Source organism: Archangium sp. (assembly GCF_057119385.1).
The window spans coordinates 1-51,675 of record NZ_DBNGVP010000143.1; the positions used below are offsets into that span (position 1 = coordinate 1).

The following is a 51,675-nucleotide window of genomic DNA, read 5'->3' on the forward strand; positions in this document are numbered from 1 at the left end:
CCCCGCGCCTGCTCCGGCGACATGTAGAGGGGCTTGCCCTTCACGATGCCCGGCAGCGTCACGGTGCGCTGGGCGCGCGCCTTGGCCACGCCGAAGTCCAGCACCTTCACCCGCCCGTCGAAGCCCACCATCAGGTTGTGCGGCGACAGGTCGCGGTGCACCAGCCGCAACGGCACGCCGTCCTCGCCCCGGGCCTGGTGCGCCGCGTGCAGCCCGTGCAGCGCCTGCAGCACGATGGCCACCGTCACGTCCGGCGCGGGCCGCGTCGTCTTCAGCAGCCGGTCGAAGTCCACCCCGCGCACCAGCTCCATCACCAGGTAGTAGGCGCCCTGCGACTCGCCGAAGTCGTGGAAGGTGACGAGGTTGGGGTGGCTCAGCCGCAGGCCGATGCGGGCCTCGTCCAGGAACTGCTTCACGATGTCCGGGTCCGAGGCCAGGTGCGGCAGAATCCGCTTGAGCGCCACCAGCCGGCCGAGCCCCTCGGGGCCCCGCGTGCGCGCCACCAGCACCTGCGCCATGCCTCCGGTGCCCAGCGGCGTCACCAGCTCGTAGCGGCCGATGCGCCCGCGCGGCCCCGTCAGCGGATCCTCCTCGGGGGCCAGCTCGTCCAGCCGCTCCAACACGCCGCGGCCATCGGTGAGCGACAGGAAGGCCAGCACCGCGTTGTCCAGCTGGTCGCCAATGGCCTCCACCAGCTTCATCACCAGCCAGCCCCCGTCGTCGAAGCGCCCCTCCACCACCAGCCCCAGGGTGCCCAGCTCCAACCGCCCGAGCGCCAGCGGCGCGCAGAACAACATCCGCTTGCCGGACAGGGGGTGGGCGCCCTTCCAGGTGGCGGCCTCGAAGACGTCCACGCCGGGCTGGCCGAGCACCCGGGTGAGCACGGGGCCCGCCGTGCCCCGCAGGCTGACGAAGCCCGCCGAGGCATGCACCAGCCGCGCGCACTGGGTGAGGAACACATCCACCGCCGCGTCGAGGCTCAGGCCCCGCTCCAGGCAGTCCTCGAGGATGTCGTCCGCCATCCGCACCACGGCGTTGAGGCCGCGCAGGAAGGCGACCTCGGCTTCGAGCGAAGGGAATTCCACGAGGCTCAGGAGCCGGACTTCGACTGGTCCGCGTAGAGCGCGTCCGCGATGCGGTAGGCGCTGGTCTCCAGGCGCTGGTAGGCCTCCTTGATGGCGGCCGCGTCCGTGCCCTTGAACAGCTCCTTGAGGTGCTCCACGTCCGCCTTGATCTCCTCGCGGTCCTTCTCCTGGAGGACGTTGCCGTACTCCTCCAGGCTCTTCTCCGTGGTGTAGATGAGCGAGTCGGCGTTGTTGCGCAGCTCGGCCAGCTCCTTCTTGAGCTTGTCCGTGGACTGGTTGGCCTGGGCGTCGGAGATCATCGCTTGAATCTCCGCCTCGGACAGGCCCGAGTTGCCCACCACGCGCACCTGCTGCACCTTGCCGGTGCCCAGGTCCTTGGCGCTCACGTGCACGATGCCGTTGGCGTCGATGTCGAAGGAGACTTCGATCTGCGGCACGCCACGGGGCGCCGGGGGAATGCCCACCAGCTCGAAGCGCGCCAGCGTCTTGTTGTCCACCGCCATCTCGCGCTCGCCCTGGAGCACGTGCACGGACACCAGCGGCTGGTTGTCCACCGCGGTGGAGAACACCTGGCCCTTCTTGCAGGGGATGGTGGTGTTCTTGTCGATGATCTTGGTGAAGACCCCGCCGGCCGTCTCCACGCCGAGCGACAGCGGCGTCACGTCCAGCAGGAGGACGTCCTTCACCTCGCCCTTGAGCACGCCACCCTGGATGGCCGCGCCCACGGCGACGACCTCGTCCGGGTTGATGCCCTTGTGCGGCTCCTTGCCGAAGAACTCCTTCACCTTCTGCTGCACCGCGGGCATGCGCGTCATGCCGCCCACCAGCAGCACCTGGTGCACCTGCGGCGCGGTGATGCCCGCGTCCTTGAGCGCGATGCGGCACGGCTCGATGGAGCGCTCGACCAGGTCCGCCACCAGCGCCTCGAAGGTGCTGCGCTCCACCGTCTCGGTGAGGTGCTTGGGGCCCGTGGCGTCCGCGGTGATGAAGGGCAGGTTCACCTCCGTCTCCGTCGCGCTGGACAGCTCGTGCTTGGCGCGCTCGGCCGCCTCCTTCAGGCGCTGCAGCGCCATGCGGTCCTTGCGCAGATCCAGGCCGTTGTTCTGCTCGGCGAAGCGCTTGGCGAGGAAGTCGATGAGGCGCTGATCGAAGTCCTCACCGCCGAGGAAGGTGTCGCCGTTGGTGCTCTTGACCTCGAAGACGCCCGAGCTGAGCTCCAGGATGGAGATATCGAACGTGCCACCGCCCAGGTCGTAGACGGCGATGCGCTCGGAGCCCATGTCGCGCACCTTGTCCAGGCCGTAGGCGAGCGCGGCGGCGGTGGGCTCGTTGATGATGCGCAGCACGTTGAGGCCGGCGATGCGGCCCGCGTCCTTGGTGGCCTGGCGCTGGCTGTCGTTGAAGTAGGCCGGGACGGTGATGACGGCCTCGGTGACGGGCTCGCCCAGGTAGTCCTCGGCCGTCTGCTTCATCTTCATCAGCACGATGGCGCTGATTTCCGGCGGGCTGTAGCCCTTGCCGCGGATCTCCACCCAGGCGTCCCCGTTGGGGCTGGGCGCCACGCGGAAGGGACTCACGCTGATGGCCTTCTTGGCCTCGGGCGAGTCGAACTTGCGGCCGATGAGCCGCTTGACGGCGAACACCGTGTTCTCCGGGTTGGTGATGCCCTGCCGCTTGGCAATCTGGCCCACCAGACGCTCACCGGACTCGGTGAAGCCCACCATGGACGGCGTGGTGCGGCTGCCCTCGCTGTTGGGGATGACCACCGGCTCGCCGCCCTCCATGACGGCGACGCACGAGTTGGTCGTCCCCAGATCGATTCCAATCACCTTGCCCATGGCGTCCTACTGGCTCCCCGAGGGAGTGGTTCCGGTCTGCTCGGTGGTGTTCCCCCCCGTGGGTCCACCCTCCGGCGTCGTGTCTGAAGAAGAGGTCGGCTCGGCCGCGGGCGGCGGAGCGGCGGGCGCACGCGCCACCACGACCAGCGCGGGCCGCATGAGCCGCTCGTTGAGCATGTAGCCGCGCACGGCCTCGTACAGCACGTGGCCCGCGGGCACCGCGGCGCTCTCCACCTGCTGCATGGCCTCGTGCAGGCGCGGATCAAAGGGCTGGCCGGCGGCGGAGAAGACCTTCACCCCGTGCTTGCCGAAGGCGCTGTCGAACAGCTTGCGCGTCATCTCCACGCCGGTGCGCAGGCTCTCGAAGTCCGCGGACTTCTGGGCCGCCTCCAGCGCGCGATCCAGGTTGTCCACCACCGGGAGGAAGTCCTTGAGCAGACGCTCGGAGCCGAACTTCTGGATCTCCTCCTTCTCCTTCTGGGCGCGCTTGCGGTAGTTCTCCAGGTCCGCCGTGGCACGCAGGGCGCGCTCGTGGGTGTCCTTGAGACGGTCCATCGTCTCGCGGCTGCGGGACTGGCTGAACTCGAGCTGCTGGCGGGCCTCCTCCAGCTCGCGGCGGGCCTGCGCCAGCAGCTCACGCGCCTCGTCGCGCGCGCGGCGCATCTCCTTCAACTCGCGATGGGCATCGTGCAGCGCGGCCCTAAGCCCGCCCTCGCCGCCACTGGCGGGAGCCTCGGGCTCGGTGACGCAGCCCTCGGGGATGGCCACCTCCATGGTGACCCCCTCGGGGATGTCCATCTCCATGGGGACCCCACCCTCGGGGATCTCCATTTCCATGGTGGTGACATTCTCGGGGTACTCGTCCTCCTGCGCCTGGGCGGGAGGCTGGACGTGACGCTCGACGCTCTCGAGCGCCGCGTCGATGACGTCCTGCGAGATGTCTGTCTGGAAGCTGCCCTTCTCGTCTCGGTTGGAGCCGGCCACGAGCGCACTATGTCACGGGGCGCAGGTTGATCCAACGCCCGGAGCGGTCAGACGCAGGCCGCCCATGTGGCCCCTCTAGAGGATTCCAGAGCGGATGGATGCCTCTCAGGAGGCCGGACGGGCGGGCTTCTTGCGGCCGATGGACTTCTTGGTGCCCGTCTTGGCGGCGGCCTTCTTGGCGGCGGCCTTCTTGGCGGGAGCCTTGGTGGCCGTCTTCTTGCGGCCGATGGACTTGGTGCCCGTCTTGGCCGCGGCCTTCTTCCCGGCGGGGGGCGCGGCGGCCGGGGGCTCGGCCTTGGGCTGGGGGGCCGGGGTGGAGGCGCCCTTGTGGCCCTCGATGGCGCCCTCGAGGGTCTCCTCCACCTGACGCACGGCGGACTCGATGCGCTCGGCGACCTGCTTGCCCGCGGAGACCGCGAAGGTGCGCAGGTTCTCGATGCCCTCCTTCACCTTGGCCTGCTTGGCGGGGTCCTTCACCTCCACCATCAGCCGCTGCGCCTCGGTCTTGAGCTCCTCGCTGGAGCGCTTGAGCTCCTCACCGGTGCGCTTGAGGAAGCCCATCAGCTGCTTGTCCCATTTCTCGGCCATCGGTCTCTTCTCCCTCACGGACAGTGCGAGCCGCCCGGCATCCGGCCGGGCAGGCTATAGTGCGCGCCCATCCGGCGAGCGCAGGTCGGCGCATCAGACTGCACCCCCGCCCGGAGCGCAAAGCAATCTTCACCCCTGGAGAGACGGATGAGAGCAGTCCTGATTGCCGCGGCCCTGCTGGCGGCCCCGGCCCTGGCGCAGAACAACAAGATCAAGCCCGAGCCCCAGCCCGCCGCCCAGGCCGAGTCCCTGCGGCCGCCCCCCGGCACCCCGGCCCCGGCCCCCAACCCGAGCGGCCCGTTCATCCCGGGCCCCATGGTGGCCACCCCGGTGGTGGTGGACCGCGACTCGCTGATGCAGCAGCTGGCCCGCATCAACGAGAAGCTCGCCCAGGCCACCGGCCAGGCCAGGCGGGACAAGCAGCTGCAGAAGCTGCTCGAGGACGCGCGCGCGAGCCTCAAGGACGTGGGCCGGCACGTGGCGAACGCGCCCCCCGCGCGCACGGAGCCGCCGCGCCCCGCTCCTCCGCCCCCGCAGCCCTCGGTGCAGCCCATCTCCGAGTCCATGCTGCAGTCGCTGCTGAGCGCCATCCGCCACGAGCCCTTCTCGGATGATCAGCTGAACGTGCTGGAGCAGGCCGCGTCCACCCAGTACTTCCTGGTGGCCCAGGCGCAGCAGCTCCTGCGCTCCTTCGCCTTCTCCAACGACCGCATCAAGGCCATGCGCCTGCTGCGCCCGCGCCTGCTGGACCTGGAGAACGGCTTCAAGCTGTACGAGTCCTTCGAGCACTCCAGCGACAAGGACGAGCTCAAGCGCATCCTGGCCACGTCCACCCCGTAAAGCCCCGAGTCTGGAGCCCGATCCACCATGCCGCTCGCCCGCCTGCTGGGGACGCTCGCCGTCCTCACCCTCCTCGGTGCCTGCCAGAAGCCCGCGCCCACCGAGCCCGAGCCCCTCCAGCTGCCCGAATTGGCGCAGTTGGAGACCACCGCGGGCGCGTCCTTCCAGGTGAGCCTCGGCGCCACCGGAGGCACCCCGCCGCTGCGGTACACGCTGGAGAAGCTGCCGCCCGGCCTCTTCTTCTCCACGGGCGATGGCCTGCTGAGGGGCGCCACCACGGTGCCGGGCCCGTACACCTTCACGGTGCAGGTGAAGGACGCGGCGGGCGCCACGCAGACGGGCACCTACCAGCTGCTCGTCTACCCCACCCCGTCCGTCACCACCGTCTCGCTGCCCGCCGCCACCACCGGGGCGACGTACGCCGTGCGGCTCGCCGCCACCGGAGGCAAGGGGCCCTTCCGTTGGACGTTGATGGGCGGAGCGCTGCCCTCGGGCCTGTCGCTGGGCGAGGACGGCCTGCTCACGGGCGTGCCGCTGGAGACGGGCTCCTTCTTCCCCACCGTGCGCGCGCAGGACGTCCACGGCGCCCAGGGCTCGAAGGTGTTCAACCTGGTGGTCATCGCGGGCACGACCGGAGGCGGTGACGGCGGCACGGGTGGGACGGACGGCGGTGGCGGCGGCACGGATGGCGGCGGCACCGACGGCGGTGGCGGCACGGATGGCGGTGGTGGAGGAACGGACGCGGGCCTCCCGCCGCTGGCCTTCAACGTGGCCAACTGGAACGTCGAGTGGTTCGGCGAGCCGACCCAGGGCCCCGTGGACGACGCCTTGCAGGTCCAGAACGTGAAGACGGTCATCACCCGGACGGGCGCGGACTTCTGGGGCCTGCAGGAGCTGGTGGACGCCACGGAGTTCAACGAGCTGAAACAACTGACGGGCTACGAAGGCTTCATGGCCAACGACCCGCTCGTCCTGTCCGGCGCGACCTACTACTCCACCAGCGAGCAGAAGGTCGGCATCCTCTACGACCCGGGCGTGGTCAGCGTGCTGGACGCGCGCATCATCCTCACCGCCTACGACTACGAATTCGGCACGCGGCCCCCCTTGCAGGTGAAGCTGCGCATCACGCGCGACGGGACGAGCGTGGACGTGGTGGCCATCGTGCTGCACATGAAGGCGTTCAACGACACGGACTCCTACAACCGCCGCAAGAACGCGGGGGGGGCGCTCAAGAGCTACCTGGATGCCCTCCCGGCGGACACGAACTTCATCGTGCTCGGCGACTGGAACGACGACGTGGACGTCTCCATCACCCGGGCCTACTCGGGCGGCCCGTACCTGGCCACGCCGTACCAGAACTTCCTGGATGACCCGGACCACTACACCTTCCTCACCCTGAACCTGTCCCTCACCAACGTGCGCAGCACGGTGAGCAACTCCGAGTTCATCGACCACCAGCTCGTCAGCAACGAGCTGCGGGCCGGCTACGTCAGCAACTCCGCCCAGGCCCTGCGGCCGGACACCTATATCTCCCAGTACAAGGACACCACCTCGGACCACTACCCGGTGTTCAGCCGCTTCGCGTTCAACGTGACGCCCCCGCCGCCCCCGCCCGTGCGCATCACCTCGCCCAACGGCGGCGAGCAGCTCGCGTCGGGGAGCGTGCAGACCCTCGCGTGGACCTCGGACGGCGTCAGCTCGGTGAAGCTCGAGTTCTCGCCGGACAACGGCGCGTCGTGGCAGGTGCTGGCCCCGAGTGTCCCGGCGGCGAGCGGGCAGTACACGTGGACGGTGCCCCCCGTTGCCGCGACGACGGCCCAGGCCCGCGTGCGGGTGAGCGATGCCTCGGCCCCGGCGGCGTCCGACCAGAGCGACACGGCGTTCACCGTGACCTGGCCTCCGCCGGTGTTCATCAACGAGTACCTGCCCCACGAGCCGCCCATGTCCGATGGCACCACCCGCGACTACGCGCAACAGTTCGTGGAGGTGGTGAATGGCTCCACGACGAGCACGGTGGACCTCGGCGGCTGGCTGGTGAACGACGCCAGTGCCTACAGCGGCACGGCGCCCCGGCACACCTTCGCCACGGGCACGCTGCTCGCTCCGGGCAGGTCCTTCGTCGTCTACTCGGGTGCCACCGCCATCCCCTCGGGAACGACGAACGCGGTGGCGGCCTCGAGCGGCGGGCTCTTCTTCAACAAGGGCACCAACAACGGCGGCAGTGGCGACGGCGTCTACCTGCAGAACGGCGTGAAGCAGATCGTGGACAGCCACACCTATACCTCCTCCACCGAGGCCATCTCGTACAACCGCAGCCCGGATGCGACCCGCACCGGGAGCTTCGTGTTGCACACCGGGGTGAACCCGGGGCTCGGCTCCTCGCCCGGCAAGCGGGCCGATGGGAGCAACTTCTAGCCCCTGGTCCGAGGAGCGGGCGGGCGGCCAGGCGCTCCCCGAGATGCGCCGCCTCGTGTGCCTACCTTCCGAAGGGATGCACCGCACCGCCGGACAGTGGCTCCGGCGCTCTGGTGAGGGAGGGAGGAACGATGGTGAACGGACTCGGCCGGAAGGCCTCGGAGCTGAAGCACCAGGGAGATCGTCTCGGGGCGAAGGCCCTGCACCACCCGTGGATGGTGCCGCTGGCCCGCCTGGGCTACCTGGCCAAGGGCGTGGTGTACGCGGTGATTGGCGTGCTCGCGCTGCAGGTGGCTTTCGGCTCGGGCGGGAAGACGACGGATACGAAGGGCGCGCTGGCCACGCTGGCCCAGGGCGGCTGGAGCAAGGCGCTGCTCGCGGTGGTGGCGGTGGGCCTGGTGGGCTACGTCCTCTGGCGAGTGGTGCAGGCCTGGATGGATCCGGACGGCAAGGGCACCGGCGCGAAGGGGCTCCTCCTCCGGGGCTTCTACCTGGTGAGCGCCGCCCTCCACACGTTCCTCGCCCTGGCCGCCTTCCGCCTCGTGCTGGGCGAGGGCGGCGCCGGTACCAGTGGGGACCAGAGCGCCCAGTCCTGGACGGCCCGGTTGATGTCGCAACCCTTCGGCCAGGCGCTGGTCGCCGTCGTGGGACTCGTCATCGCCGGCATGGGCGTGTGGCAGGCGTACAAGGCCTGGAAGGAGAAGTTCCGCAAGAAGCTCCGGCTGGACACGCTGCGTCCCCAGCAGGCCAAGTGGGCCGTGCGCATCTCCAAGCTGGGCATCCTCGCGCGCGGGCTCGTCTTCGTGATGATCGGCGGGTTCCTCGTCCAGGCGGCGCTCACCGCCAATCCCCGGCGCGCCCGGGGGCTGGATGGGGCGCTGGAGACGCTCGCGGCCCAGCCGCATGGAGCGGTGCTGCTCGCGGTGGCCGCCGCGGGGCTCGTGGCCTACGCCGTCTACATGGCCGTCGAGGCCCGGTACCGGCGCTTCCTCGGTGCCTAGGCGCCCCGTCCGCGGGCGTCCGCGCGGGTGGCTTTCCCCAGGTGACCGGCATATGAGTCACCCGCGCGTCCCATGCTCCGCTCCCGCCTCTACCTGCTCGCCGCCGCCGTGCTCTGGTCCACCGCCGGCGCGGCCGTGAAGCTGTGCTCCCTGTCGGCCTGGCAGATCGCCTCCGGCCGCTCGCTCATCGCGGCCCTGGTGCTCGCGCTCGCCTTCCCCGCCGGCCGCAAGCTTCCCTCCCGGCGAGGGCTCGTGGCGGCCCTGGCCTACGCGGCCACGGTGGTGTCGTTCATCATCGCCAACAAGCTCACCACCGCCGCCAACGCCATCTTCCTGCAGGACACCGCGCCGCTCTACGTGCTGCTCCTGTCCCCGCTCGTGCTGCGCGAGCGCCCCTCGCGCGGGGAGCTCGCCGCCGTGCCCGTGTTCCTGCTCGGCCTGAGCCTCTTCTTCCTGGATCAGCTCGCGCCCGGGCAGTTCTGGGGCAATGTGATTGCCCTGGGCTCGGGGGTCGCGTTCGCGATGTGCATTCTGGGGCTGCGCGCGGTGGGCGAGGAGGGCTCGTCCGTGCTCGTGTGGGGCAACCTCATGGCGGGCTTCAGCGTCCTGGTGCCCTCGCTCGGGGGCCCCTCGCCCACGGCCCTGGATGTCGGACTGCTCGTGTTCCTCGGTGTGTTCCAGCTCGGCCTCGCGTACACGCTGTTTCATCGCGGCCTGCGCGAGATACCCGCGGTCGAGGCCTCGCTGCTCATCCTGCTCGAGCCGGTGCTCAACCCCGTGTGGACCTTCCTCTTCGCCGGGGAGCGGCCCGGACCGTGGGCCATGGTGGGCGGCGCCATCATCCTCCTGGCCACCGGGTGGCGCACCCTGCTGGGCTCGGGGGGCTCGGCGCGGAGTCCGGCTCGCGAGGCCCAGGGCTGAGCAGGCGCAGGGCCGGGTCCATTCCACTCGTCACCGGTGACCAGTGAAATGCACCGGGTCCATTTCACTCGTCACCGGTGACCAGTGAAACCCGTTGCCCTCATCCCACTCGTCACCGGTGACCAGTGAAACGCGCCGCCCTCATTCCACTCGTCACCGGTGACCAGTGAAACCCGCTCATCCCTTTCAGGAATGTGACCGATATCCCCTCTCCCGGAGGGCGAGGGTCAGGGTGAGGGTATCTGTCCCCGTTCTTCAACCCGTGGCCCACCTTGTGGACAGAGGGTTCAACCCGGGACCCGTGGCACCCTCACCCCGTCCCTCTCCCGGAGGGCGAGGGGAAATGGCCGCGGTGTCAGCGCCAAGGGGCGCAGGTCCATTCCGCTTGTCACCGGTGACAAGTGAAACCCGTTGCCCTCATTCCACTCGTCACCGGTGACCAGTGAAACGCGCCGGGTCCATTCCACTTGTCACCGGTGACAAGTGAAACGCACTGAATCAGCAGCGACACCGGAGTTTTGCGCTGCTGACGTCAAGAGGACCCTCACCCCGACCCTCTCCCAGAGGGAGAGGGAGTGCAGGCTCAACTCGCGACGCGCTTCTCACTGCCCGCTCCGGGCGCTCCCATTCGCCGGGCGAGCTCCGCTTCCAACCGCTTCGGCTCGATGGGCCGCTCGCGATGCCCCACGTACCCGTCCGGCCGCACCAGGTAGAAGCACTCCGCCCCCGCCCCGAAGCGGCGATGCAGCGCGCCCTCCCCATCGGCCAACACGAACGGCCCCGGCGTGCCCTCCCCCGCCACCACCACGCGCGCCTTCAACAGCGGCCCGTACGCCTCCTCCAGCCGCCTCGCGAGCGCCACCCACTCCCCCCGCGCCTTCGCCTCGGGCCTCAGTCCCGTGAACAGCAGCAGCGTGTGCTGGGGTCCACGCAGCACCTCGTGCAGGCGCTCCACGCCCTCCCCCTTCACCGGCAGTTCCGGCACGCGCTCCCCGGGCGCGGGGCCCTCCTCCAGCCGCACGCCGCCCACTTCCTCGCCCCAGATGCGCTCGGTGGACAGCGGGCTGCGCCGATAATGGATGGCGAGCTGCGTGACGAACCGCGCCATGCGCCGCTGTGTGAAATTGCCCCCGAGCAGCCCCTTCGCCACCCGAGGCGCCACGTACGTCCGCAGCATCCGGGAGAAGGTCCCTCCCTGGGTCATCAGACCGAAGAGCCGATCCGTCCCCTCCAGCAGCATCTGCCCCACCGGGTGCCGCTCCACATCGTAGGTGTCGAGCAGCGACTCCGGCGCGCGGCCCCGGGTCACGAGCGCCAGCTTCCAGGCGAGGTTGTACGCATCCTGGATGCCCGTGTTCATCCCCTGCCCGCCCGCCGGACTGTGGATGTGCGCCGCATCCCCCGCGAGGAACACGCGGCCCTGGCGGTAGCGCGGCACGCCCCGGCGGTGCAGCCGGTAGCGCGTCAGCCAACGCGGCTCGCTCACGCGCACCGGCACGTTCGACATGCGCTCCAGGATGCCCTGCATCTCCTCCAGCGTGAGGGGCGTCGTCTCGTCCCCCTCCGGGAGCATGTCCCTCGGCATGATGCAGAACAGCCGGTAGCGCTTCTCCCCTGGCATGGGGAAGGCCCCCACCACGCCGTGCATGGACGGCATGATGACCAGCTCCCCCTGCCCCAGCGGCCACTCCACGCGCACGTCCGCCAGCACGCACGCGTCGTCATACGTCTCGCCCTCGAAGGGGATGCCCGCTCCCTTGCGCACCCGGCTGCGCGCGCCGTCACACCCCAGCAGCCACCGCGCCTTCACCCGCTCCACCCCGCCCTCCGCCCGCTTCAGCGTGACCTCCACCCCGTCCGCGTCCTGCCGGAAGTCCTCCAGCGCCAGTCCCCGCTCCACCTTCACCCCGAACGTGCCCAGGTGCTCGGTGAGCAGCGCCTCGGTGGCGTCCTGCGGCAGCATGAAGATGAAGGGGAAGCGCGTCTCCAACCAGGAGAACGCCTGCATGGGCACCCGCGTGTGCACGCCTCCCGCGCCCACCACGTTGAAGGCCTCGGCCTTGCGCCCCCGCTCGAGCGCCTTCTCGGCGATGCCGAAGTCGTCGAAAACTTCGAGCGTGCGCGCCTGCACCGCCAACGCGCGCGACAGCACCGAGGGCGCCTCGAGCTGCTCCACCAGCCGGCACCGCAGGCCATGCCGCGCCAGCTCCGAGGCCATCGTCAGGCCCGTGGGCCCGGCTCCCACCACGAGTGCGTCCAACATGCCGTCTCCCCCTGCCCGGCTCCCACCGCCGGTGCGAGCCACCATGGCACACGAGGGCGGACGGCGCCCAGCGCGCTCAGCCCAGGTCCACGCCGTGGCCCGCCTGCACGTGGCCGATGTCCACCCGCCCGTCCCGCATGCGCAGGCCGCCGCGGAAGGAGTGCTCGCGGATGAACAGGTGCGTGTCCAGGTCCGCGTAGTCGAAGCCGCCCAACCCGGCGGCGAAGTGCGCCGCGCTGCTCATGGCCAGGGTGCTCTCCACCATGCCCCCCATCATCAGCTCCATGCCGGAAGCACGCGCCAGGTTCCACATGGCCAGCGACTCCACCACGCCGCTCTTCATCAGCTTGAGGTTGACGCCGTGCGCCCCGCCCTCGCGCGCCAGGCGCAGCACGTCCTTCGCCGTGCGCGCCGACTCGTCCGCGCAGATGGGCACCCGCGACGAGCGCGTCAGCTCCGCCATGCCCTCCCAGTCCTCGCGCGGCACCGGCTGCTCGAAGAGCGCCAGCGGCACGCCCTCGGCCTCCAGCCCCGCGAGGAAGGCCCTCGACTGCGCCACCGTGTAGCCCCCGTTGGCGTCCGCGAACAGCCGCGCGCCGGGCGCCTCGCGGCGGATGATGACCATGCGCCGCACGTCCTCCTCCGCCGACAGCGCCCCCACCTTCACCTTGATGGTGCGGATGCCCCTCGCGATGATCGCCCGGGCCGAGGACGCCGCGTGCGCCTCGTCACCGGCCGTCACCGTCATGTCGATGTCCAGCCCCGTGCCCGCCCCGCCGAAGAAGGCGAACAGCGGCATCCGGTAGTGCCGGCCCAGCGCGTCCAGCAGCGCCAGCTCCAGGCCACAGCGCGCCGAGGGAGCCCCCGGCAGGGCCTCGCCCAGCCGCGCCGCGAGGGGACGCCAACCCCGCGCGTCCTTGCCGAGCACCGCCTGGCGCACCGAGTGGAGCGCCTCGAGCGTGCTCGCCTGCGTCTCACCCGACACCGCCGTGAGGGGCGCGGACTCGCCCAGGCCCACCGTCCCGTCCGCCAGCGTCAGCCGGATGAGCACGTTGTTCGCCATGGTGGGCGCCCCCGTGGCGATGGCGAAGGGCTCGGTGAGGGCGAGATCCAACGGCTCGAAGTTCAGATCGGTGATGAGGGTCGGGAGCATGGGCTTCCAGCAGGGGGGATTCAGCGCAGCAGACGCTCGAAGGTGACCACCTTCATGGCCACGAAGGTGGCGGCCCCGGACCCTACCGCGAACAACGCAGCGAGCAGTAGCGAGGACAGGAAGGGGCCCGGCACCGCCAGCGTGACGAAGAAGCAGACGAGGATGGTGGGGCCGATCAGCAACCCGTTGATGTTGTTGGCGGTGCGGAAGTCGCGCGCCAGCAGGCTGACGAGCAACGCACTGGTGGTGGAGAAGGTGAGCGACGTGAGCAGCACCGCCAGCAGGGCCAGCACGAAGCCGGGCGAGCCGATGCCCAACCCGAGGATGAGCACCGCGTCCACGGAGAAGAGCACCAGCGTGACGAGCGAGGCCAGCGCGAGCAGGGCCAGCAGCTTGGCGAGCAATATCTGCCCCACGCGCACGGGCAGGGCCACCAGCAGCTCGAGCGTGCGGGACTCGCGCTCGGTGATGAGGATGTAGCTGGCCGTCACCGAGGGCACGATGAGCCCGCCGAGCGCGATGAAGGGCACCATCATGGCCCGCATCATCGCCAAAGGGTCGCCCACGAGCTCCCGCAGCCCCCGGGGCAGCACCACGCCGGGCGGGAGGTTCACCGGATTAGCGGCCCCCGTCTTCATCCCGAGCATCTGCAGCCCCGGGATGACGACCAGCAGGAGGATGGGCAGCAGCAGCGCCGTCAGCATCGCGCCGCGGCTGCGCACCAACTGGCGCCACTCCTTGCGGAAGAGGATGCGCACCTCACGCGCGAGCATCGTTCGCCCCCACGACATCCAGGAACAGGTCCTCGAGGCTCGGCGTCATGACGCGGCACTCGTAGACGTCCAGCCCCGCGCCCAGCAGGTGGCGCAACAGTCCGGGCGCCTGCGCCACCGCGTCCGCCACGTGCACGTGTACCGCGTCCGCCTCGCGCGTGGGCGTGAGGCCTTGTCCCGCGAGCGCATTGGCCAACCGCTCGGGGCCCTGGGTGGCGCGCAGCACGAGCACGGGCTGGATGCGCTGGCGCAGCGTGGCGATTCGCTCGTGCAGCAGCACCTTGCCCTGCCGGAGGATGACGGCGCTCTCGCAGAGCGCCTCGGCCTCGGCCAGGTTGTGCGTGCACAGCAGCACCGTGCGGCCCGGCATCACCTTGCGCAGGAAGGTGTGTACCTCGCGCGTGGCCACCGGATCCAACCCCACCGTGGGCTCGTCGAGCAGCAGCACCTCCGGCGAGGAGACGAGCGCGGCGGCCATGGACAGCCGGCGCTGCATGCCGCCGGACAGCTCGGCCATCCGCCGCGAGCGGAAGGGCGCCAGGCCGAAGGCCTCCACCACCTCGGGGATGTTCCCGCGGCCGTACAGGTCGCGCACCAGCAGGAGGAAGTCATCCACCGTGAAGTCCCGGTACATGCCCGGGGACTGGGGGACGATGCCCACGCGCCGCTTGGCCAGGAGGAAGCCCGGGTCCTCGACGCCGAGCCCGAAGAGGCTCACCCGCCCCGACGAGGGCCGCAGCGCGCCGGTGAGCAGGCGGATGAGGGTCGTCTTCCCCGCGCCATTGGGGCCGAGCAGGCAGGCCCGCTCCCCCGGCGAAATGCGGAAGCTCACCTGGTCGAGCGCCTGGACGCCGCCGGGGTACACCTTGGTGACGCTGGAGACCTCCAGCGGTACGTGCTCGTTGGGCGCCAGGCGGCCGTCCTCCCCGTCGCGGCGGACATACCACGCGAGCCCGGCCTTGCATCCCTCCGCGAGCATGGGCAAGAGCAGTCGAGGAGACTCGCCGCGTCATGAATCCGTCCCCCCGGTGGCTCAAGGACAGCCCCGCCGCTCCCGCCAGGGCCACGCCCGCCCGCCAGGCCGAGGACGCGACGGAGTCCCGAGACCCGGAGAAGCCGCTGTGCTGCGCGCGCTGCGGTCACTTCATCACCCGCGAGCGGGACCGCACCACCGTCAACGGCCGCGCCACGCACACCCGCGTCAATCCGTCCGGGTTCGTCTTCCACTTCGGCTGCTTCGCCCGGGCCGAGGGCGCTCTCATCGTCGGCCCGCCCACCGCCGAGGCGAGCTGGTTCCCCGGCTTCGTCTGGCGGTACGCCATGTGCGCCGAATGCAAGACGCACCTGGGCTGGTCCTTCCACGGTGAGAGCGACTTCCTCGGCCTGGTGCTGGACCGGCTCACCACGCCGAGTTGAGCGCCGCCCCATGGATGGCTTCGAATACCCCTCGCCAGACGAGGGAGAGGAGAGGGAAGCCGCAGGAGGGGACTCTTCAGATTCGCGAGTCAGACCTGCCCTGCGAGCAACTCCTTGAGCTCCCGGTTGACGAAGCACCCTTTGAGCTTCTGCGTCTCGAGTGCCGAACGGATCCCCTCCATCGTGGAGAGGGACTCCAGGAACGGAATGGCTGATTCCCGCATGAACTCGCCGATGCAGGCCTCGCGCTCCTGCAGACCCATCGACCCATCTTCGAGATCCAGTGCTCGCTCCAGATTTTCAGCTCTCTTGTCTGGCAAGCTCGTGGCGCGCTGGCGGATGTGGCATTGATACTCTTTGGGTGCCGAGGCATCCCCCAGTTGCCTCACCCAGACCGCGAGGTTGATATAGAATTGAGGACCCCACTGGGACTTCTGAAGATTGACGACCAGGAGGGTGTCTTCACACTGCTTGTGCCAGGTGTTGCTTCGAACCTTGAAGCCCGCTTCTCGAAGTGCGGGGACCATGGCCGCCCTGATGAGGTTGGATGAAGAATTCAATTCTTCTCTCCAGCATCCGGCTTATAGGTCTCAACCTTGCCCGTCCATGAGCCGCCCTCGGTCTCTTCCAATTCGCGACGATACTCCTCGACTTGCCGCTCACCTCGTTTGATGGCACGCGGGGTATCGGGCTTGAGTTCCTTGACCTCTTGTTTGTCGGGGTTGACCGCGTCGGCTCGCTTGCCGCTCGGCAATTTCACTTCCTTCCGGAAGCCTTCTCCTGGCTCCCAATCCTTGTGCGCTTGCCGGCCACGCTTCGTTGCCTCCGTCTCTCCGCTCGACTGGGAGCGTGGGAGCGAAGCAGAACTCGTCTTGCCAGCCTTTTTATTGGCGGCATGGAGCGGCTCGGCCCCCAGGGTAGCATCGGGAGGCGCCGCCAAGAGGGGCAGCGATTCCTCCACCCCTGCTCCAAGCCCAACCGCGGCCGTCGCGAACGCGGTGAGAAACGCCACGAGCAGCACGCCAAGCCCGGCCCGCACGTGTCTCCTGTACTCCTCATTTTTTGGATTCATGAAGTCGCTCTCTGGATATCGCGACGCTCGCACCCCGAGAGTTCCTCACCGCCCCGAGCTGAGCGCCACCAGCGCCGCCGCCATCACCTGCTTGAGCGGCACGTTGGCGGCCTCGGCCACCTTGCGGCAGTCCTCGAACTCGGGGTGGGCGTTGAGCACCACGCCGTTGCGCAGGCCGCGCTTCACCCGCACCCTGCCCCACGGCGTCTCCACCTCCACCCAGTCGCGCTCCAGCGCCGTGCGCTCCACCGCATAGGAGCGCACCCCGAGCGTCGTGGACTCGCGCATCAGCGTGTCCACCACCGTCTCCTTCCCGCCCCCTTCCACCAGCACGCTCAGCACGTGCCCCGGCCGCGCCTTCTTCATCGTCGCCGGCACCACCCAGGCGTCCAGCGCGCCCTTGCCGAGCACGTGCTCCAGCAGGTACCCGAGCAGTTGCGGCGTGCTGTCGTCCAGGTTGGCCTCCACCACCCAGAGGCCCTCGGCCCGCGCCTCGGCCCGGCCCATGGCCGCGCGCAGCACGTTGGGCCTGTCCCGGAAGTCCTTCGTCCCCACCCCGTAGCCAATCCGCTCCACGATGAAGTCCGGCGGCGGCTGGCCGATGCGCGCCAGCACCTTCAGCAGCGCCGCGCCCGTCGGCGTCGTCAGCTCGCCCACGCCCTCGAAGCGCACCGGCACGTCCCTCAGCAACTCCAGCGTCGCCGGCACCGGAATGGGCATGTTCCCGTGCGCCACGCGGATGGTGCCGCTGCCCAGCGGTGGCGGCGCCGAGTACACCTCCGGGTCTCCGAGCAGGTCCAACACCACCGCCGCCCCGCAGATGTCCACGATGGAGTCCACCGCCCCCACCTCGTGGAAGTGGATGGCGTCGATGGACACCCCGTGCACCTTCGCCTCGGCCTCGCCGATGGCCCGGAACACCGCCAGCGCCCGCTCCTTCGCCCGCGGAGACAGTGTGTCCGCCGCCTCGATGAGCTGGCGGATGTCCGCGTACGCCCGGTGCGGATGCGCCTCGCGCTCGTCCAGCACCACGTCCAGGTGCGTGCCGCTGATGGCATGCCGCACCGCCCGGCTCACCGCCAGCTTCCAGCCCGGCACCTTCAGCCCGCTCAACGCCTGGGCAATGGCCTCCGGCGTCACGCCGAGGTCCACGCCCGCCGCCAGGAACATGTCCCCGGCGATGCCGCCCACCGGCTCCAGGTAGAGAATCCTACGCACGGTTGTTCTCCCACGGGGCCGGATACCCTCACCCCGTCCCTCTCCCGGGGGGAGAGGGGATATTCGCTCAGGGTTGTTGATTCAGCGCTGGCCCTTGGTGCGAGAGATCAGCGCCGCGTAGAAGCCGCCCCCGAAGCCGTTGTCGATGTTCATCGTCGCCACGTTGGAGGCGCACGAGTTCACCATCGTCAGCAGCGCGGATATGCCCCCGAAGTTGGCCCCGTAGCCCACCGACGTGGGCACCGCCACCACCGGAATGCCCACCAGCCCGCCCACCACGCTCGCCAGCGCCCCCTCCATGCCCGCCACCACCACCACCGCGTGCGCGTCTTGAATCTCCTCGCGCCGCTTCAGCAGCCGGTGGAGGCCCGCCACGCCCACGTCGTACACGCGCTTCACCGTGGCCCCCATGGCCTCCGCGGTGATGGCCGCCTCCTCCGCCACGGGCAGGTCGCCCGTCCCCGCCGTCATCACCGCCACCCTCCCCGCCTTCTGCTTGCCCTGCTTCAGGTGGAAGATGCGCGCCAACGGGTGGTACTCGCCCTTGGGGAAGGCGGCCACGAGCGCCTCGGCCTTGTCCGGCTGCAGCCGCGTCACCAGCACCGGCTGCTTGCGCTCCACCAGCTTGCCGACAATCCCCAGCACCTGCTCGGCCGTCTTCGGCTCGCCGAGCACCACCTCGGGAAAGCCGAAGCGCAGGCTGCGGTGGGTGTCCACGGTGGCATAACCGAGCTCGGCGAACGGCAAGTCCTTGAGCTGGCCCACGGCGTCATCCACCGAGACCTTGCCGCCCTTCACCTGCTCGAGCAATCGGGTAAGCGTCTTCTCGTCCATGCCCGCCCCTCTACCGCACTGTGCGGGGCGGTGGAATCACGAGCGTACGCCACCCGGGCACGAGGGCCCGGCTCGAGCGAGCCAGGCCCCCGTATCCGACAACTCCCCCGCGTTACGCCCGGGTCCGGCGGCGCCGGGACATCAGCACCCCGCCGAGCAGCATCGCCAGGGCGGCGAAGGCCCCCCCGCTGGAGCCCGAGCAGCCGCAGCCCGTGTCCCCCTTGCTCGGGGCGTTCACGAACACCGCCGTGGTCCGGGCCGGCACGGTGAACACGCCCTGGGCGGACTCGAAGCGGGCCTCCTGGAGGCGCGCGTCACGCGAGCCCTGCTGCACCGGGTGCAGCTGCATCGCCTTGTCCTTGGACGAGGCCAGGGTGAACGTCTGCTTCTCGTCGCTGGCGTTGAAGAGCACCACCACGTGGGTGCGGCCCTCCTCGCCCTCCTCGTCGTTGAGCTCCATCACGATGAGGCCGGGAATCTGGCCCGGGCCCTCGTTGTGGAAGCGCAGCTTGGACTGGATGTCCGCGGCGGTGCGCTGGCGGAAGGCCGTGGTGCTCTTGCGGATGCGCAGCATCTCGTTGAAGTGGTCCACCGCCGAGACGATGTGCTCCTTGGACGGCTTGAGCGCCGGGTTGGCGAGCAGCGGGCCCATGATGGACCAGTTGCCCGAGTTGTCACCGGCCGGCGGCAGGCCCACGCCCCAGTTGTTGGAGGCGTAGGTGAAGTCGAGCTTGTTGAACCAGTCGCCCGAGTTGTAGCTGTTGCGGTCCAGCGACTTGGAGCGGAGCATCTCGTCACCGGCGTGGATGAAGGGGATGCCCTGGGCCAGCAGCACCAGGTCCAGCGCGAGGTTGTGCATGCGCACGCGCTCCTCGATGCTCGCCGTGGGGGCCGCCTTCAGCTGGATGGCGTCGAACAGCGTCTCGTTGTCGTGCGCCGAGACGTAGGTGATGACCTCCTGCGGATCCACCGTATAGCCGGCGGGCTGCCCGTTGTAGTCCACCTGCGAGCCCTTCACCGTCGTGCCCGCCTTGTTGACGAGCGGGTAGTCGCGCAGGTTGCCGGCCAGGCCCACGCGAATCTGGTCCGCGTAGTGCAGCAGCTTCTGGCGCTGGTCATCCGTGGAGCCCTGGTCCGTGGTGTTGGGGTCGTGGAGGAGGCCGCTGGCGAAGCCCTGCTCGCGCAGGCCGCTGAAGGGGCCACCGCCGCGCACGGCGTCACGCAGCCGGTCGCTGAACGTGCCGATGCCCGTGCCCGCCATGTTCAGCTGCGTCGCGTTCACGCCGCGCTGGCCGTCCGCCACCTCGCCGAAGTTCCACCCCTCGCCGTACAGGTAGATCTTCGAGCCATCCACCCCGTCCTTCTCCAGGGTGAGCGCGTCGAGCGCCTCGCGGACCTTCACCATGTTGGCCTTCATGTGGTGGCCCATCAGGTCGAAGCGGAAGCCATCCACCTTGTAGTACTTCGCCCAGGTGACGAGCGAGTCCACCATGAGCTTCTCGAACATGGCGTGCTCGGAGGCCGTGTTCTGGCAGCAGGTGCTCGTCTCGACGTTGCCGGAGTCCCGGCCGAGGCGGTGGTAGTAGCCGGGGACGATGCGGTCGAGCACCGAGCGGGAGTCCTGGCCCGAGGAGTTGGTGTGGTTGTAGACCACGTCCATCACCACGCGCAGGCCCGTCTCGGACAGGCCCTTCACCATCTGGCGGAACTCGAGGATGCGGGCGCTGCCGTCGGGGTTCACCGCGTAGCTGCCCTCGGGCACCGTGTAGTGGTACGGGTCATAGCCCCAGTTGAAGCCATCCTGGTCGCGCACCGCGTTCACCGCGGCCTGCTGATCCTGGGAGTCGGCCGGCAGGGAGACCAGGTCCCCGGCGGGCACGAGCTGATCGGCGCGGTTCTCGTTGATGGTGGCGATGTCGAACACGGGCAGCAGGTGCACGTGCGTCATGCCGGAGCCGGCCAGCCGCGCCAGGTGCTTCATGCCGTTGGAGGCCTTCTCGGCGAAGGCGGCGAAGGTGCCGCGCTTCTCGGCGGGCACGGTGGTGTCGTTGATGCTGAAGTCGCGCACGTGCAGCTCGTAGAGGACGATGTCCTCGGGAGCGTCCAGGCGGGGCTTCTTCAGCGCGTTCCACCCCGCGGGCGCGAGCGCCGGGTCATCCAGGTCCACCAGCTGGCTGCGCGTGCTGTTGATCGCCAGGCTCAGCGAGTACGGGTCCGTCACGAGGTTCTTCACCACCTTCTTCTCGGAGCGGACGTAGACCTCGACCTCGTAGAGGTAGAACTTGTTCTTCCAGTCCGCCTCGCCGGTGATGCTCCAGACGCCGGTGGTGGCGTCATGGGACAGGTCCGCCACGTGGCTGGCGGTGGCCGCGTCCGAGGAGTCGAACACGTGCAGCCGCACCGAGCGCGCGGTGGGGGCCCACAGGCGCAGGGTGGGCACGCCGTTGCTCCACGAGCCGCCCAGCGGCCCGTCGTAGGTGTACAGCGCGTCCAGCACGCCCGGCATCTGCACCGAGGTGGCGTCCACCAGCTTGCCGTCCTTGTTCTTCAGCGAGAGGGCCAGCTGGCCCTGGAGCAGCTCGGGCACCCGGGCCAGCTCGGCCGCGGGAATCTTCAGCGCCTTGAACGTGGCGAGGTGCGGGAACTTCGCCTTGAGCTCGGCGCTCGGGCCGGTGGGGTCCACCTCGAGGGGGATGGACTCCCCGCCCTCGATGCCCGTGGAGCCCAGCACCATGGTGCCCGCGGCGTCGTAGTGCAGCTTGAGCTGCGGGGCCTCGGGGAGCTCCAACGGCGACCACAGCAGCGTGTCCCTGGACACCCAGTGCGCGCGGGCCAGGTTGATGTCACCGGCCGGGGCGCTGAGCACCTTGAAGGTCGGGACGCGGGTGTCCGCGTTGAACTGGAAGGTCACCTCGGAGCCGCCCGCCGGCACGCTGAAGGCGACGTCGCTGCCAGGGTAGGCGGTGGCCCACCCCTCATCCATGGCCACCTTGAAGGCGTACGCGCCCTCGGGAATCGTGGCGGTGTAGACGTAGACGCCATCCCCATCCGGGTCCTGCATCATCGAGCGCAGGCACGACGGCGACCAGTCACCGGGGCACCCCACCTCGCTCTGGAAGCTGCCCGCCACGGTGGCGATGACGGCCTTGGGCGTGCTGGACGGACGGCTCGTCGCCCAGCGGCTCTTCGCGTCGAAGTAGAACTTCACGCTGCCCGGCTCGGCGAGCGTCAGGGAGATCTCCGGCCCGTCGAGCGCGGCGCCCGCGCCGTAGGTGCCGCCCGCGCCGCCGTCGATGGCCACCCGGTAGGTGTGGGTGCCCGCGGGCAGGCTGAAGGACTTCTGGAACACGTCGTCCTCGGACTCGTACGTCAGGTCCGTGGCGGTGCACGCCGCATCACCATCGGTGGTGCAGCCGAGCTCGGATTGGAAGCTGCCCACGAGCGTGACGCGCGGGGGCTCGGCGGCCGAGGCCACCGTGCTCGACGACAGCAGGCCGAGCAGGCCGAGGGACAGGGTCCGGCTCCATGCCGGGAGCCGGGAAATGACAGCGAATCGCATCGACACACCTTCCTGGAAGCACGGACCGGCCCCTTCCGGGGGCGAGCCAGTCCGAACCATCGGGTCTTGAGGAAGCGCCACACGCTCGTGACGAAGTCACCGCTCGTGGGAGCGGGGAGAGACTACCAGAGCCCCGGCCCCTTCACCTCCGGCGGCTGGCCGGGATCTCCGGGGCGCTGCTAAACCAGGAAGCCATGCCGCCCCCGCGCTCCCTCCGCTTCCTCCCCGCCTTGACACTGCTGGCCTGTGCCCCGCAGGCGCCCTCCACCGTCACCCCGGCGGAGCGGCCTCCCGTGGAGCTCGCCGCGCCCGCCGGTGACGAGTGGTACCGGCACGCCGTCTTCTACGAAGTCTTCGTGCGCAGCTTCCAGGACTCCAACGGGGACGGGAAAGGCGATCTGCCCGGCCTCATCGCGCGCCTGGACTACCTCAACGACGGGGACCCGAGCACCCCCACGGACCTGGGCGTGGACGCGCTGTGGTTGATGCCGGTGTTCGACTCGCCCAGCTACCACGGCTACGACGTGGTGGACTACGAGCGCATCCACCCGGACTACGGCACCGTGGAGGACTTCGAGCGGCTGTGCGCCGAGGCCCACCGCCGCGGCATGCGCGTCATCCTGGACCTGGTGCTCAACCACAGCAGCTCGCAGCACCCGTGGTTCGTGGAGTCCGCGTCCTCGCGCACCTCGGCGAAGCGGGACTGGTACCTGTGGAGCGACACGGACCCGGGTTGGCGGCCGCCCTGGGACATCTTCTCCAAGGGCTCCACCTGGTACGAGCGCAACGGCGCGTACTACTACGGCGTCTTCTGGAGCGGCATGCCGGACCTCAACCTGAAGACGCCCGCGGTGCGCGAGGAGGTCAAGCGCATCGCCACCTTCTGGCTGGGCAAGGGCGCGGATGGCTTCCGGCTGGACGCGGCGCGCTACCTCATCGAGACGGGAGGAGGGCTGCCGGGGCAGGCCGACACCCCGGAGACGCATGCCTTCTGGAAGGAGCTGGCCGCGCACGTGCGGAGCGTGAAGCCGGACGCGGTGCTGGTGGGGGAGAACTGGACCACCACGCCCGTCATCGCCACCTACTACGGCTCCACGGCCCGGGTGCCCGGCGGGGACGAGCTGCCGCTCAACTTCAACTTCCCCCTGGCCGAGGAGCTGCTCAAGGCCGCCCGGACGGGGGATGCGGCGGACGTCACCGTGAAGCTGGCGGAGATGCGCAGCCACTACCCCGCGGGCGTGGCGGACGCGCCCTTCCTCACCAACCATGACCAGGTGCGCGTGGCCACGCAGCTGGGCGGCAAGGCCGGGGACCTGGCCACCGCCGCCTCGCTGCTGCTCACCCTGCCCGGCTCGCCCTTCCTCTACTACGGCGAGGAGCTGGGCATGGCCAACGGCACCACCCTCAACGACGAGGCCAAGCGCACGCCCATGGCCTGGGACGCGAGCGCGGGCGCCGGCTTCACCCGCGGCACGCCGTGGTTCCCCCTGTCCCCGGGCACCGAGCGCACCCACGTGGCCGCGCAGGTGAATACCCCGGGCTCGCTCCTCTCGCGCTACCGCGAGCTCATCCGCGTCCGTCACGCGTCGCGGGCCCTGGAGCGCGGCGGCCTCAAGCTGCTCACGCCCACCCAGGGCCGCGCCCCCACGCTCGCCTTCCTGCGCACGGTGGGAGACGAGCGGGTGCTCGTGGTGCACAACCTCACGGATGCCGCGCTGACGGCGGGCCCCTTCGCGCTGGAGGGCGACACCTCCGAGGTGCTCTTCGCGGACCCGTCCGTGAGCTCACTGCTGCGGGACGGGGGCGGCTGGAGCGTCACCCTGCCCGGCCACGCCACCGGCATCTGGCGCCTGCGGTAGGACGGGCCCGGCCGGCACCACCGCCGGCCAGGGGCGCGCCTGGAGCCCGAGCACCTCCTGCTGGCTCACGCCCTCGGGCACCAGCAGGTCCACCACCGGCGACTGGTTCGTGCCACCCAGGCGCCCACCGCCAAAGCGCTCGTGCGAGGTCCCCGGCCCGATGCCCAGCACCATCAGCCCCTGCTGCGGCGGAGCCGTCACCCCTCCCAGGAAGGTGGGCAGCTCCACCCGGCGATCCAACGTGGCGCCGGTGACCGCCACCGCGTACCCCCACGTGGGCCGCGCCTGGCCCCCGAGGAAGGACTCCGGGACGAAGAAGGACACCGTGGGCCCCGACACGTGCACCCGGGTGGGGAAGAAGACGCTCCGCGCGATGCGCTGCTCCAGCCGCGCGTCCAGCGCCCTCGCGGTGGACTCGCTCACCGCGCCCTGCTGCCGCTGCAGCTCCGCCAGGGCCTCCTGCCGCCACAGCGTGCGCAGCATGTCACGCGCCTCGTAGGGGCGGGGGGTGAGGAGGATGACCTTCTCCCAGGCGCTGCCCGGAGCGAGCGTGAGGTAGCGGCCGGGGAGCGTGTCCACCCGGCCCGAGCCCTCCTTCCCATCCTCGTCCACGTACACGTCCAGGTTGAAGGTGTAGAAGCCGAAGCGCGCCATGTCCGCCAGCGTGGTCCCCGCCGCGTCCATCGTCCGCCGCATGGGCACGGGAATGGGCCGGGCGAAGGTCGCCTCGAAACGGGTGCCTCCGCTCTCCGCGTACGCGCGGAAGGACAGCAGATCCAGGGAGCCCGGCCCCATGTCCTGACGCAACGGGTAGCGCAGCTCGCCATCCCCATGGTCATCCCCCCGCGGGTCCTCCAGCGAGAAGAGCCGCGTGTCGCCACGCGTGCCACGGCAGGCGCTGGCACACGTGGCCAGCAACAGGAGCAGGGAGAGACGGCGGAGCAGCACCATGCGCGGAGTCCTCGGAGCGGGAAAAAGCGAGGGGCCCGGCGGGCGTCACCGCGCGCCGGGCCCCCCTCAGACTGCCTTGAAAACGGTTAGAACTGCGCCTTCATGAACGCCTTGAGACGCATGTGCTCGAAGGAGCGCGTCCCCAGCGGGTTCCAGCCGCCGTAGCGGTTGGTGAAGCCCAGGGAGCCCACCTCCACGCCATGGTCCTTGGAGATCTTCTCGTCGGCCGCCTGGGCCACGAAGCCCGTGCCGTAGTCCGGCGTGAAGGTACCGAAGAGGTACTGGCCCTCGAGACCGAACTCCACACCGGCCAGGATGTACTTGGCCTTCAGGGACACCAGGTTCTTGTCGTGCTGGCCCGACACCATCTGGTGCAGGTTGTAGGACTGGAAGGCCGTGTTGCCGTCCTGCAGGTCCGCCATGAACCGGGTGTAGCTCAGCGAGGCGTACAGGTCGTCCGTCAGCTGGTAGCCGGCGCCGAGGTTGAAGCTGGTGTAGTTCAGCACGCGGTCGTCGTCGGAGATGTCATCGAACGGCTTGAACTGGTAGCCGGAGCCGTCGGCCACGAGGCTCGGGTTGCCGTAGAGGTCCGCGGTGGACAGCTGCTTGCCGCTGGCGTCCGTGCCGTAGTAGCGCTTGTTGCCGGCGCAGGCCACGCCGCCGCCCGGGCAGTCCCCGTCCTGGTAGGGCAGGTACTTCTTGTCGTTCAGGCGCTTGTCGGTGTCGTGGATGTACTTGACCTTGCCGAACACGTCCACGCCGCGGCCCAGGTCGAGCACGTAGCGGGCCTTGGCCACCAGGATGTGCGTCTGCTTCTCCTGGAAGGGCTGGTAGGCGCTGCGGAAGTTGTGCAGCACGCCCGAGTCCAGCTCGGTGCCCGGGTAGCGGGTGTTGTCCAGGGCGCGGGTGTCATCACCCCAGGCCTGCCAGTTCTGGTTGTAGGTGATGAAGGAGTACTCACCGGCGATGTCCAGCGCGCCGTTGCTGTACACCGGGTTGAACGTCAGGCCCTTCCAGCCGATGGCCGTCTCGGCCATGGGCTCGTCGAAGTCCGTGAACTCGTTGTCCACGTTGATGGTGGCCAGCTGCTGCGTCTCGTTCGTCCAGCCGCCGTAGCCGATGACGGAGGGGTTGCCCGCGAAGACGCCGTACTTGGCGTTGTTGGGGCCGGGGAAGGCGAAGGTGGCGTCGTGACCCTCGGTGAGCAGCACGTCCGACTCACGGCGGGCGGCCATGATGGACATGTAGTCCGCGCCGATGCTGAACGCCTGCGCGTTGAGCGACAGGCCGATCTCCAGCGGATCATTCAGCGTGACGTCCACCTTCCAGGTGTTGTCCTCGTGCTTGCCCGCCATCGTCGGCGAGTAGCCGTTGAGGCCGAAGCTCTTGTGCACGAAGGCGGGGTTGTTGTCCGGCTTGTCCCCGAAGCGGTTCGTCTCCTCCGCGTGCATGTACGAGCGGTAGAAGGAGCCGCGCACGTCCAGCACGGAGCCCATGTGGAAGCCGGCCTTCAGGCCGCCCACGCCGTTGCGGAAGCGCGGGTAGAGGTCCCGGCCGTTGTCCAGGTTGTTGTCCCCGGCGTTCAGCTCGTTGTCGATGGCGTACTGGAAGATGCCACCCACGTCGAACATGTCGTTGAAGGTGTACTTGCCCTGGAAGACGTAGGAGGCGTCCGTGGTGTGGAAGGCGCCCGTGCTGTAGTTGGGGCCGGCCCAGAGGCGGGGCAGCGAGATGCCGGCCACGTCGTACGTCAGCTTGCGCTCGAGCGCCGAGCCCTGCACGAGCACGCCGTAGGCGTTGTCGCGGTCGATGTAGCGGATGCGGCCCACGACGAAGGGATCGAACTGGCCGAAGTCGTTGGCGCCGATGGTGGCAGAGTCGACGAGGTAGCCCGGCGTCAGGGTGACGGCGAGGCCGCGCAGCTTGATGTACTGGTTGGAGCGCACGTCGAACTCACCGCAGTCGCCGTTGACGCAGGGGCCTTTGGGGTTGCCGCCAAAGCCACCGAAGTTCGACCAGAAGTTCTGGCTGAAGCGGCTGTGGATGCGGCCCCGCACCTCGACGGCGCTGGAGAGGCGCGCGTTGAGCAGCAGCTCGAGCTCGGTGCCGATACCGTTCTCGCCCGAGCCCTCACCCGGGATGGTGGTGAAGTTGAACATCGCGCCCTGCTGGCGCGAGTTGCCGTACAGCCACTTGGTGTAGGTGGTACCGCCAATCTGGAGCTTGGGGGCCTCCTGGGCGAGCGAGGCGGAAGCGGGCAGCAGGGTGGCAGCGGCGGTGAGGGCGACTGCGCCCTTCCGCAGGGACTTCATCTTCATGGGTGATACCCCTCTCTTTTGCAGCCGAACCGGGACGCGGGGGCATCCCGGCTGCCGGCGCGGACGGCTCTTCACCGTCCGCGCGACCCTCCGGCAGGAATGCGTGAATCTGGGAAGGACTACTTCTGCTCCTGGGCCGCCGCCTCCGGCTTCGCCGCGCCGCCCACCATCGTCAGCGTGGCCGGCTTCTTCGAGCTGCCATCCTCGGCGCACTCGTAGCTGAGCATGTCGTGCTGGGCCTTCACCTCGGACGCATCGCCCTTGCCCTGACCGGCGAGCACGTCGATGGCGTGCGGATCACAATCGTTGTCGTTGCCGCCGCCGAAGCGGTGCTGGCCCTCGAACTCGTTCACCTTGCGGGTGAGCAGATCATTGCCCGCGGGGAAGCCCTCGTTGGACTGCACCACCACCTGGAAGCCCCACTGCGAGGGGTCTCCCTCGAGGCCCGCCAGGTCCACGGTGGCGTTGATCTTCCGGCCCGAGCCCTTGGTGCGGGTGGGGACGATGATGTTGTCCTTGAGGGCGCCGGCCTTGTTGCCCGCCTCGGCCTTCACGCGGGCGGAGTTCTGCGGGGAGATGATGATGACCTTCTCCCAGCCGTTGTTGGGGGCGAACTTCACGTTGAGGCCGGGAGGAGACTCGGTGGAGCCGCTGCCCTCCTTGCCGTCCGTGTCGATGAAGATGAAGGCCATCTGCACGGAGAAGCCCGAGCCCATCTTCCAGGGGTCCTCGAGCGTGGTGTTGAAGCCCAGGGTGACGTCGGCCTTGGAGCCCTTCTTCTCGAAGGTGAAGTCCGTCAGGTCGAACGAGCCGCGCTTGTACACGGTGTCGGTGGGGTACTTGTAGGTGCCCGGACCGTTGTCGTCGCCGGTCGGATCCTTGAAGGACACCTTGTCCGCGGCGAGCGCGGGGGCGCCCAGGAGCGCGGCGGCCAGGGAGAGAACAGCGAAACGCGAGGTCTTCATTGCGACTTCTCCTTGAGAAAGGGACTGCGGACTAACCCTTGACGCTGCCGGCGGTGAGGCCGGAGACGAGGTACTTCTGGAGGAAGAGGAAGAGGACGACCACCGGGATGGACACGATGATGGAGCCGGCGGCGAAGTAGCCCCACTGCTGGGAGAAGCCGCCCACGAAGAAGCGCAGGCCCACGGGCGCCGTGTACATGGTCTCCTGGTCCATGAAGGTGGCGGCGAGGATGAACTCGTTCCACGCCGTCATGAAGGAGAAGAGCGCCGTGACGGCCACCGCGGGCTTGGCCAGCGGCAGCACGATGGTCCAGAAGATCTTCCCCGCCGAGGCGCCCTCCATGACGGCGGCCTCCTCGAGCTCCTTGGGAATGGTGTCGAAGTAGCCCTTGAGCATCCACACGCTGAAGGGGATGGAGGTGGTGGCGTAGACGACGATGAGGCCGATGCGCGAGCTGCCCAGGCCCAGCCACTGCACGAGGATGATGTAGAGGGGGATGAGCATCAGCGTGCCCGGGAACATCTGGGACACGAGGAAGGCCATCATGCCGGCGCGCTGGCCGGTGAACTTGAAGCGGCTGAAGGCGTAGGCGGCGGTGCACGCCAGGAAGACGCCCACCACGGTGGTGCCCAGCGCGATGATGGCGCTGTTGAGCATCCACTGGGCGAAGGGCTGATCCGTCATCACCGAGGTGAAGTTGGAGAAGGACAGCGTCTCCGGCCACGGCGTGACGGCGCGGACGCGGTCCATCATCGACGGCGCCTCGGGGAGCGTGGTGATGGCCAGGCTCTGCTTGCCCGAGAGGGCAATCGTGATGACCCAGAGGATGGGGTAGAGGGTGAAGAGGGTGAAGAGCACCAGCAGCACATGCAGCGGCCAGTGGGGAACCCCTTCGCGGCGCGAGAACATCAGGCGGCCTCCGTGGCGCGGGACATGCGGTTCTGCACCACGCTGTAGAGCAGCAGGATGCCGAAGATGACGGTGGAGTACGCCGCCGCGTAGCCGTAGCGGTAGCGCTGGAAGGCGTACTTGTACGCCTGGGTGACGAGGATTTCGGTCGAGTTGCTCGGCTCGCCCTCGGTCACCAGGAAGATGACGTTGAACTGGTTGAAGGTCCACACCACCGACAGGATGATGGCCGGGACGAGCGCGGGCTTGAGCGCGGGCAGGGTGATGGCGGTGAACTGCTGCCAGCGCGAGGCGCCGTCCACGCGAGCGGCCTCATAGAGCTCGGCGGGGATGGAGGTGAGCGCGCCGAGCGACACCACCATCATGAAGGGGAAGCTCAACCAGCCGTTGGTGGCGAGCACGGTGAGGAAGGAGCTGACGGGGGTGTCGTACCAGGCGAGCCCCTGGCCGCCGAACATGCGGATGACATGGTTCACCACGCCGAACTGCTGGTGGAACATGCCCTTCCAGATGAGGGCGGTGATGTAGTTGGGCATGGCCCACGGCAGGATGAGGAGCACGCGGTACACCGGGCGCAGCGCCAGCCCCTGCACGTTGAGGATGAGGGCGAGCACCAGGCCCACCGTTACGCCGATGGTGACGTTGGTGACCGTCCACACCACGGTGAAGAAGAGCGTGTAGTAGAAGTTGAGGTAGTTGAAGACGATGGAGCCGTCCTGCGCCCTCTTGGCGATGCTGAAGTCGCCCAGAATCTCCGCGTAGTTGCGCAGGCCCACCCAGATGTCCGTGAGCGACTGCCCCGTGTTGTAGAGGTTGGAGTCGGTGAAGGACAGGGTGATGCCGTAGAAGAACGGGAAGAAGACGAGCACCACCATGCCCACCATCGCCGGGGCGATGTAGGCGTACGCGGTGCGGTTCTCCACCACCGTCTCCACCGTGCGGGCCAGGCCGCCCATGCCGATGAAGAGCAGCACGGCGAGCGCCAGCGTGCCCAGGCCCCCCAGGGCCCGGCCCGCGCCGGAGCGCAGCTCGGCCACGCGTGCCGCCACCGCCGCCTCGTTCACCGCGCCCGCGGGCGTCACGAGCCCGAGCGGACGGCGGTACGGGTCGGCGTCCCAGTTGCCGGGCTGCAGCGCCAGCTCGGTGGCGAGCTGACGCTCGGCCATCACCGCCTGGGCGCGCTCGGACATGGCGCGCAGCTGACCGGCCACGAGCGTCTGCGTCTCGCGCACCTGGGCGTCCAGCATGCCCAGCGAGTACGAGGCGTAACCGCCCACGCCCACCGCGAGCGCCACCACCGAGGCGATGACGAGCAGGCCCTGCTTGCGTACGGCGAAGGAAGCACCCGCGCACAGCGCCAGCGGCAGCAGCAGCCACAGCGCCAGCGCGCCCTTGCTGGGGTAGAGCGGCTCCTTCAGCGGGGGCGTGGCCAGCTCCACCAGGCCCACCACCGCGCCGTCCACCTCCACCGGAGCGCTCAGCTGACGGCCGCCGTTGGGCAGCGCCTCGGCTTCCACCTCCAGCTTGCGCGCGGAGCCCTCCTCGCGGTTGGTCTCCACCGCGGCGCGCAGCCGCTGGCCGCGGTCATAGAGGGGCTTCTCCTCGCGCGACAGCCGGCGCGGCGCCGCGCGATCGTCCTTGTCCTCGGAGAAGGTGGAGGCCTCGAGCTGGATGCCCGAGAAGGCGATGACCCGCACCGCGCTGCCCGCCGGGAGCTGCTGCTGCCAGGCGGACACCACGGCGCGAACGGAATCACCCTTCCCTCCCGCGCGCTGGACCAGGTCCTCCAGCGCACGGAGGGAGATGAAGGCCTGGCGGTCCGCGCGCTCGGTGGCAACGGTCTCCAGGGCCTTGGCCAACAGGCCCTGGGCGAGCACGAGCGACAGGCCGAGGGCGAGGGACAGCCCCACGAGCACCCGCACGCGGCGCGGTGCATTTCCCCGGGCATCTCCGGGGGGAGTGCCCGCGCTGTGAAGGGGTTCGGTGGCACCGCGCTCGGAGGGCGCGGAGGCGGCGGATTCACCGCCGGAACGCTGTGGGGCCGTCGTGGTCACTCAGTGCCTCACTTCTTGCGCAGGCCGGCCACGTCCTTGGCCACGGCCTTCTGGGCCACGTCGAGGGCGGCCTTGGGGGTGGAAGCCTTCTTGAGGATGCCGTTCATCGCCGAGGTGGCCGGCGACCAGACCATCGTCATCTCCGGCACGTTGGGCATCGGCACCGCCACCTCGACCTGGTCGCGGAACGCCTTGAGCTGCGCGTCGCCAGCGACCTTGGGGTCCGAGTACACGGTCTGATTGGCGGGGCTCTGGCGGCCCTCCAGCGCGAGCACCTTGGCGGCGGCGGCGTCGGTGAGGAACTTCGCCACCTCGAAGGCGGCGTCCTTGTTCTGCGACGGAGCGGAGACGTACACGCCCTCCACCGTCATCCACGGACGCATGGGCTTGCCACCGGCCTCGTCGAGCGTGGGCAGCGGGGCCAGGCCGTAGTCCACGCCCTTGGCGATCTCCCCGAGGAACCAGGGGCCGGAGAACACCATGGCCGCCTTGCCATCGTTGAAGAGCGAGGTGATGAGGGCGCTGGAGGGCTCGGCGGGAAGGATGCCGTCCTTCTCCGCCCACTTCATCATCAGCTCCACGGACTTCACGTTGGCGGGCGAGTTGAGCGTGGGCGTGGTGCCCGGGCCGAACACACCACCGCCGAAGCCGTTCATCAGCGCCGAGTGGTAGTAGAAGTCGCCGTACGAGTAGGCCAGACCGAAGCGGCCCGCCTTCTTGTCGGTGAGCTTCTTGGCCGTGGCCACCAGCTCGCCGCTCGTCTTGGGCGGGGTGGGCACCAGCTTCTTGTTGTAGATGAGCGTGACGACCTTGTAGTTGAGCGGCAGGCCGTAGACGGTGCCGCGGTAGGTCATCGCCTCCAGGGTGGTGGGGATGAAGCGCTTGCGGACGGCGTCATCCAGGTAGAAGTCGATGGGCTCCACCGTGTTGCCGGCCTCGATCCACCCGCCCAGACGGTCCTGGGCGAAGATGAAGAGGTCGGGGCCCTTGCCGCGCGGCACCGTGGCGGAGATCTTGTCCGCGTAGGCGTCATACGGGACGGCCAGGGTCTTCACCTGGATGTCCTTGTGGGCGTCGTTGAACTGCTTGATCACCTTCTCCAGCGCCGCCTTCTCCTCGGCGCGGTAGCCGTGCCACAGGACGATCTCCTTGGGCTGGGCGGAGGCGGGCGTGGACAGCAGGCCGAGGGCGGACAGAGCCATGGCCGCGATCATCAGTCGCAGGTTCTTCATGTCGGGGAGCTCCTGAGGGAGGGACTCGGACTAGACGGACAGACGTTGCTCGGTTTCGGCGTCGAAGAGGTGCAGCGACTCCAGCTCGATGGCCACCGCCATCTTCGCACCGGTCTCCGGAGTGTGCTGGGGCGGGAGCCGGAAGACCAGCGAGTTCTCGGCCAGCCGGGAGTGGACGATGACCTCGTTGCCGAGCGGCTCCACGAGATCCACCCTCACCTCCAGGGAAGCCGTCTCACCGCGAGCATTGGCCGAGGACGCGAGGACGTTGTCCGGGCGGATGCCGACCTTGAGCTTGCGGCCGCCCTTGCCCGCCGTCACCGCGCGCAGGGCCTGGGGAACGGGCAGCTTGAAGCCATCGCCCTCGAGCCCCTCGCCGTTGGCCGAGAGCGTGGAGGAGGTGAAGCTCATGGGGGGCGAGCCGATGAACTGGGCCACGAAGACGTTGGCCGGGCGCTCGTACACCTCGAGCGGGGTGCCGAGCTGCTGCAGCTTGCCGTCCCGCATCACCGCGATGCGGTGGCCCATCGTCATGGCCTCGATCTGGTCGTGCGTCACGTAGACCGAGGTGACGCCCAGGCGCTGCTGGAGCTTCTTGATCTCCGAGCGCATCTGCACGCGCAGCTTGGCGTCGAGGTTGGAGAGGGGCTCGTCGAAGAGGAACACCGCCGGCTTGCGCACGATGGCGCGGCCGAGCGCCACGCGCTGACGCTGGCCACCGGAGAGCTGCTTGGGCTTGCGCTCCAGCAGGTGGGTGATGCCGAGCACCTCGGCGGCCTCGTTGACCAGCCGGTCCATCTCCGGCTTGGGCGTCTTGCGAATCTTCAGGCCGAACTCGAGGTTCTCCCGGATGGTCATATGCGGGTAGAGCGCATAGTTCTGGAAGACCATCGCGACGTCGCGGTCCTTGGGCGGGAGCTCGTTGACGACGCGCTCACCGATGGAGAGGTTGCCGCCGGTGATCTCCTCCAGGCCGGCGATCATCCGCAGCGCGGTGGACTTGCCACAGCCCGAGGGGCCCACCAGCACCATGAACTCGTGGTCGCGGATATCGAGGTTCAACCCCTCGATGACGGACACGTCTCCGTACCGCTTGGCGACATTCTTGAAAACGACTCCGGCCATCTCAGGCTCTCCCCACTCGGGATTGCATCCAGTTCATCGTGCCCGTCCCAGGATGCGAACGGACAGCGGCTCGACGGTGACGTCCATCGTCGGAGCAGCCGTGAGGCGGCTCCCGTCGAGCAGATCTTCCGCGTCCGCACCGCTCCAGGCCTCGGGCCAGGGGAAGGAAGCGGACGCCTTCTTCTCACCGCGGTTCACCGCCACCACCACCGCGTCACCCGACTCCGCGTCGTGGCGGAGGAAGGTGTAGACATCACCGTCGGTGGCGAGCCCCTTGTGGGTGCCACGGGAGAGCGCGGGGTGGGCCCGGCGCACGGTGATGAGCTTCTGGTAGAAGGCGCGCAGGGCCTCGTCGCGAGGCAGACCCGAGCCGGGCTGCACGGCGCGCGAGCCCCAGGGCATGTCGCCGCGGTTGGCGGGCCAGTCACCGCCGGGACGGCCCACCTCCTCGCCGTAGTAGATGACGGGGATACCGGAGGTGGTGAGCTGCAGCGCCGCCGCGAGCCGGAAGCGTGACGTGTCGCCCTTCAGCTGGAAGAGCAGGCCGGGCACGTCGTGCGAGGACAGGAAGTGCGACAGGTGGTAGCCCTTGCGCACCTTGTGCCGCGAGCGCAGGTAGGCATCGAAGGCCACGGTGCGGCCGCGCCCCAGCGCCCACGCGAGCGCGTTGCCCTGGAAGCCGAAGTCGAAGCCGGCATCCATCTCGTCGTTGACGAACCAGGGATCCAACGACTCGCGGTCCCCGCCCCACACCTCGCCGAGCAGGAAGAAGTCCTTGCCCAGCTCCTCGCGGGTGCGGCGGCGGTGCTCCTGCCAGAAGGGGTGGTCCACGTGCTTCACCGTGTCCAGGCGGAAGCCGTCCACGCCCGAGCGCTTGCCCCAGGCAATCTGCGCGTCGAGCAGGTACTTCGCCACCTCGGGCTGCTCCGTCTTGAAGTCGGGCAGGCCGGACACGCAGCTGGTCAGATCATCCTGGCCGCAGGTGCCCTTCTCCTCCGAGCGCAGCCAGCCCTTCGTCTCGGGGGCCTTGAGGTAGCGCGAGTTGTAGCCGGGGTGGTTGTAGACCACGTCCAGCAGCACGCGGATGCCGCGCTCGTGGCACGCGTCCACCAGCGCCTTGAAGTCCTGCTCGGTGCCGAAGCGCGGGTCGAGCTGGGTGAAGTCATCCGCCCAGTAGCCGTGGTAGCCCCAGTCCGGGAAGCCGGCGCCGGTGACGAAGCCGTCGATGTTCTTCACCACCGGGGTGATCCACAGCGCCGTCACGCCCAGGGAGGACAGCTCGTCGAGCTGCTCGCGCAGGCCCTTGAAGTCACCGCCGTGGAAGGCGCCCGGGGCCTTCTTGTCCACCTTGAGGTTGTTGGCGGCGTCGCCGTCGGCGAAGCGGTCCAGCACGACGAAGTAGAGGACCTCGTCGGCCCAGCGGCGTGCGGGCGCGGCGGGAGGGGCCACCGCGGCGGGCGCGGGAGCAGCAGCGGGCGCGGCCACCTCGGGCGCGGCCGGAGCGGACGCGCTCGTGCTCACCTCCGAGGTGGTCTCCCGGGGGGCCGGCGGCTGCGGGTGAGCGCAGCCCGCGAGCGCCAGCGGGAAGAGCAACAGGGAAGAGGCGAGTGGGTGACGAATGTTCGCGCGTCTGGTCCGGGGGCGACGAGGCGACGAATCAACCATTGCGCGGGACTTTTCCACACCCGCTTTCGAAAGTGAACCTCCCCACTCCGGATGTCACCAGACCCCCGTGAATCCACGAAGTTGCCCTGTCTCTTTTCACGTGAAGCGCGCGTGCCTGCACGCACCGTCCTGTCACGCGCGCATGACGGCGCAGATGCCACCGGATTACGGCGCACCGTGTCAATACGGGGTGGTGTTGGTGCGGTCCGGGAGCTGGAGGGGGTCGGCCTTGCCCACGTCCTCCACGACGATGATTTCACGGGCAATCATCTCGGTGTCGTTGTTGGCGAAGGAGGCGCGCACGGTGGAGCCGGGGGCCAGGTACTCGCGGCCAATCTGCTTGCCCTCCTGGTAGTAGCGCGTCTGCTCCGTGATGCGCAGGTAGCGGGGCCGGCCCCACTTGTCCTCGATGACGAGCACGTCCGAGTACTCACCGGTGACGGTGCCCTTCAGGGTGAAGCCGCGCTCGAGCGAGGAGGGATTCTTCGCGACGGAGCCCTCGGCGCCCGAGCCGCGCCGCATCGCCACGGTGCTGTCCGTCCTGCACCCCGCCAGCACCACCGCGCCCACCAGGGCGCCCCAGACGATTCGCCTCATGCCCGCCTGCCCCCTCGGGGCGCACGAAGGGGCGCCCCAGGGTGGAAGGTGGAGAGGGCCGCCGGGGGCGGCAAGCAAACGCGGGAGGAACGGCTGCCCGGCCGCCCTACACGCCGAGGCGGGTGAGCAGCGCCCTGGAGCTGTCGCGCTCGAGCACCAGCAGCACCTGGCCGGACACGGAGGGCGCGCCCACGGCGGAGAAGCGCGTCTCCAGCACCACCATGCGATCGCCGCCCTGCGCCTCCGTCACCGCGCGCGACACCACCAGGCCCGCCGGGCCGCGCACCAGCTCCGGCACGGTGGGCAGCAGCCGCCAGCCCGTCAGCGTCCCGATGGCGGACAGGCACGCGCTGGCCACGATGTTGGCCGCTTCCGACAGCGCGCTCTCGCGCTCCTCGGCCGGCGCGTCCTGGCGCCGCAGCAGCAGGGCCTCCAGGGCGGCGCTGTCCTCGCGGGGCAGCACCAGCAGCAGCACGCCGCGCAGTTGGCCCTCCATGCCCAGCTTCGCCGCCACCACGGGGGCCTCGGCGCCGCCCAGCAGCTCGGCCACGTCCGCGGCGGAGGCCAGCACGGCGCGGGGCACGGACAGGTTCACCGTGCGGCCCCCCACCAGCCGCGCGAGCGCGTTGACGGCGTGCCCGCAGCCGATGTTGGCCACCTCGCGCAGGGCGTCCAGCTGAATGTCGCTCGGAGAAGGGCTCACGCGGACAGTAACCTCGGCACGTCCAGGATGAAGACCGGGCGGCCACTTCCCAGGATGGTCACTCCCGAGAGGCCCGGCAGCAAGTCCAGGGGCCGGGACAGCGGTTTGAGCACCGCCTCTTCCTGCCCCACCAATCGGTCCACCGCGAGCGCGACCCGTCCCGCGTCCCCTTCCATCACCACGAAGGGCCGGACGCCCTTGCGCGGCGGCGCCTGGACGCCGGTCAGCTCATCCAGTCCGTACACGGGCAGCAGCCCCTGCCCGTGCGGCAGCAGCGGCATCTCCCGGCTGCGCTCCAGCTTCTCGCTGTCCGCTTCCATGGCGCCCACCACCTTGGCGATGGGCAGGCCGAACACCTCGTCGCCCACGGCCACCAGCAGCAGGTGCACCACCGCCACCGTCAGCGGCAGCCGTAGCGTGAAGCGCGTCCCGCGCCCCAGCTCGCTCTCGATTTCGAGCGTCCCGCCCACGTTCTCCACCACGCGCTTCACCGCGTCCATGCCCACGCCGCGGCCGGAGATCTCCGACACGTCCTGGGCGGTGGACACGCCCGGCAGGCACGCGAGCATGAAGGCCTCGCGGTCCGTCATCCGCGCCGCGGCCTCCGCGCTGAGGGCGCCGCGAGCCACCGCCGCCGCCTTCAGCTTCGCCGCGTTCATGCCGCGGCCGTCGTCCTCCATCTCCACCACGACGCGGTCGCGCCCGCGGCGCACCGACACCAGCACGCGGCCGCGCGCGCCCTTGCCCGCCGCCACGCGCTCCTCCGGCGTCTCCAGGCCGTGGTCGATGCAGTTGCGCAGCAGGTGCAGCAGCGGATCCGCCAGCTCGTCGAGGATGGCCCGGTCCAGCTCGATCTCCGCGCCGGTGATGACCAGGTCCACCTCGCGCTCGCGGCGCCGGGCGATGTCGCGGGCGGCGCGGGGCAGCCGGTCGGTGATGAGCGACAGCGGCGTCATGCGCGCGCTCATCACCTTGTCGTGCAGGTCCTTCACCAGCGTGTGCAGCCGGTAGACGCCCTCCTCGATGGGGGGGCGCGAATTCTCCGGCAGCACCTTGCCCAGCTCGCGCAGGCGCGCGGTGGCCAGCAGCAGCTCGCCCACGGTGTCGAGGAAGTAGTCCAGCAGCTCCGTGCGCACGCGCACCGTGCGCGCCGTCGCGTCCGCGCCGGTGGGAGCGCGCGGGGCCTCGGCCTGCGAGGGGGCGGGAGCGGGCAGGGGCGGCGGCGCCACCACGGCCGGCTTGAGCGAGACGAGCTCCACCTCCGCCACGTTGCGCAGCGCCTTGCGGATGCCCTCCTCGCCCTCGGCCGTCTCCAGCTCCACCTGGATGTGGCCCTCGGGGATGCGGCCGGCCTTCAGGTCCTCCAGCGGGGGCTGCAGGCCGTGCAGGGTGCCCAGGCCCGTGAGCCGCTTGTGCACCAGGAAGGCGCGCACGCCCGGCGTCTGGCAGGTGGGGGCGATGCGCAGCCGGACCGCCCAGCGCTTCGCCGTCTTCGCGGCCCCCTCCTCGGGCGGAGGGAGCACGGCGGCCACCCGGGCCTCGGCGGCGGGCTCGGGTGCCGGGGGAGGCTCCGCGGCAGGAGGTGGCGGCGGCGGGGCCTCGACGGCCTCGGGGAGCACGCGCGCGGCGGCGGTGAACGGAGCGGGCGCGGCGGGCGGGGGCGAAAGGGGCCTCGCCTGATGGATGACCCGCGTGGCGCTGGGCGTGCGGCCGGTGACGAGGCACACCTTGTCCGCGAGCTGGCCGAGCAGGGCCGAGGCGTCATCCGTCGGCCTGCTCTCCGCCACGGCCCGCACCTGGTCGAGCATCTTGTCGGTGGCCGACAGCAGCAGGTCCACCAGCGAGCGCTCCAGCTTGGTGGGATCCTGGCGGATGGCGTCCACCAGGTCTTCCACGCGGTGGGCCACCACGGCGATGGACTCGAAGCCCATGGACGAGGCCATGCCCTTCACCGAGTGGGCGTGGCGGAACATGGAGTCCACCACGGCGGGGGCCCCCTCGCGCTCCAGCTGCACGAGATCCCTGCCCAGCCCCTCCAGGTGCTCGCTCGCCTCGGTCAGGAACAGGCCGAGGTAGCGGGACATGTCCATCGTCATGTCCGGCCTCGGTGGCGCACGACAGCTCTCCGGGACGGGGCGCTAGCCCTCGCCCAATACCTTCTTCACGACGGCCAGCACGTCCTCGGCCCGGAACGGCTTCACGATGAAGTCCGAGGCGCCCGCCTCGATGGCCTCCATCACCAGGCTCTCCTGGCCCAGCGCCGAGCACATGATGACGACCGCGTTGGCGTCATACTTGATGATCTCCCGCGTGGCCTCGATGCCGCTCTTGAACGGCATGACGATGTCCATCGTGGTGAGATCCGGCTTCAGATCCTTGTACTTCTCCACGGCCTCCAGTCCGTTGGCCGCCTCTCCGACGACCTCGAAGCCGCCGGACGCGAAGATGTCCTTGATCATGTTGCGCATGAAGATGGCATCGTCGACGACCAGCACCCGCTTAGCCATGTGCAGCTCCGCCTCCGCGAAAGGCCCCGAGAGGGCCGCGGACACTACCATCCGCCCATTTCAGGCGGCTACTCACTTCTGTTGAGTCGCGGTGAAGAGTCCAACCACCGCGGAATCCAGTCCCTCTGGATCCAACACCGTCACCGCCATGCCCCGCAAGCGAGCCACGCCTCGCACCGCCGGTACCGACTTGCCCGGAGCGGCGCTCACCCGCTCCACCGCCTCGATTCCATCCACATCCGTCACCAACAGGCCGATATCCCGCCGTCCCCGCTCCAACAACACCACCCGGCCCGGTGGGGTGGGCCCATCCGGCAGGCCCAACAACTGGCGCAGCTCCACCACCGTCACCACCCGCCCGCGCAGGTTCATCACCCCCGTCACCGCCGATGGCGCCCGGGGCACCCGCGTGAAGCGCTCCGGAGGCACCACCACTTCCTTCACCGCCGCCAGCGGGAGCCCGTAGCGCTCCTTCTCCACCCGGAAGATGACGTGCCGCACAGAGCCGACTTTCTATCAGCAAGCCAGGGGTTCGGGGAAATTCGTGGAGAAAAGGTTTCCGGCTGGCGGACACTCAGGCGTTCAGGCGGAAGCTGCGCACCACGCTCTGCAGCTCGATGGAGAGGTTGGTCAGCTCGCTGGCCAGCGAAGTCATCCGCACCATGGCGTCCGTCTGATCCTGGATGACGGCCTGGATGGCCTCGGTGGAGGCGGCGTTGTTGCGGGCCACCAGGGAGATCTCCTCGGTGGCGTTGACCATCTCCTGGCTGCCCTTGAGCTGCTCGCGGGCGCTCTCGGAGATGAGGTGCACCTTCTCGGCCACCTTGCGCACGGTGTCGGTGATGGCGCTCATGGAGCGGACGATGCCGGTGATGTCCTCACGGCCCTCGGCCAGCTCCTCGATGCCCTCCTTCATGGCGCTCACCACGGAGGTGGACTGGCCGGAGATGTCGCGCGCCAGCCGGGAGATCTGCTCGGCGGAGCGGCCCGCGCTCTCGGCCAGCTTGCGCACCTCGTCGGCCACCACGGCGAACCCGCGGCCGTACTCGCCCGCGCGCGCCGCCTCGATGGTGGCGTTGAGCGCCAGCAGGTTCGTCTGCTGCGCCACCTGGGTGATGGCGTCGACGATCTTCGAGATTTCCTGCGTCTTCTCGCCGAAGGCGAACACCTGCTGGCTCGCGGCTTCAATCCGGTTGAAGACCTTCTTCACCTTCTCGCCGGCCAGGAGCGCGGCCTTGCTGCCGTTCTCGGCGGCGCTGCTCGTCTCGGCGGCGGTGCGGGCGGCGTCCTCGGCGCTGGCCGCGGTGCGCTGGATGCTGCCGGCCATCTCCGTAATCACCTTGGACGTCTTGCCGACGAGCTGCGACTGCGTCTCGGCGCCCTGGGCGATCTTGTCCATGGACAAGCCCACCTCTTCGTTGGTCGCGTTGACGTTCTCGGCCGAGCCCTGCAGGTCCTTGGCGGTGTCGGCCACGCTCTTGGCGGTGTCTTGAATCTTGCCCACCAGCTCGCGCAGGTTCTCCTGCATGCGGCGGATGGCCATGGCCAGCTCGTCGATCTCATCACGGCGCAGGGCGCGCGGCGGCTCGACGACGAGCGGCTTGGAGAGATCGCCCTGGGAGATCTCGAAGGCCGAGCGCGACAGCACGCGCACGCGCGTCACGCGGGCCAGGTAGCGCGGGAGGATCAACGCCAGCCCGAGCGTGAGGCCCAGCGCCATGCCGATGCGCCAGTAGAAGTCCAGCAGCGTCTCGGAGATGAGGAGCGCCGCCGTCAGCACGCAGCCCATCATCAAGTAGCCGGTGAGGATCTTCAGCTGCAGGGAGACCTCGTGTCCCCCGGTGCCGGGCTGCTCGACGGTACGGAGCAGCCGCTGCACGGGATCACGGCGGGGAGTGAGGCCTGGGGATGGATCGTCGCGGAGAGGGCGGCGCACGGTTTCGCTTTTCCGGGGGACAGCGACAGCGGTGTACGGGTTTAGCCCTCTCGTCCGGAACGGTCAATCCGCCCGCCCCCCCGGAAGTGGTCGAAGCCAGCTTGCAGGCGCAGGCTCCGCCCGGATGCGTCACGGATGTGTCCCGCTCCGCCCCGGGTGAGCCGGCCGATGCGTGTGACAGGCTCCTTCACTCGGAGACAGGCCTGTTCGAAGGCGGGGGTGCGCTCAGGTGGGACGGCGAGGAGCAGCTCGTAGTCCTCGCCGCCCGCGAGTGCTCCCTCGGTGCCCAGGGAGGCACGGACGGCCCGGGAGAGGGGCAGGCGCTCGAGCTCCAGCTCGGCGCTCACGCGCGAGGCGGTGCACAGGTGCCCGAGGTCCTGCGCGAGGCCATCGGAGATGTCCAGCCCCGCCGAGGCGAAGCGCGCGGCGAGCCGGCCCAGCGCCACCCTCGGTATCGGGCGCTTCTGGCGGAGGATGGGCGCGGAGCGGCGCGCGCCGGACAGCAGTTGCTGGAGGCCCAGCCGCGCGTCTCCGAGTGTGCCCGAGATGTAGAGCACGTCCCCGGGCCGGCCTCCCGCGCGGGTGATGGGCGCGGTGCCCGGAAGGAGCTCACCCGCGGCGGTGATGGTGATGGAGAGCTCGCGCGCCGAGGTGAAGTTGCCGCCCACCAGCGCGATGGCGTGCTCGCGGGCGAGTGCGCTCATGCCCCTCGCGATGCCGGTCAGGTCCCGGCGCGGGAAGTCCCGGGGCAAGGCGAGCGCGCAGACGAACCAGCGGGGGATCGCGCCCATCGACGCGAGGTCCGACAGGTTCACCGCCAGCGCCTTGTGGCCGATGTCCTCGGGGGAGAACCAGGCCCGCTTGAAGTGCACGTCCTCCACCACCGCGTCCGTGGTGATGCACTGCGCTCCCTTCGAGGGGGAGAGCACGGCGCAGTCGTCGCCCGGGCCCACGGGCACTCGCGCCCTGGGGAAGTGGGAGAGGAAGAGGTCGATGAGGGTGAATTCGCCCGCGGCCTGTTTGCTCACATTCATCCTCTAACGGCGCCTGCCTCTCTCCTCCTTCTTACTCTCTGCCCCACTTGTTCCAGTGTCGAGGCCCGCGAAGCTCCGGGCCCGCGCCAGCGCCCTGTTGATCTCCTCCCGCAGTGCTGGATGATACTTCCGGCCACGAGTCCGCCGCTCGACGTCGGCGATGAGGTCTGCCGCCTTGCGCCTCCCGGCACGAGAGCCCTTGGAGGCCTTGGCCGACAGGACACATGCCAAGAGCTGGCGGTCCATTGTGGAGTAGCCGAGTCGTTCCAACCGCCGCAGGTACGGCGAAAACAAGCGCCAGGGTCCATCACTGGTCGCCATGATGAGGTCCTCGGCGACCCGTCTCCGGACTTCCCGCTGCTCCAAGGCGGAGTGTGCCTCCTTGAGACGGCGCCTCTCGAACTGCTTGTATGCCCGGATTTTCTCAGCGGCGGATGCGTCTCGCAGCGAGAGGAAGAGACGATCCCGCTCTTGTCCCCATCGTAGCGACCTCTCCTGCTCAGCCTTCGTCAGCTTCCGGGGCATGGCACCCGCACTCCGTTCCAGGTGTAGATGGCCTCTGGCCAGAAGCCATTGGAAACGCAATACGCCATGCAGCTTCCACAGATGGATTGGTCGTAGACGCGCCCCGGCTGACTGTCGCCACCCGCCTCCACACACCTTTCGTAGTAGTCGGTACAGCGTTGCTTTGTGTCCTCATCCGCCTCGTGCGATTCGCTCTTGGTGGACGCCTGCTCCGTGTCGAGCGGTGGAACAGGCCCGGGACCCGGTGGTCTTGGAGGCTTGGGCTTCTCGGGCACCTTGGGCGTCTTGGGCGTCGCTCCCAGTTGCTCGCAGGCCGCTTTCACGCCGTTCTTGCATAAACAATCCAGCGTGCTCGCACAGCCCGGCCCTGGTCCCGGTCCCACGGACTGCTGCAGTTGCCGGTGGCCACCAGCGCATCCAGCGAAGCAGAGGCATATCAGCGCCACCCATCTGGACGAGTGCATGCCCGCATCCTACCTGCGACTGCCCTGTCTACAGGCAACGGCACGCAGGAGGATCCGTTCACATTCGTCCAGTCCAGCACGGGCGCCGGGCCGGCGCCTACGCGGCCCGCCCGTAGCGCTCGTAGACGTGTTGGAAGACGGCTCCCGCCTTCGCCTTGAAGACGTCCGGCGTGTAAACGCGGGGGAGTCCTTCGTCGAGCGCATCCTCGATGGCGTTGCGCACGCGGGCGCGGGACTGGGCGGTCTTCTGCCAGTCCACCGTGAGGATGCCGCGGAGCCTCGCGAGGAGGTGGCGGGCAACCTTTTTCACCTCGTTGCGCTCCTCTGCCGACAGCTCGGGGCCAGGGCGGGTGAGCAGGTCGAGCACCACGAGTTCCTCCTCTGAGAGCTGCTCGCGCACGTGCCGGGCTTCCTCGTCGGTGAGTGCACGGCTCAGCTCCAGCAGTTCCAGGAAGAGCTGCTCGATCTGCGTCGAGCCCGCGTTGTAGGCCTCGATGAGCGTCTCGAACTTCTCGCGGAAGTCCACGCGGGTCTCGTTGGCGGCGATGAGCCGGTCGAGCTGGGCACGGATCGCCGCCTTGAGGCGCTCGAGGTCCAGGTTCTTCGTCTTCGAGCCCTTGAACCTCGCGGCGAGCGCCTTGAAGTCGATGCGCGAGAGGTCGATCGCGGGCGGGCCATCCTTCACCATCTCCACGCCCTCTACCGACTGGTCGAGTACCTCGCCGATGCGCATCAGCACCCCGCTGAGGTCGGCCTTCTCGGGCGCGGTCACCTCCCGGATCCGCTCGGAGAGCGCGGTCACGGTCGCCATGCGGACGGCGAATTCGGAGGCTCGCTTGTGTGGCTTGATGGCGGCGTAGAGCCGCTCGGCCAGACGGGCCTGCGCGAGATACGCCTTGCGGCGCGCGTCCGGCGCCAGCAGCGTGTTCGCCGCCTCGCCCACCAGCGTGAGCCGGTCGAGCGCTTTCGTACTCGCCTCGATGGCGGCGAGCTTCACCCCGGCCGAGGTGCAGAATCCGTCGAGCTCCGAGAGAACCGTGCGCAGCTCGTCCACGAGCGTGTCCTTGTCACGCACGGGCGTGCGCGTGCCGCCCCCTGTGCCGTAGATGGCGAGAGCCTTCTCCAGCGACTCGAAGACGTTGGCGTAGTCCACGATGACGCCACTGTGCTTGCCCGGGTAGACACGGTTCGCGCGCGCGATGGTCTGCATCAGCGTGTGGTTACGCATCGGCTTGTCCAGGTAGACCGTGCTGCAACTCGGTGCGTCGAACCCCGTCAGCCACATGGCGCACACGAACACCAGCGAGAGCCGGTCGTCCGGGTCCTTGAATTTCTCGTCGAGCGGCGGCTGGGACTCCACCATCCGCTTGCGGTGCGGAACGATGTCCAGGCCGAGCTTCTTCATCTCCTCGACCTCGTTCTGCCCGGGAGAGACGATCACGGCCATGTCCACGGTCTCGAGCCCGCGAAGCCGTTCGACAAGGGGAGCACGTTCCTCCTCCGTCTGGTCGTAGCGGATCGCCGCCTTCACGCGCTCCTTCTCGGCCTCCCACTCGCGCTGGACCTTCTCGTAGGTGCGCAGCGCTGTGGCCTTGTCGATCGAGACGACCATCGCCTTCCCGTGGAACCCACGGCCCAGGAAGTGCCGCACGATGTCCCTGGCGATCGTGTCGAGCCGGTCGTCCCGTGTGATCAGGTGGTAGCGCTGGCCGAGGAGTTTCTGGAGACGCGCCTCGCTCTCTTCGTCGAGGTTCGCGTCGTCGATGACGTCGTAGATGTCGTCGTTGAGCGCCGGGTTCGTGAGCCTCAGCTCCGGTGTGCGGTTCTCGTAGAAGAGCGGGACCGTCGCGCCATCCTCGACCGACTGCTGGAAGTCGTAGATGCTCACGTAGTCGCCGAAGACCTCGCGGGTCCGCTCCTCGCCCGCGATGAGCGGCGTGCCCGTGAACGCGACGAAGAGCGCGTTCGGCAGCGCCGCTCGCATGTTCATCGCGAGCTGGTCGTACTGCGACCTGTGCGCCTCGTCGACGATGACGATCACATCGCGCCGGGGGTTGAGCTCCTCGCTCGTCTGGAACTTGTGGATCAGCGTGAAGACGTAGCGGTGGTTCTCTCCGAGCAACTGCCGCAGATGCGCGCCACTCGAGGCGTGGGACTTGGCCGTGTCCTCGACCGCGCCGCAAGCCGCGAACGTCTTGGCGATCTGATCGTCCAGCTCGACGCGGTCGGTGACGATCACGAAGGTCCAGTTTCCCGGGACCGTGCGCAGGATCTTCTGCGCGTAGAAGACCATCGAGAAGCTCTTGCCCGAGCCCTGGGTCTGCCAGAAGACACCCGCACGCCCGTGGCCCTCCTCGCGCGCGGTGAGCGTGGCCTGGATGGCGCTGTTCACTCCAAGGAATTGATGGTTCTGCCCAAGAATTTTCGCGAGCCCGCCCTTGTGCTCCGAGAAGAGCGTGAAGTTGCGCACGAGGTCGAGGAGCCGTTGCTTGTCACACGTGCCTCGGAGCAACACCTCGAGCGACACGCGGCGCGGCTCGCCTTCGCTCTCGATGCGCTTCCAATCGAAGAAGCGGCCCCAATCCGCCGTGAGCGAGCCGACCTTGGCCTCGGTACCGTTCGATGCGATGAGCAGCGCGTTGAAGGCGAAGAGCTGCGGCACACCGTTCTGCGGATGCTTGTAGCTCGTGAGGTTCTCGTCGAACGCCTGCCGCACCGGGATGCCTGGGCGCTTCAGCTCGATGACGGCCCAGGGCAGGCCGTTCACGAAGAGCACCACGTCGGGGATGCAGGTGTAGAGCGGCCCCTTGAGCGAGAGCTGCGAGACGGCGAGGAAGTCGTTCCCAGCGGGGTCCTTCTGCTCCCAGTCGATCACCCGCAGCGTGCGCGGCTCGTCCTGGCCGGTGCGCTCGTCCTTCACCGTGACCTTCACGCCCTCGGTGAGCAGCCGATGCACCTCGCGGTTGGCGGCGGCGAGTCCCATCGCGACGCGCTCGCGGAGCAACTCGTCGATCGCGAGGTCGATGGCGGCAACGGGAGTCCCCGGGTTGAGCCTGACGAGCGCGGCACGAAGCTGGGAGATGAGCGCCATTTCGCGCGGCGACTCGCGGCCGAACGTCCCGTTGGAGCCGAAGGTCTCCTCCGCTGCGGAGACAGTAGTCCAGCCGAGCGATGCGAGCACTTCCAGCGTCGCGCTTTCGACTAGCGCCTTTTCGGAGTAGGGATGCGAGGTCATGCAGCATCCTCCACGTACAGTTGGCCGGAGAGGAGGCGAGGGAGGAGCAGATCGCGCGTCCTACGGAGGTTGTGAACCCGGAAGACAAGGGAGTGATTGCAGGCGAGCCACGGTTCCACAAGCGCAGAGAACGATTCAAGAAGCGCTGGTGGTGGGAGGGCTACTGGGAAGTTCATCATCACATCCCAATTGGCACGCGGCATCTTCGCACCATTGGCAGTTGCGCTCGCATGCGCCACGAACTCGTCGCTCGAAACAAGGCAAGTCGTGAACGCACGGAGATACGGGGCCTTTGCCGAGATGACGAACGTATCGGCCGAACAGACACCTGAGAAAGGAGCCACGCTCACCTTGTGAAAGTATGGCCGGATCTTCCCGAAAAGAACCTCGCCGGGCTCGAACCGTAGCTTGTTAGACCCGAGTTCCGCAGTCTCATCCCACGCATCGAGCGCAAGAGAGCGCCGGGGAATGTGCTCGAGCCCGACGTAGCGGGTTGGCCCATCTTCCAAGGTACCTTTCGGAACGCCTCGGCGATTTTCACAAGCGATCCCGCCAGCGCGTTCGACTCGCCATCCCTTCGGAATCCGCCCGATTGGCGATTCAACGAGCGGCGTCTTTTCGTGGCCGGGGAAGCGGAAGAGCACGAACCACTCACGGAACAGGACTCGCGCCATCCCATCGAGCACACGGATGCGCTGCTCGCAATTCTCAATGAGGTCGTCGTACGCCGAGAGGATGTCCGCGATGTGTCGCTGAACTTTCAGCGGCGGGATGTTAACGAGCATCGCAGCGAGACGATCGATTTGGAGTCGCTTGGTTCCGTGCGCGGCTTCGTCGACGCGCCCAAGGATCTCGTACTCGTTCGCGCGCAGCCAATAATAGATGAAGAGGGGTAACACGAACTCGCGACATGCAACGGCCTTGATGTCTTGGTTGAATGCCACTGGCCGCATCGCGATCGACACGGGAAAACGATTGGCGAGAACCATGCTTCGAACGACAAAGAGTACCGTGCCCGTCGGCACCATACGCGTACCGTTTTCGACACCTTCCTGCGTCAGAAGATCATCTGTCGTGTAGATGCGCTCGCGCTTGAGGTCCTTCGAAGATACCCACGGGATGCTCCCTCCCCAGTACTCGTTTCGAGTTTTGCTGGGGGTGCCTCCAGAAAAAAGCGTGACGCACTCGCCGAACGGCACCTTCTGCCAAGCAGCTTCCTTCATGTCCCCACGATCTCCGCAGCGTTCTTCGATATTGTCTTCTCCAACTTCCTCGCCTCAGCGGTGAGCGTCTCAAACTCTTCGGTCAGCGTCTCGAACTGCGCCTTGAAGTCTTCATCACTCACTTCCTCGCCCGGAGCGACGCCAACATAGCGTCCGGGATTGAGGCTCCATCCCTGCGCTTCGATGTCGTTGATGCTCGCGACCTTGCAGAACCCGGGTACGTCCGCGTACTTCGGCTTCTTGCCGAAGATTTCGCGGAGTTTCTCGCTCGCCGCATCGCCGCCATAGTTGAGGTCCACATCCTCGCCGCGATAGAGGCGCACCACGTTCGCGATGAGGCCAATCTGCCCCTCGGTCCAGTCACGGTGCGCACGGTCGATTTGCCGATATATGTGCCGCGCGTCGAGGAAGAGCACCTTGTCTCGCCGGTCCTTCGGCTTGCCACGATCGAGGAACCACAGCGTGCACGGCAAGGTGACCGTGTAGAACATGTTCGAGCCGACTGAGACCATCACGTCCACGGCACGGGCCTCAATGAGTTGTTTCCGAAGCTCCAACTCCGACGTGCGCGCATCGGACGCCGAGTTCGCCATCACGAATCCCGCCCGCCCGGTTGCACTCAACGCGGCATAGAAGAGCTGGATCCAGAGGTAGTTCGCATTGTCCGGCTTTGGAATACCGAACGGGAACCGGCGGCCTGAGCCCACCGCGTCGCGGATGCGCTCCTTGTCCACGTTGTTGACGTTGAAGGGCGGGTTGGCGAGCACGAAGTCGAAACGCCCGACGAGGTTGTGCGGGTCGTCGTAGTAGCTGTTGATCTCGCCACCGTGCCGGATGTCCCCCTCGAGCCCGTGCACCGCGAGGTTCATGCGGCAGAGGCGACCGGTGTCATCCACCTTCTCGACACCATGGATGGAGAGCCCGCTTCCGCCATTCTTCTTGTGCTCGGCGACGAAGCGCGCGCTCTGCACGAACATGCCTCCAGAGCCACACGCGGGGTCCAGCACCCGCCCCTGGAACGGTTCCAGGAGCTCCACCAGGAGCCGGACGATCGCCGTCGGCGTGTAGAACTCGCCACCGCCCTGGCCCTCGGTCATGGCGAACTCGGCGAGGAAGTACTCGTAGATCTTCCCGAAGGTGTCGCCCTCGAGGTCCACGGGAATGGTGGAGAAGGTCTTCAGAAGCTCCTTCAGGATGCGCGCGTTGAACACCTGATAGGTCTTCGGAAGCACGCCGGAGAGCTGCGGGTTCTCACGCTCGATGGCGCGCATCGCATCGTCCACGGCCTGACCGAGGGATTTCCCGTTCTTGCCACCCTCGGGGTACTCCAGCAGACCTCCGAAGCGGGCTTCGGGCGGGAGGAAGAGCACTCCAGCCGCGTGGTAGCTCCCCGCGTCATCGACACGAGAGCCGCGCCGCCCGGTCGCGCTCTTCTCCAGCTCGGTCCGGCGCGCGGCGAACTTCGCATCGGCGAAGCGCAGGAAGATGAGCCCGAGCACGGGCTGGCTGTACTGCGCGGCGGTCAGTCCACTGTTGGCACGGAGTTCGTCGGCGGCGGTCCAGAGCCGCTTCTCCAACGTGGCGGTGGCGGTGTCCTTCGAGGCGGGTGCGATCCAGCGCATGGACGCATCTAGCCGGGTTTCCCGCGCCGTGCCAACGGCGGGTACGGGCCGAAACGGGATTGGGCAGGACACGGGCCCGACCCAGGGCGTTCTCCCCCCTCTCCCAGACCCTGGCCCCAGAAATAGGGTGGAAGGGCACGAGCGGCTCCACTCCAGGGGTAAAGCTCAGGCTTCCTCGTCGGGCAGCAGGGCAAGGAGCAACTCGTCATCCGGGCCGGGCGGGCGCCAGCCATGCGGCGGTGGCGAGGCCAGGAGCGCATCGCCGACCTGCTCGACGCGCTTCTCATGGGTTTCCGGGGTGTAGGTACTCCAACGGGCGAGTGCATGAGCGACATCGAAGCGATTGGCTTCATCCAGCACGGCCGGCCAGCCATTCGGGAGATGCGCGGAGAGCTCGCGCACGAGTTGTCCGGAATACCGTGCTCCTTCATGTACTCCGCGACGACCTTGAGCGCGTGTTGAACTGGAGCGGGCGCTCGGCCGAGCTACGGGAACGTCACGCCATCGAAGGACTCACTTCCGCCGCCCGCCTCCTGGCTCCACAGTTTCAGGGTGAAGCTGCCGCGCGCCTCCTCCACCGTCATCTCCACCTCCACCCCGATGCGGCCTGGCGTCCCCGGGACAAGGGGCTCCCGCTGCCACACGCCGAGCACCTTCCACTCCACCCCCTCGGGCCCCACCAGCACCGCCCCCGCCAGCGTCCAGGGGGTGTTCCCGTTGTTCTTCAACTCCAATTCAGCGGCCAGCCGCACCACCTTTCGCCCGTCCTCCATGCGTGCGGTGGCGGAGCGGTAGCTGCGTGCCTTGCTGCTGGTGAGCGTGTTGCCCGGGAGCGAGGTGACGCTCTTGCCGATGTCCTTGCTGTCGATACCGTCCGCACCCAGCAGCCCCTGCGCCAGGAGCCCCAGCAGCCCCACCTGCCCACTGCACCGCGCCTCCAGTCGCGCCTTGTCCTCCCGGCACTGTCGAGCTTCCGCCCGCGCCTGCTGCTCGCCCTCGCTGCGGGAGGCGGGCGGGCGTGGCTGGCGTGTCACCTCCACCTGCCGCGCGGCCTCGGAGTGGTGCACCACCAGGAGGAAGTGGACGCTTGTCGGAGCCGCGCCGTCCTGGAAGGAGACCGCCATGGGCACGCGATCTGCCTGCGTGAGCGCCCGCGTGGGCACGAGCGCCAGCCCCGTCTCCCCCTCCATCACCTGGAAACGCTCCCGCCCGGCCAGTTCCACGCGCCCCACTTTCGTGTCGAAGAGGAAGCTGGTGGAGAGCCCCGGGTGGATGCACACCGCGTGCACCTCACCCTGCGTGTCTCCCGTCAGCTCCAGGTGGCTCGTCTCCGACACACAGCCAGATGGCGCGGACAGTGCCGGGGCGTCCAGGGGGGCAGCGAGCAACACGAGTCGCAACAGGGCAGCGGAGGACAGCACGGGCATGGACGGGGGTCTCCCGAGGACGTGGACAGGACCGCGGAAGTGGGGCTCTACCATACCTCCTGCCCGGTGGTGTCCGGCCCACCGCCGTCCCACTTCGCGGACGCCCCTACTTGAAGCGGTCCACCACCCGCACCACCGCAATGGGGCTCACCATCATCTTCCCTGGAGCGCTGCCGGGCTCAAGCTCGATGCCAACCTTGTCACTGCTGTCCAGCAACTCCAGGCACACCGGGTACGTCACCCCGTTGGGCGTGCGCGCCTCGGTGAAGCGGCCGTACACCCGCCCCTCCTTGACGTAGAGCCGCCCGGAGACCCGGGTGTTGTCCGGCAGCGCGAAGCGTCCGCCATAGCCATGGAGATCGGCTCCCGCCATCCAGTGACCGAACAGGTACACGGGGGTGTTCTCGTCCACGCGCACGGGCCTGCCGCGTACGTCGCTCCATTGCACGGTCTTCATTTCTCCCAGGCTGAAGCCGAGCGTGCCTTTCATGGTCTCCAAGGCCCCGGCGGGGCAGGACTGGGGCGGCGGGGCGGGGCGCTCGGACGGCACCTGCTGCGGGGCGCCCATGCAGGCCTGCAAGGCGGCGCCAGTGAGGCCAAGACACGCATGGCGCACGGCCGCTCCCCGGCGCTTGGGGGCGGCTTCGGGCTGGGGGCCGGGGGTTGTCTGCTGCGGTTGCTTCACGGGAGCACTGTCCTTTCGGGGCGCCTCGGCGGGAGGCGCGGCCACGGCCCGCATAGGTTCCGGCGCGGGCCCTCCCGGCGCCATTTCCTGGCCAGGGGTGAGCCACCACGCCCCCACCGCCACGGCCAACCCCACGCCCACCGCCGCCAACAGCCGGCCCCAGCGTCCCCAGGGCTTCACCGGGCGCCGCCGCTCCGGGTGCAGCACCTGCTTCCAGTCCACGTCCGTGCGGGCCCTCACCTCCTCCAGCGCCGCGTGCAGTGCCACCGCGCCCGGGTAGCGCGCCTCGGGCGTCTTGGCCAGCAGCCGCAGGCACACGTCCTCCACCGCCCGGGGCACGTTCGGGTTGACGAGGTGCGGAGGCAGGGGCGGCTGGTGCAGCACCGCCTCCACGTCCTCGCCCCCGTGCTCGGCGGGCCGGAAGGGAAAGCGGCCCGTCAGCAGCCGGTAGAGCACCACGCCCACCGCGTACAGGTCATCTCCTGGCCCCGCCCGGTAGTGCGCGCCCGGCTCGCCCGCGTGTGCACGGCCATAGGCCCACGCCTCCGGCGCGCGGTAGGGCAGCGTGCCCGGGGGAAACATCCCCTTCGTCAGCGTGGGGTCTCCCTCGTGGTAGCCCGCACCGAAGTCCACCAGCACCGCACGGCCCGTGCGCTGGTGCACCAGGATGTTGGCCTC

General features: G+C 69.0%; 40 protein-coding genes and 1 pseudogene. 6 read left to right on the top strand and 35 right to left on the bottom strand.

Annotated features, from left to right (window positions below; genetic code table 11):
- The 4 genes from AC16DP_RS34125 to AC16DP_RS34140 all read right to left on the bottom strand — a co-directional run.
- Positions 1-1,085 (bottom strand): serine/threonine-protein kinase (locus AC16DP_RS34125; RefSeq protein ID WP_483956927.1); only part of this gene is annotated, 1,085 nt, incomplete at its 3' end.
- A gap of 5 nt (positions 1,086-1,090) precedes the next feature.
- Positions 1,091-2,923, bottom strand: a complete 1,833-nt coding sequence (dnaK, locus tag AC16DP_RS34130) for a molecular chaperone DnaK (RefSeq protein ID WP_329733344.1) — start codon at positions 2,921-2,923, stop codon at positions 1,091-1,093.
- Between the two features lie 6 nt (positions 2,924-2,929).
- On the bottom strand, positions 2,930-3,907 hold the full coding sequence (gene grpE / locus AC16DP_RS34135) for a nucleotide exchange factor GrpE (RefSeq protein WP_329733345.1): 978 nt from the start codon (positions 3,905-3,907) through the stop codon (positions 2,930-2,932).
- A gap of 105 nt (positions 3,908-4,012) precedes the next feature.
- Positions 4,013-4,495 (bottom strand): transcriptional regulator, encoded by a 483-nt coding sequence (locus AC16DP_RS34140; protein ID WP_329733346.1) that lies wholly within the window; start codon positions 4,493-4,495, stop codon positions 4,013-4,015.
- 147 nt (positions 4,496-4,642) lie between these two features.
- Between AC16DP_RS34140 and AC16DP_RS34145 the strand changes: the two genes are divergently transcribed.
- The 4 genes from AC16DP_RS34145 (at position 4,643) to AC16DP_RS34160 (ending at position 9,672) form a co-directional block, all read left to right on the top strand.
- The gene (locus tag AC16DP_RS34145; RefSeq protein ID WP_329733347.1) at positions 4,643-5,335 is read left to right on the top strand and encodes a proline and serine-rich protein 1 family protein; all 693 of its coding nucleotides are present in this window, start codon (positions 4,643-4,645) and stop codon (positions 5,333-5,335) included.
- A 27-nt stretch (positions 5,336-5,362) separates the two neighbouring features.
- Positions 5,363-7,750 carry a putative Ig domain-containing protein gene (locus AC16DP_RS34150; protein ID WP_329733348.1) on the top strand — a complete coding sequence of 796 codons (2,388 nt, stop codon included), beginning with the start codon at positions 5,363-5,365 and terminating at the stop codon, positions 7,748-7,750.
- Positions 7,751-7,881: 131 nt separating this feature from the next.
- On the top strand, positions 7,882-8,751 hold the full coding sequence (locus AC16DP_RS34155) for a DUF1206 domain-containing protein (RefSeq protein WP_329733349.1): 870 nt from the start codon (positions 7,882-7,884) through the stop codon (positions 8,749-8,751).
- 72 nt (positions 8,752-8,823) lie between these two features.
- On the top strand, positions 8,824-9,672 hold the full coding sequence (locus AC16DP_RS34160; RefSeq protein ID WP_329733350.1) for a DMT family transporter: 849 nt from the start codon (positions 8,824-8,826) through the stop codon (positions 9,670-9,672).
- A gap of 583 nt (positions 9,673-10,255) precedes the next feature.
- On the opposite strand, the gene AC16DP_RS34165 is transcribed toward AC16DP_RS34160, so the two are convergent.
- The 4 genes from AC16DP_RS34165 to AC16DP_RS34180 form a co-directional block, all read right to left on the bottom strand.
- The gene (locus AC16DP_RS34165) at positions 10,256-11,935 is read right to left on the bottom strand and encodes an FAD-dependent monooxygenase (protein WP_329733351.1); all 1,680 of its coding nucleotides are present in this window, start codon (positions 11,933-11,935) and stop codon (positions 10,256-10,258) included.
- Between the two features lie 76 nt (positions 11,936-12,011).
- On the bottom strand, positions 12,012-13,088 hold the full coding sequence (locus tag AC16DP_RS34170; RefSeq protein WP_329733352.1) for a dipeptide epimerase: 1,077 nt from the start codon (positions 13,086-13,088) through the stop codon (positions 12,012-12,014).
- 20 nt (positions 13,089-13,108) lie between these two features.
- Positions 13,109-13,861, bottom strand: a complete 753-nt coding sequence (locus AC16DP_RS34175; RefSeq protein WP_329733353.1) for an ABC transporter permease — start codon at positions 13,859-13,861, stop codon at positions 13,109-13,111.
- A complete protein-coding gene (locus AC16DP_RS34180) occupies positions 13,848-14,840 on the bottom strand; it encodes an ABC transporter ATP-binding protein (RefSeq protein ID WP_329733354.1) in 993 nt (330 codons plus the stop codon). The genes AC16DP_RS34175 and AC16DP_RS34180 overlap by 14 nt, the downstream gene beginning before the upstream one ends.
- Before the next feature lie 32 nt (positions 14,841-14,872).
- Here AC16DP_RS34180 and AC16DP_RS34185 point away from each other — a divergent pair, with 32 nt between their 5' ends.
- Positions 14,873-15,277, top strand: coding sequence for a cereblon family protein (locus AC16DP_RS34185; protein WP_329733355.1), 405 nt, complete (start codon positions 14,873-14,875; stop codon positions 15,275-15,277).
- Positions 15,278-15,366: 89 nt separating this feature from the next.
- Here AC16DP_RS34185 and AC16DP_RS34190 read toward each other — a convergent pair whose 3' ends face one another.
- The 5 genes from AC16DP_RS34190 to pulA all read right to left on the bottom strand — a co-directional run bounded on the left by AC16DP_RS34190 (position 15,367) and on the right by pulA (position 21,960).
- A complete protein-coding gene (locus AC16DP_RS34190) occupies positions 15,367-15,837 on the bottom strand; it encodes a DUF4304 domain-containing protein (RefSeq protein ID WP_329733356.1) in 471 nt (156 codons plus the stop codon).
- On the bottom strand, positions 15,834-16,349 hold the full coding sequence (locus tag AC16DP_RS34195; protein WP_329733357.1) for a hypothetical protein: 516 nt from the start codon (positions 16,347-16,349) through the stop codon (positions 15,834-15,836). The genes AC16DP_RS34190 and AC16DP_RS34195 overlap by 4 nt, the downstream gene beginning before the upstream one ends.
- 45 nt (positions 16,350-16,394) lie before the next feature.
- Positions 16,395-17,567 carry a nickel pincer cofactor biosynthesis protein LarC gene (gene larC, locus AC16DP_RS34200; RefSeq protein ID WP_329733358.1) on the bottom strand — a complete coding sequence of 391 codons (1,173 nt, stop codon included), beginning with the start codon at positions 17,565-17,567 and terminating at the stop codon, positions 16,395-16,397.
- 81 nt (positions 17,568-17,648) lie between these two features.
- The gene (larB, locus tag AC16DP_RS34205) at positions 17,649-18,401 is read right to left on the bottom strand and encodes a nickel pincer cofactor biosynthesis protein LarB (RefSeq protein ID WP_329733359.1); all 753 of its coding nucleotides are present in this window, start codon (positions 18,399-18,401) and stop codon (positions 17,649-17,651) included.
- A 112-nt stretch (positions 18,402-18,513) separates the two neighbouring features.
- Entirely contained in the window at positions 18,514-21,960 is a 3,447-nt protein-coding gene (gene pulA / locus AC16DP_RS34210) for a pullulanase-type alpha-1,6-glucosidase (RefSeq protein WP_329733360.1), read from the bottom strand.
- Positions 21,961-22,154: 194 nt separating this feature from the next.
- Between pulA and AC16DP_RS34215 the strand changes: the two genes are divergently transcribed.
- A complete protein-coding gene (locus tag AC16DP_RS34215; RefSeq protein ID WP_329733361.1) occupies positions 22,155-23,819 on the top strand; it encodes an alpha-amylase family glycosyl hydrolase in 1,665 nt (554 codons plus the stop codon).
- Here the strand turns inward: AC16DP_RS34215 and AC16DP_RS34220 are convergent.
- From AC16DP_RS34220 to AC16DP_RS34325, 22 genes and pseudogenes are all read right to left on the bottom strand, one after another.
- The gene (locus AC16DP_RS34220; protein WP_329733362.1) at positions 23,745-24,770 is read right to left on the bottom strand and encodes a glucodextranase DOMON-like domain-containing protein; all 1,026 of its coding nucleotides are present in this window, start codon (positions 24,768-24,770) and stop codon (positions 23,745-23,747) included. The two genes, AC16DP_RS34215 and AC16DP_RS34220, sit on opposite strands and share 75 nt — an antisense overlap.
- A gap of 86 nt (positions 24,771-24,856) precedes the next feature.
- Positions 24,857-27,088 carry a hypothetical protein gene (locus AC16DP_RS34225; protein WP_329733363.1) on the bottom strand — a complete coding sequence of 744 codons (2,232 nt, stop codon included), beginning with the start codon at positions 27,086-27,088 and terminating at the stop codon, positions 24,857-24,859.
- Positions 27,089-27,207: 119 nt separating this feature from the next.
- Positions 27,208-28,053 (bottom strand): glucodextranase DOMON-like domain-containing protein, encoded by an 846-nt coding sequence (locus AC16DP_RS34230; RefSeq protein ID WP_329733364.1) that lies wholly within the window; start codon positions 28,051-28,053, stop codon positions 27,208-27,210.
- A gap of 31 nt (positions 28,054-28,084) precedes the next feature.
- Positions 28,085-28,963, bottom strand: coding sequence for a sugar ABC transporter permease (locus AC16DP_RS34235; protein ID WP_329733365.1), 879 nt, complete (start codon positions 28,961-28,963; stop codon positions 28,085-28,087).
- Positions 28,963-30,885, bottom strand: a complete 1,923-nt coding sequence (locus AC16DP_RS34240; protein ID WP_329733366.1) for a carbohydrate ABC transporter permease — start codon at positions 30,883-30,885, stop codon at positions 28,963-28,965. The genes AC16DP_RS34235 and AC16DP_RS34240 overlap by 1 nt, the downstream gene beginning before the upstream one ends.
- 140 nt (positions 30,886-31,025) lie before the next feature.
- The gene (locus AC16DP_RS34245; protein ID WP_329733367.1) at positions 31,026-32,249 is read right to left on the bottom strand and encodes an extracellular solute-binding protein; all 1,224 of its coding nucleotides are present in this window, start codon (positions 32,247-32,249) and stop codon (positions 31,026-31,028) included.
- Between the two features lie 30 nt (positions 32,250-32,279).
- Positions 32,280-33,374 carry an ABC transporter ATP-binding protein gene (locus AC16DP_RS34250; RefSeq protein WP_483956928.1) on the bottom strand — a complete coding sequence of 365 codons (1,095 nt, stop codon included), beginning with the start codon at positions 33,372-33,374 and terminating at the stop codon, positions 32,280-32,282.
- Positions 33,375-33,407: 33 nt separating this feature from the next.
- Entirely contained in the window at positions 33,408-34,895 is a 1,488-nt protein-coding gene (locus AC16DP_RS34255; RefSeq protein ID WP_329727935.1) for an alpha-amylase family glycosyl hydrolase, read from the bottom strand.
- Between the two features lie 324 nt (positions 34,896-35,219).
- Positions 35,220-35,636, bottom strand: a complete 417-nt coding sequence (locus AC16DP_RS34260) for a hypothetical protein (protein ID WP_329727936.1) — start codon at positions 35,634-35,636, stop codon at positions 35,220-35,222.
- Between the two features lie 106 nt (positions 35,637-35,742).
- Complete coding sequence (locus tag AC16DP_RS34265) at positions 35,743-36,339, bottom strand: chemotaxis protein CheC (protein WP_329727937.1); 597 nt, start codon at positions 36,337-36,339, stop codon at positions 35,743-35,745.
- The gene (locus AC16DP_RS34270; protein ID WP_329727938.1) at positions 36,336-38,435 is read right to left on the bottom strand and encodes a chemotaxis protein CheA; all 2,100 of its coding nucleotides are present in this window, start codon (positions 38,433-38,435) and stop codon (positions 36,336-36,338) included. The genes AC16DP_RS34265 and AC16DP_RS34270 overlap by 4 nt, the downstream gene beginning before the upstream one ends.
- Before the next feature lie 42 nt (positions 38,436-38,477).
- Entirely contained in the window at positions 38,478-38,846 is a 369-nt protein-coding gene (locus tag AC16DP_RS34275) for a response regulator (protein WP_043412942.1), read from the bottom strand.
- 72 nt (positions 38,847-38,918) lie between these two features.
- A complete protein-coding gene (locus AC16DP_RS34280) occupies positions 38,919-39,347 on the bottom strand; it encodes a chemotaxis protein CheW (protein ID WP_329727939.1) in 429 nt (142 codons plus the stop codon).
- A gap of 73 nt (positions 39,348-39,420) precedes the next feature.
- Positions 39,421-40,725: a methyl-accepting chemotaxis protein gene (locus AC16DP_RS34285; protein ID WP_414640699.1), complete on the bottom strand. Its 1,305-nt coding sequence runs from the start codon at positions 40,723-40,725 to the stop codon at positions 39,421-39,423.
- Positions 40,726-40,823: 98 nt separating this feature from the next.
- On the bottom strand, positions 40,824-41,810 hold the full coding sequence (gene thiL, locus AC16DP_RS34290; protein ID WP_329727941.1) for a thiamine-phosphate kinase: 987 nt from the start codon (positions 41,808-41,810) through the stop codon (positions 40,824-40,826).
- Between the two features lie 9 nt (positions 41,811-41,819).
- Positions 41,820-42,341: a hypothetical protein gene (locus tag AC16DP_RS34295; protein ID WP_329727942.1), complete on the bottom strand. Its 522-nt coding sequence runs from the start codon at positions 42,339-42,341 to the stop codon at positions 41,820-41,822.
- Positions 42,342-42,902: 561 nt separating this feature from the next.
- The gene (locus tag AC16DP_RS34300; RefSeq protein WP_329727943.1) at positions 42,903-46,040 is read right to left on the bottom strand and encodes a type I restriction endonuclease subunit R; all 3,138 of its coding nucleotides are present in this window, start codon (positions 46,038-46,040) and stop codon (positions 42,903-42,905) included.
- Positions 46,037-47,263 (bottom strand): restriction endonuclease subunit S, encoded by a 1,227-nt coding sequence (locus tag AC16DP_RS34305; RefSeq protein WP_329727944.1) that lies wholly within the window; start codon positions 47,261-47,263, stop codon positions 46,037-46,039. The genes AC16DP_RS34300 and AC16DP_RS34305 overlap by 4 nt, the downstream gene beginning before the upstream one ends.
- Positions 47,260-48,840, bottom strand: coding sequence for a type I restriction-modification system subunit M (locus AC16DP_RS34310; protein ID WP_483956929.1), 1,581 nt, complete (start codon positions 48,838-48,840; stop codon positions 47,260-47,262). The genes AC16DP_RS34305 and AC16DP_RS34310 overlap by 4 nt, the downstream gene beginning before the upstream one ends.
- 210 nt (positions 48,841-49,050) lie before the next feature.
- Positions 49,051-49,290: pseudogene (locus AC16DP_RS34315) on the bottom strand (NUDIX hydrolase); the annotation flags it as partial.
- Between the two features lie 80 nt (positions 49,291-49,370).
- Complete coding sequence (locus AC16DP_RS34320) at positions 49,371-50,312, bottom strand: DUF2381 family protein (protein ID WP_329727946.1); 942 nt, start codon at positions 50,310-50,312, stop codon at positions 49,371-49,373.
- 106 nt (positions 50,313-50,418) lie between these two features.
- A partial coding sequence (locus AC16DP_RS34325) for a serine/threonine protein kinase (RefSeq protein ID WP_483956930.1) occupies positions 50,419-51,675 on the bottom strand: 1,257 nt, incomplete at its 5' end.

What these genes read in the sequence shown, in the direction of transcription:
- pulA (WP_329733360.1), bottom strand. Translation starts at nt 21,960, where the DNA reads ATGCGATTCGCTGTCATTTCCCGGCTCCCGGCATGGAGCCGGACCCTG.
- AC16DP_RS34275 (WP_043412942.1), bottom strand. Translation starts at nt 38,846, where the DNA reads ATGGCTAAGCGGGTGCTGGTCGTCGACGATGCCATCTTCATGCGCAAC.
- AC16DP_RS34260 (WP_329727936.1), bottom strand. Translation starts at nt 35,636, where the DNA reads ATGAGGCGAATCGTCTGGGGCGCCCTGGTGGGCGCGGTGGTGCTGGCG.
- AC16DP_RS34235 (WP_329733365.1), bottom strand. Translation starts at nt 28,963, where the DNA reads ATGTTCTCGCGCCGCGAAGGGGTTCCCCACTGGCCGCTGCATGTGCTG.
- AC16DP_RS34300 (WP_329727943.1), bottom strand. Translation starts at nt 46,040, where the DNA reads ATGACCTCGCATCCCTACTCCGAAAAGGCGCTAGTCGAAAGCGCGACG.
- AC16DP_RS34155 (WP_329733349.1), top strand. Translation starts at nt 7,882, where the DNA reads ATGGTGAACGGACTCGGCCGGAAGGCCTCGGAGCTGAAGCACCAGGGA.
- AC16DP_RS34225 (WP_329733363.1), bottom strand. Translation starts at nt 27,088, where the DNA reads ATGAAGATGAAGTCCCTGCGGAAGGGCGCAGTCGCCCTCACCGCCGCT.
- AC16DP_RS34215 (WP_329733361.1), top strand. Translation starts at nt 22,155, where the DNA reads ATGCCGCCCCCGCGCTCCCTCCGCTTCCTCCCCGCCTTGACACTGCTG.
- AC16DP_RS34305 (WP_329727944.1), bottom strand. Translation starts at nt 47,263, where the DNA reads ATGAAGGAAGCTGCTTGGCAGAAGGTGCCGTTCGGCGAGTGCGTCACG.
- AC16DP_RS34245 (WP_329733367.1), bottom strand. Translation starts at nt 32,249, where the DNA reads ATGAAGAACCTGCGACTGATGATCGCGGCCATGGCTCTGTCCGCCCTC.
- AC16DP_RS34150 (WP_329733348.1), top strand. Translation starts at nt 5,363, where the DNA reads ATGCCGCTCGCCCGCCTGCTGGGGACGCTCGCCGTCCTCACCCTCCTC.
- larB (WP_329733359.1), bottom strand. Translation starts at nt 18,401, where the DNA reads ATGGACGAGAAGACGCTTACCCGATTGCTCGAGCAGGTGAAGGGCGGC.
- AC16DP_RS34170 (WP_329733352.1), bottom strand. Translation starts at nt 13,088, where the DNA reads ATGCTCCCGACCCTCATCACCGATCTGAACTTCGAGCCGTTGGATCTC.
- AC16DP_RS34195 (WP_329733357.1), bottom strand. Translation starts at nt 16,349, where the DNA reads ATGAATCCAAAAAATGAGGAGTACAGGAGACACGTGCGGGCCGGGCTT.
- dnaK (WP_329733344.1), bottom strand. Translation starts at nt 2,923, where the DNA reads ATGGGCAAGGTGATTGGAATCGATCTGGGGACGACCAACTCGTGCGTC.
- AC16DP_RS34270 (WP_329727938.1), bottom strand. Translation starts at nt 38,435, where the DNA reads ATGACGATGGACATGTCCCGCTACCTCGGCCTGTTCCTGACCGAGGCG.
- AC16DP_RS34230 (WP_329733364.1), bottom strand. Translation starts at nt 28,053, where the DNA reads ATGAAGACCTCGCGTTTCGCTGTTCTCTCCCTGGCCGCCGCGCTCCTG.
- AC16DP_RS34160 (WP_329733350.1), top strand. Translation starts at nt 8,824, where the DNA reads ATGCTCCGCTCCCGCCTCTACCTGCTCGCCGCCGCCGTGCTCTGGTCC.
- AC16DP_RS34220 (WP_329733362.1), bottom strand. Translation starts at nt 24,770, where the DNA reads ATGGTGCTGCTCCGCCGTCTCTCCCTGCTCCTGTTGCTGGCCACGTGT.
- AC16DP_RS34180 (WP_329733354.1), bottom strand. Translation starts at nt 14,840, where the DNA reads ATGCTCGCGGAGGGATGCAAGGCCGGGCTCGCGTGGTATGTCCGCCGC.
- AC16DP_RS34185 (WP_329733355.1), top strand. Translation starts at nt 14,873, where the DNA reads ATGAATCCGTCCCCCCGGTGGCTCAAGGACAGCCCCGCCGCTCCCGCC.
- AC16DP_RS34320 (WP_329727946.1), bottom strand. Translation starts at nt 50,312, where the DNA reads ATGCCCGTGCTGTCCTCCGCTGCCCTGTTGCGACTCGTGTTGCTCGCT.
- AC16DP_RS34250 (WP_483956928.1), bottom strand. Translation starts at nt 33,374, where the DNA reads ATGGCCGGAGTCGTTTTCAAGAATGTCGCCAAGCGGTACGGAGACGTG.
- AC16DP_RS34175 (WP_329733353.1), bottom strand. Translation starts at nt 13,861, where the DNA reads ATGCTCGCGCGTGAGGTGCGCATCCTCTTCCGCAAGGAGTGGCGCCAG.
- AC16DP_RS34140 (WP_329733346.1), bottom strand. Translation starts at nt 4,495, where the DNA reads ATGGCCGAGAAATGGGACAAGCAGCTGATGGGCTTCCTCAAGCGCACC.
- AC16DP_RS34165 (WP_329733351.1), bottom strand. Translation starts at nt 11,935, where the DNA reads ATGTTGGACGCACTCGTGGTGGGAGCCGGGCCCACGGGCCTGACGATG.
- AC16DP_RS34145 (WP_329733347.1), top strand. Translation starts at nt 4,643, where the DNA reads ATGAGAGCAGTCCTGATTGCCGCGGCCCTGCTGGCGGCCCCGGCCCTG.
- AC16DP_RS34295 (WP_329727942.1), bottom strand. Translation starts at nt 42,341, where the DNA reads ATGCCCCGGAAGCTGACGAAGGCTGAGCAGGAGAGGTCGCTACGATGG.